This window comes from Streptomyces sp. NPDC058697 (assembly GCF_042715345.1).
GTDB classification, from domain to species: Bacteria; Actinomycetota; Actinomycetes; order Streptomycetales; family Streptomycetaceae; genus Streptomyces; species Streptomyces liliifuscus.
In genome coordinates this window covers 57,672-113,811 of sequence record NZ_JBHXSU010000024.1, presented here as the reverse complement: position 1 = coordinate 113,811, position 56,140 = coordinate 57,672, and the positions used below count along the sequence as shown (strand labels likewise).

Genomic DNA, 56,140 nt, shown 5'->3' with positions numbered 1-56,140 from the left:
TACGGGCTCTCCGCCGCGCCTCAGACCCTCGACACGATCGAGCACGAGATGCGGCGGATCGTGGACGAGTGCTACGAGGAGGCGTGCGGCAAGCTCCGCGCCCACCGCCCCCAACTCGATGCCCTCGCGGCGGCGCTCCTGGAGAACGAGACGCTGGACGAGGCGGACGCGTACCGGGTCGCGGGGGTCACGCGCCTGACGAAGGACGACTGAGGATCACTTTTCTCGCCCCCGCCGCCCCTACCCATTCCCGTCCCTTTTCGGGGGCTCCGCCCCCGAACCCCCGCTCCTCAAACGCCGGAGGGGCTGAAGATTTCGCGGCCCGGGCCGACAATTTCAGCCCGTCCGGCGTTTGAGGACGAGGCCGTTCAGGCCGATGCGGGGGTCTGGGGGCGCAGCCCCCAGGGGATGGGAACGGGTAGGGGCGGCGGGGGCGAAGGAAATTCGGGTCAGGGCGTACGCGCGATCAGGTAGCGGAAGATGTTCGGCATCCACACCGTTCCGTCCCGCCGCTGATGCGGATGCAACGCCTCGCGGACCTCCTTGTCGACCTGAGCCTGATCCGTCGCCGCGACGGCAGCGTCGAACAGCCCCGTGGAGAGCAACCCCCGCACCGCGGCGTCCACATCGGCGTACCCGAAGGGACAGGCAACCCGCCCCGACCCGTCGGGCCGAAGCCCGGCACGCTGAGCGACCTCCTCCAGATCGTCCCGAAGGGCAGGACGCCAACTCCCGGCCCCCCGCAGCGGATCCGCCAGCTTCGTGGCGACCCGCAGCACCGAGGCGGTCGCGCACCGCTCGGGCGGCCCCCACCCCGCGAGCACGACAGGAACCCCCCGCCCCACAAGCGGACGCGCCCCCGCCAGCAACTCACCCAGCCCTTCGGAGTCCCCGCCCACACACCCGATCGGCTCGAAGGCCGTCACCAGGTTGTACGCGGCCGCACCCGAGTCGTCCGAGTCAGCAGCGCCGGAGGCGAGGTCCGCAGGCTCCCCGTCGACCAGCCGAGTCCCGGCACGCGCACGCGTGCCCCACGACTGGGGCAGCAACCGCTCCCGCGCGAGAGCCAGCCGCTCGGGCGCGCCGGCATCGACACCGGTGACTCCGGCACCCCGGGAGGCAGCCATCAGCAGCGCGAGACCGGATCCGCAGCCGAGCCCCAACAGCCGGGTGGCTGAGCCCACTTCGAGCCGCTGGTACACGGCCTCGTAGAGCGGGACGAGCATCCGCTCCTGAATCTCGGCCCAGTCACGCGCGCGTGCCCACGGATCCACCCGGGGAGCGGTCCCCGCGTGAGGTAGGTGATGCCGCACGAGCGTAGGTGTCATCGAAAGCGCCCCAATCCGCCGAGAGTTGATTCCTGTGCCCCGTTTCTCCGCCCCCGTGCAGTGCGCGCGCACTCCGCCCCCGTATGCCAGGAAACTCCGCGCTCGTCGTGGCGTCCAGGGGTTACGGAGCCCGGTTTGTGTGCCACCGGCGCGCGCCGCAAAAATTCACATACCGGCAACATGTGCCCGTACCATCGCGTCATGGCAAAGGCACCTGTTCTCACGCCTCGGGCGGACGACTTCCCGCGCTGGTACCAGGACCTGATCACCAAGGCCGAGCTGGCCGACAACGGTCCGGTGCGCGGCACGATGGTCATCCGGCCGTACGGCTACGGGTTGTGGGAGCGGATGCAGCAGGAGATGGACGCCCGGATCAAGGAGGCGGGTGCCCAGAACGCGTACTTCCCGCTCTTCATCCCGCAGTCGTACCTGACGAAGGAGGCCGAGCACGTCGAGGGCTTCGCGCCCGAGCTCGCCGTCGTCACACACGCCGGAGGCAAGGAGCTGGAGGAGCCGGTCGTCGTCCGCCCCACCTCCGAGACGATCGTCAACGACTACTTCTCCAAGTGGGTGCAGAGCTACCGCGACCTCCCGCTGCTGATCAACCAGTGGGCGAACGTGGTCCGTTGGGAGATGCGCCCGCGCGTGTTCCTCCGTACGACGGAATTCCTGTGGCAGGAGGGACACACGGCCCACGCCACGTACGAGGACGCCCGGGACTACGCCGCGCACATCCACGAGAAGGTGTACGCCGACTTCATGGTGAACGTCCTGGGCATCGATGTGGTGCTGGGGCGGAAGACACCGGCCGAGCGGTTCGCGGGCGCCGTCAACACCCTCACCCTCGAAGCCATGATGGGTGACGGCAAGGCCCTGCAGATGGGCACCAGCCATGAGTTGGGCCAGAACTTCGCGAAGGCATTCAACACCCGGTACCTGTCCCGGGACGGCCGGCAGGAGTTGGTCTGGCAGACCTCCTGGGGCTCCTCGACCCGCATGGTGGGTGGCCTGATCATGTCGCACGGCGATGACAGTGGGTTGCGGGTGCCGCCGCGCCTGGCCCCCGTACAGGCCGTCGTCCTCGCCATCAAGGGCGACGATGCGGTTCTGGCCAAGGTCCACGAGATCGGCGACCGGCTGAAGGCGGCGGGCGTACGGGTCCGGGTCGACGACCGGACGGACACCCCGTTCGGCCGCCGCGCCGTCGACTGGGAACTCAAGGGCGTCCCCGTACGTATCGAGGTCGGCCCCCGTGACCTGGAGAACGGCACCGCGATGCTGGCCCGCCGCATCCCCGGCGGAAAGGAGCCGGTGACGATCGACTCCCTCGTACGGCTGCTGCCCGCGGTGCTCGAAGAGGACCAGGCCCTGCTGCTGACGCAGTCGCGCGAGCGGCGGGAGTCCCGGACGTCCGAGGTGTCGACGATCGGCGAGGCGATCGAGGCCGCCGTCGCCGGCGGATGGGCGCGTATTCCCTGGGCCACCCTCGGCGAAGAGGGCGAGGCCGAGCTCGCGGCCCACGCGGTGACCGTACGGTGTCTGGTCGCGGAAGACGGGTCGGTGCCCGGGAGCGACGACGCACCCGGTAACGTCGCAGTCGTGGCCCGCGCCTACTGAGCCCCGGCATTCCGTCGCGAGAAGGACCGAAACGCCTCTTGCGCATCTGATGACCGCAGGTGCCCCGGCGCGCAGACACCGTCTACAGGCCGGGGCGTACGAGTCACTACGTACCGGCTAGGTGTGAACTGCGAGGCTTCTCCGCAGATCAGCGCACCCGCCCTCGTCAGGACGCATCAGCGGCAACTGACGGGTACGTGTAAATTATTTGGGATGCCCCGGAATAGGAACACAGAGGCACCCCGGCTCGTTGTCATTACGTGAGCACGACACCACCTGTTCTCGCCGCAGAGCTGGCAGGGGCGTGGGCCGACATTCAGCGGCACCACCCCGAGCTGCCCGATCTTGCCGCGCCAGAGTCCCTGATCGGAGAGTCGTCGTCCGCCTGCGGGCACGAGCTCTCCTTCGAGCGACTGCTTCACGAAGCAGTCCACGGCATCGCCGCCGCGCGAGGTGTCCGAGACACCTCCCGCGCCGGCCGGTACCACAACCGCAGATTCCTCGCGATCGCCGAGGAGCTGGGCCTGGACCACCCCGAGGAGCCGCATCCCAGCAGTGGCTTCTCGCTGGTCACGCTCAACCCCGAGGCGAAGCGGCGCTACCGCCCGACGATCGAGCGGCTGCAGCGCGCCCTCAAGGCGCACACGGTCGCGACCGCCGCGGACACGGCCCGCAGCTTCCGGGGCCCGGCCGCCCGGCACGGCTCCTCCGGAGGAGGCGTGCGCGTGAAGGCGGTGTGCGACTGCGGGCGCAACGTCCGCGTCGTCCCGTCGGTCCTCGCCCAGGCGCCGATCGTGTGCGGAGGGTGCGGGAAGCCGTTCCGTATCCCGGAGGTGGTCGGCGCCGCAGCGGGCTGAGCGGACAGTCGTCGTAGCGGCGGGCCGTCGTGCCGCCGGGGTGGTGCGGGAGAGCGCAGTGGCATCTCGTGGGTGCCGGGTTGCGCAGCGGCCCACCTCGACGGCGACACCCGCGTGGGGCCCGACCGTGCCGCGGGCCGGTCATGCGCTGCCCGGGTCGAGGCCCCGGTCAGGGTGTGGCAGAATGGCCAGCTGTACTCGACAGCCGCACAGGACCCCTCTCTCCTCCGGCTGACGCGTCCATCGGGCACTCGGGTACCGCAACCCCACGCGGCAATTTCGTCGTGCCCAACCACGTCAAGACCAGGAGACACCACTCCAGTGGCAGTCAAGATCAAGCTGAAGCGTCTGGGCAAGATCCGTTCGCCTCACTACCGCATTGTCGTAGCCGACTCCCGTACCCGCCGTGACGGCAGGGCCATCGAGGAGATCGGTCTGTACCACCCGGTGCAGAACCCCTCGCGCATCGAGGTCGACTCCGAGCGTGCGCAGTACTGGCTGGGTGTCGGCGCGCAGCCGACCGAGCCCGTGCTCGCCATTCTCAAGCTGACCGGCGACTGGCAGAAGCACAAGGGCGAGCCCGCCCCGGCGCCGCTGCTCGTGGCCGAGCCGAAGGCCGCGCGCCCGTTGTTCGACGCCCTGGGCGGCGACGACGAGGGCAAGGGTGAGGCCATCACCCAGAAGAAGAAGGCTGAGAAGAAGGACGAGGCTTCCGCCGAGTCCGCGTCGACCGAGGCCTGAGCATGCTCGAGGAGGCTCTCGAGCACCTCGTGAAGGGCATCGTCGACAACCCGGACGATGTGCAGGTCGCCTCGCGCAACCTGCGTCGCGGACGCGTTCTCGAGGTCCGGGTGCACCCCGACGACCTCGGTAAGGTGATCGGCCGCAACGGCCGCACCGCACGCGCGCTGCGCACCGTCGTGGGCGCCATCGGCGGCCGCGGCGTCCGCGTCGACCTCGTCGACGTGGACCACGTCCGCTGACGTAAAAGCAGCACCGGCTCGGGCCGGGGAGGGCCATTGGGCCGTCCCCGGCCCGTAGTCGTCTACGCGGCAATGCCGTAGCCACACGACAGGAGATCAGGCAAGTGCAGCTGGTAGTCGCGCGGGTGGGCCGCGCCCATGGCATCAAGGGCGAGGTCACCGTCGAGGTACGTACCGACGAGCCGGAGCTGCGGCTCGCGCCCGGCGCCGTCCTGGCCACGGACCCCGCCTCGGCCGGTCCGCTGACCATCGAGACGGGGCGGGTGCACAGCGGCCGCCTCCTGCTGCGCTTCGCGGGCGTACGCGACCGCAACGGCGCCGAGGCGCTGCGCAACACCCTGCTGATCGCCGACGTCGACCCGGACGACAAGCCCGAGGACCCGGACGAGTACTACGACCACCAGCTCATGGACCTGGACGTCGTCCTGGAGGACGGCACCGAGGTCGGACGGATCACCGAGATCTCGCACCTGCCCTCGCAGGACCTCTTCGTGGTGGAGCGGGCCGACGGGACCGAGGTCCTGATCCCGTTCGTCGAGGAGATCGTCGTCGGCATCGACCTGGAGAAGCAGCGGGCGGTCATCGACCCGCCGCCCGGACTGATCGACGACCGGGCGGAAATCGCCTCCTCCAGGGATGCCGAGAACTCCTCGGGGGATGACGAGAACACCTCCAGGAGTGACGAGAACACCTCCGCGGGAGACGAGGCGTAATGCGGCTCGACGTCCTCACGATCTTCCCCGAGTACCTGGAACCCCTGAACGTCTCGCTCGTCGGCAAGGCACGCGCGCGTGGACAGCTGAATGTGCACGTGCATGATCTTCGGCAATGGACGTACGACCGGCACAACACGGTCGACGACACCCCCTACGGCGGCGGCCCCGGCATGGTCATGAAGACCGACCCCTGGGGCGACGCGCTGGACTCAGTCCTCGCGGAGGGCTACGAGACGGGCTCCCACGGGCCCGTCCTGGTCGTCCCCACGCCCAGCGGGCGTCCGTTCAATCAGGAGCTCGCCGTCGAGCTCTCCGAGCGCCCCTGGCTGGTCTTCACGCCCGCGCGTTACGAGGGCATCGACCGGCGTGTCATCGACGAGTACGCGACCCGGATGCCCGTCTACGAGGTGTCCATCGGCGACTATGTGCTGGCCGGCGGCGAGGCGGCCGTCCTGGTCGTCACCGAGGCCGTGGCCCGGCTGCTGCCCGGTGTCCTCGGCAACGCCGAGTCGCACCGGGACGACTCCTTCGCGCCGGGAGCCATGGCCAACCTCCTGGAGGGGCCCGTCTACACGAAGCCGCCCCAGTGGCGCGGCCGTGGGATCCCGGACGTGCTGCTCAGCGGCCACCATGGGAAGATCGCCCGCTGGCGGCGGGACGAGGCCCTGAAGCGCACGACGGCCAACAGGCCGGACCTCATAGAGCGTTGCGACCCCGCGGCGTTCGACAAGAAGGACCGCGAAATGCTCTCCATCCTCGGCTGGCAGCCCGGCCCCGACGGCCGATTTTGGCGCAGGCCAGAGGCCGTGGAAGAATAGGCGGCTGCTGTACGTCGTCCGGCGTGCGCCCCTGCCACAGGGGGACACGACGCCCGCCCCGACTCGCACGGCCTCCCTTTCTGGAACACCGACTTCCGTTGATGACCTGTGGCATCGGCGAAGAAAGCAGACGATCATGTCTCACCTGCTCGACTCAGTCGACTCCGCGTCGCTGCGCAGCGACGTCCCGGCCTTCCGCCCGGGTGACACCGTCAACGTCCACGTCCGCGTCATCGAGGGCAACCGCTCCCGTGTGCAGCAGTTCAAGGGCGTAGTCATCCGTCGCCAGGGTGCCGGGGTCCGCGAGACCTTCACGGTCCGCAAGGTCTCGTTCTCCGTCGGCGTCGAGCGCACCTTCCCGGTGCACACCCCGATCGTCGAGAAGATCGAGCTCGTCACCCGCGGTGACGTGCGTCGCGCGAAGCTCTACTACCTCCGTGACCTGCGCGGCAAGGCCGCGAAGATCAAGGAGAAGCGCGACAACTGAGAGCTCGCGCCGGGCTCCGTATGAGGGCCGGATAGCATCTGGCCCCGATGGACGCCGAAGCACAGCACACGGAGCGCGACCGCTCCTCCCACCCCGCCGGATCCGAGGAGATCTCGGACACAGAGGGGACGGAGGAACGGTCGCGTTTCGCGTTGGCGGACCGGCTGCCCGGGGGCCGGATCACCCTGACCGTGCTGTTCTGTCTGTTTTTTCTGCTGCTGCTCAGCCGCTTCGTGATCCAGCCGTTCGAGATTCCCAGTGGCTCGATGGAGCCCGGATTGAGGATCGGGGACCGCGTTCTCGTAAATAAGTTGGCGTACCGTTTCGGTGCTGAGCCGAGGCGCGGTGACGTCGTCGTGTTCGACGGAACCGGTTACTTCGGCGACGCCGACTACATCAAGCGTGTCGTCGGCGTGGGGGGAGACCATGTGGTCTGCTGCGACAGGCAGGGGAGGATCGAGGTGAACGGCCGGTCGGTCGACGAGTCGACGTTTCTGTTCCCGGGCGACAAGCCGTCAGAGGTGTCCTTCGACGTCGCGGTGCCCGACGGCACTCTGTTCCTGCTCGGTGACCACCGCGGCGACTCCAGCGACTCCCGCGACCATCTGGGCTCCCCGGGCGGCGGCATGATCCCTGTCGACGACGTGATCGGCAGAGCCGACTGGATCGCCTGGCCCCTCGGCCACTGGACCCGCCTGGGGCGGGCCGACGACCACGCGCGCGTGCCCGCCGCCACAGGGCCCAGTGCCCCGGCGTCGAGCGGGCCGAGCACCGCGGACGGTGTCCATGGGTAACCGCGGCAAGCCCCGCAGCGCCCACAGCGCCGCCGAGGACCTCCTGCCCACCGGTACCCGGCGTACCGGCGGCCCCGTCATGCCCGGCCGCGCCGACCGGCGCAAGCTCGCCCGCAGGGTCAAGCGGCGCAGACAGCGCTCGGCGATCAAGGAGATACCCCTTCTGATAGGGGTCGCCCTGCTCATAGCGCTCGTCCTGAAGACGTTCCTCGTCCAGGCCTTCGTGATCCCGTCGGGCTCCATGGAGCAGACGATCCGGATCGGTGACCGCGTCCTGGTCGACAAGCTCACGCCGTGGTTCGGCTCGAAGCCCGAGCGCGGCGACGTCGTCGTGTTCAAGGACCCCGGCGGATGGCTGGAGGACGAACAGCCGGTGGCGAAGGCGGACGACCCCATCGTCGTCAAGCAGGTCAAGGAGCTGCTGACCTTCATCGGCCTGCTGCCCTCCGACAACGAACGGGACCTGATCAAGCGGGTCGTCGCGGTCGGCGGCGACACCGTCAAGTGCTGTGACACCCAGGGCCGCGTGACCGTCAACGGCATGCCGCTCAACGAGCCCTACCTCAACCCCGGCGACAAGCCCTCGTCACTCACCTTCGAGGTGAAGGTGCCGGCGGGGCGCCTGTGGGTGATGGGCGACCACCGCTCCAACTCCGCCGACTCCCGCTATCACCGCACCGAGAAGTACAACGGCACCATCTCCGAGGACGTCGTGGGCCGCGCCATGGTCATCGCCTGGCCCATCGGTCACTGGAGCCGGCTCAACGAGCCGGAAACGTATGCCTCCGTGCCCGACGCGCCCGGTGGGGCGGGCGTGGTGCTCGGCGCGTCGCATAGGGTGGCCACCGCGGATCGATACGGATTGATCCCGCTCCCGACCCCTGCGGAACTCCCGCTCGTTATGGGAGTGGTGGGCCTGCGTCGCATTCGTCGCAGGCGGCGGCACGGAGTGAGGAGTGGATGTGGGGGATTTGGCGGTCGGCGCACGGTCCGGACACGAGGGCCCCGAGGAGCGACCGGAACGACCCGAAGAGTCGGTCCCCCCGCCCGTAGAGGACGACGTGACCGCCGGGGGTGACAACGGAGGCGACTCCGGCGGCGACGGCGGCAGAGACGCGCGGGACGGCGACGGAGCCACCCCGCAGCCGAAGAAACCGCGGTCCTTCTGGAAAGAACTCCCGCTGCTCATCGGCATCGCGCTCGTTCTCGCGCTGCTGATCAAGACCTTCCTGGTCCAGGCGTTCTCGATCCCCTCGGACTCGATGCAGAACACCCTCCAGCAGGGTGACCGCGTCCTGGTCGACAAGCTGACCCCGTGGTTCGGTTCGGAGCCCGAGCGCGGCGAGGTCGTCGTCTTCCACGACCCCGACAAGTGGCTGGCTGGCGAGCCGACCCCGAACCCGAACGCGATCCAGAAGGGCCTCAGTTGGATCGGCCTGATGCCGTCCGCCGAGGAGAAGGACCTCATCAAGCGTGTCATCGGTGTCGCCGGCGACACCGTCGAGTGCAAGGGCACCGGCCCGCTGAAGGTCAACGGCAAGGCGCTGAACGAGTCTTCCTACGTGTACCCGGGCAACACCCCCTGCACGGTGGACGACCTCGGGGGCCAGTTCAAGAAGAAGGTGCCCGAAGGCAAAATCTGGGTCATGGGTGACCACCGGCAGAACTCGCTGGACTCCCGCTACCACCAGCAGGACAAGTACGGGGGCTTCGTGCCCGTGGACAACGTCGTGGGCCGCGCCATCGTCGTCGCCTGGCCGCCCACCCGCTGGTCCACGCTGCCGGTGCCGGACACCTTCGACCAGAACCTCAGCGCCGCCGCTCCGGCTGCGCTCGGGCTCGCGGGCGCGGTGCCGCTGGTGCTGTGGCGCAGGCGCCGTCTCACCGTCGGGAACACCAGGGTTTCTGGGCCGGGTACCGCCGGGTAGGGTGCCGTCCCAGATCGCCGATCTTCCGTGGCCCGCACCTGGGCCGCGGGGTCGATTCTCCGAGTTGGGGGAGCACTGGGATGAGCGGGACAAGTCGTACGGACGAGGGCCATGGGCGGCTCGGCAGCAAGCTGTCGGGATTCGCCATGGCCCTCGGCTGTGTGCTCTTCCTCGGCGGGTTCGTCTGGGGCGCGATCGTCTACCAGCCCTACACCGTGCCGACCGACTCGATGTCCCCGACCATCACGGCCGGCGACCGGGTGCTCGCCGAGCGGATCGACGGTTCCGACGTCGAGCGCGGTGACGTCGTCGTCTTCAAGCAGGCCAGCTGGGGCAACATGCCCATGGTCAAGCGCGTCGTCGCCGTGGGCGGGGACACCGTCGCCTGCTGCACCGCGGACAAGCTGACCGTCAACGGCAAGAAGATCGACGAACCGTATCTCCCCAAGGGCAGCGCGGCCGAGGCGACCACGATCCCCGCCATCAAGGTTCCCGAGGGCAGGCTCTTCCTGCTCGGCGACGAGCGCAGCGGCTCCCTCGACTCCACCGCCCACCTCACGGAGGCCGGCAGCGGCACGGTGCCGCGCAGCTCGGTGGACGCCCGCGTCGACGCCGTGGCCTGGCCCATGAACGGCATGCTGGCCCGGCCGACCAACTTCGAGACCCTCGGCGCCGTCTCCGAACCGGGGCCCCTGCGCCTGGTCCTCACGGCGATCGTGGTGGGCGCGGTACTCGTCCTCGGCGGAGGGGCGTACGGTCCGATCGCCAAGCGGGCCGAGCGCCGGCGCGGCCGCACGGGGACGAGGGAGCAGGCCCTTGCGGGCTGAGGCGCCGCGGGGAGCGGGCGGGCGGTCGGCCTCGGTCTCTGCCGGGGTCTCTGCTTCGGCCGCGGAGTCCGGAAGCACGGGCGAGCGGCTGCCCGCGGAGTCCGGAAGCGCGGGTGAGCGGCTGCCCGCCGAGTCCGGAAGAGCGGGTGAGCGGGCGGCCCACGGGCCTGGAAGCGCGGGTGAGGGGACGGTCCGCGGGCCTGGAAACGAGGGTGGGCAGCCGGTCCCCGGGGCCGACGAGCTCGGGGAGCTGCGGAAGGTCGCCCGGGTGGTGCTGCTCGATCCGCAGGACCGCATCCTGCTGCTCCACGGCCACGAACCCGAGGACCCCTGCGACGACTGGTGGTTCACACCGGGCGGTGGCGTGGAGGGCGACGAGACGCGGGAAGAGGCCGCCCGGAGGGAACTCGCCGAGGAGACCGGCATCACCGAGGTCGAGCTGGGCCCGGTGCTGTGGCGGCGGACCTGTTCGTTCCCGTTCGCGGGGCGCCGCTGGGACCAGGAGGAGTGGTACTACCTGGCCCGTACGACGCAGACGGCGACCGAGCCCTTGGGACTGACCGAGCTGGAACGGCGCAGTGTCGCCGGAGCGCGCTGGTGGACGTGCCAGGAACTTAACCAGGCACATGAGACGGTGTATCCGACCAGACTCGCCGAGCTGCTGCGCAGGCTGCTCGACGAAGGGCCCCCGGCCGGTCCCGAGACCCTCGACACGGAAATCGTCTAGGGGCTCGCGGGGCTGGCGCACAATAGGGGGACGCACGGCTGAAGGGGAACATGCCATGAGCGCCGAGGACCTCGAGAAGTACGAGACCGAGATGGAGCTGAAGCTCTACCGGGAGTACCGCGATGTCGTCGGTCTGTTCAAATACGTGATCGAGACCGAACGGCGCTTCTACCTCACCAACGACTACGAGATGCAGGTGCACTCGGTCCAGGGCGAGGTGTTTTTCGAGGTGTCCATGGCGGATGCCTGGGTGTGGGACATGTACCGGCCTGCTCGGTTCGTGAAGCAGGTGCGCGTCCTCACATTCAAGGACGTGAACATCGAGGAGCTCAACAAGAGCGATCTCGAACTGCCGAGCAGCTGAGGGATCACGGTCGCCGACCGCCGGAGGTGGGAACGGCCGCTCGTGTGGGTGACTGAGTTGTCCACAACCGAGTGGCCGTCCACCAAGATCCAATAGCGGGCCGCGGCGGGCTCAGTGTGGGTGCCGGAGGTGGTGCCCACATGAAGACGTCCAAGGCACGCAATGCACTGGGAAAGTACGGCGAGGATCTGGCCGCGCGGCGGCTGACCGAGTCGGGAATGACGGTCCTGCAGCGCAACTGGCGCTCGGGCAGGGCCGGCGAGATCGACATCGTGGCCCGGGACGGTGACGCGCTCGTCGTCTGCGAGGTCAAGACCCGCCGCACGGGAACGTTCGAGCACCCGATGGCCGCCGTCACGCCCGTCAAAGCGCAGCGGCTGCGTGGCCTGGCCGAGCGATGGCTGCAGGAACACGGAGGAGCCCCACCCGGCGGCGTCCGCATCGACGTCGTCGGAGTCCTGCTGCCCGACCGCGGCGCCCCCGTCGTGGAGCACGTGCGGGGGGTGGCCTGATGGGATTCGCGCGTACGTGCTCGGTGGCCCTCGTCGGCGTGGAGGGCGTCGTCGTCGAGGTCCAGGTGGACCTGGAGCCCGGCGTCGCGGCGTTCACCCTGGTCGGCCTGCCCGACAAGAGCCTGACGGAGAGCAAGGACCGGGTGCGGGCGGCCGTGGTCAACTCCGGCGGCGAGTGGCCGCAGAAGAAGCTCACGGTGGGCCTCAGCCCGGCCTCGGTGCCCAAGAGTGGCAGCGGATTCGATCTCGCGATCGCATGCGCGGCCCTGGGGGCCTCCGAGCGCATCGACCCGCGGGTGCTCTCCGACATCGTGATGATCGGCGAGCTGGGCCTGGACGGGCGCGTCCGGCCCGTCCGGGGTGTGCTGCCGGCCGTGCTGGCCGCCGCGGACGCCGGATACGAGCAGGTGGTGGTGCCGGAGTGCGCTGCCGCCGAGGCCTCGCTGGTGCCCGGGGTGTCCGTGCTCGGCGTCCGCAGCCTCCGGCAGCTGATCGCCGTCCTCACGGACGAACCGGTGCCCGACGAGGAGCCCGACGATCAGGGCCGCCCGGACCCGCTGCTCGCGGGCCTGCGCATGCCGGGGACGGGCGCGGCCACGGGCATGCACAGCATGGGCGCCATGCAGCACGACCACGGACACGACCTCGCCGACGTCGTGGGCCAGCACTCGGCACGGACCGCGGTGGAGGTCGCCGCGGCCGGCGGACACCACCTGTTCCTCGAAGGTCCACCGGGGGCGGGCAAGACGATGCTCGCCGAGCGACTTCCGGCCATCCTGCCGAGGCTCAGCCGCGGCGAGTCCCTGGAGGTCACGGCCGTCCACTCGGTCGCGGGACTGCTGCCACCGGGGAAGCCCCTGGTCGACGTCGCGCCCTACTGCGCGCCGCACCACTCGGCGACCATGCAGGCGCTCGTGGGAGGCGGCCAGGGAATCGCACGGCCGGGCGCGGTGTCCCTCTCTCACCGGGGAGTGCTTTTCCTGGACGAGACACCCGAGTTCAGCAGCCACGCCCTCGACGCCCTGCGCCAGCCCTTGGAATCGGGGCATGTGGTGATCGCGCGCAGCGCCGGAGTCGTGCGCTTCCCGGCCCGGTTCCTCATGGTGCTCGCGGCGAACCCCTGCCCTTGCGGCCGTTTCTCGCAGCGGGACAGCCTGTGCGAGTGCCCGCCCTCCGCGATCCGCCGCTACCAGGCACGGCTCTCCGGACCGCTGCTCGACCGGGTCGATCTGCGGGTCGAGGTGGACCGCGTCACCCGGTCCGAGCTCACGGAGAGGGGCGCGCGGGGCGAATCCACCGAGACGGTCGCCGACCGGGTGCGTGCGGCCAGGGAGCGGGCCGTCTCCCGGCTGACGGACACTCCCTGGCGGACCAACAGCGAAGTGCCGGGACGGGAGCTGCGCAGCCGTTGGTTCGCCTCCCCGGGAGCCATGGACGACGCCGAGCGCAGTCTGGAGCGCGGCGTGCTCACCGCGCGCGGTCTTGATCGTGTCCTGCGCGTCGCCTGGACCGTCGCGGACCTCGTGGGACACGACCGGCCCGACGCGACGGACGTCGCCCTCGCCCTGCAACTGCGCACCGGGGTCCCTCGGGGGGTGCCCATGGCGATCGGAGCGCTGTCGTGAGCGGGGACAGCACGGACAGCTGGGGCAGAAGGGATGGCAGGGACAGCGGAGGCAGCGAGGACAGCAGAGACCGCAGTGACAGCGGGGACAGGAGCAATGGCGGGGACAGTAGAGACGGCCAGGACAGCAGAGACGGCCGGGACGACGCGCGGCTTCACCGGGCCTTCCTCGCGCGTGTCGTCGAACCGGGGGACGAGGTCTGCGGACGGTGGCTGCGCGAGTTCGGGGCCCCGGAGGTGGTCCGGCGGCTCATCGGAGGCGGGCAACAGCTGCCGGGCGTGACGGACAAGCGATGGGCGGGGCTGAGGGCCCGGGCCGAGCGGGCGGACCCGGAGCGTGACCTCGTCGTGGCCCGGGATGCCGGGACGCGCTTCGTCTGCCCGGGGGACGCCGAATGGCCCGCACAGCTGGACGACCTCGGGGACGCGCGGCCCACCGGTCTATGGGTGCGAGGGCGGCCCAGCCTGCGGATATGGGCGCTGCGCTCGGTCGCGGTCGTGGGCGCACGGGCCTGCACCGAGTACGGCGCGCACATGGCGTCGGTGCTCGGCGCGGGGTTGGCCGAGCGCGGGTGGGTCGTGGTGTCCGGGGGTGCCTACGGGGTGGACGGCGCGACACACCGCGGTGCGCTCGGCGCGGGCGGGGCCACCGTCGCCGTACTCGCCTGCGGGGTCGACCGGCCCTATCCGCGCGGGCACACACAACTGATCACCCGCATCGCCGAACAGGGACTGGTCGTGGGCGAGTTGCCGCCCGGCGACCATCCGACACCGAGCAGGTTCATCCTGCGCAACAGAGTCATCGCGGCGTTGACCCGCGGCACGGTGGTCGTCGAGGCGGCGTACCGGAGCGGCGCCCTGGTCACCGCCCGGGCCGCTCAGCGCTTGGGCCGGTACGCGATAGGGGTACCGGGCCCGGCCACCAGCGCGCTCTCGGCGGGAGTGCACGAACTGCTGCGCGGTGACGCGGCGCTGGTCACGGACGCCGCGGAAGTGGCGGAGCTGGTCGGCGACATGGGCGAGCTGGCGCCGGACCGGCGTGGACCGGTGCTGCCCCGAGACCTCCTGGACCCCGCCGCCGCCCGTGTGCTTGCCGCGCTGCCGGCCCACGGGACCGCGTCGCCCCAGGACACCGCCAGGGGCGCCGGCACGACGGCGGACGACGCGGTCGCGAGACTGTACGAACTCCGCTCACTTGGGTTCGTCGAACGACACGGCGACGGCTGGAAGTTGACACGCCAGGCCACTATCTCCGTCGACACGGATCGGGGGCGATGCTGACCGACAGTGTTCGGCCGTCCGGGCGACCCCCCGAAACCCTTGGCAATTCCCGTAGTTGGCGCTCCACGGTGATTACGCACGGCGACGATCGTGACCCCGAGGGGCGCCCAGCGGAACGTATCTGCGCACGGTGGAACCCTCGCCCTTCGCACACTGCGACTCCCCAGTCACGCTACGCTCACGAGGATTCCGACTCAGACAGGCAACTCGACATCAGACCGACAGCTCACTCAGGCACCCCCAGTTCACGGCAGAACGGCACAAGGCGACGAATGCCCCAGCACACCTCCGGGTCTGACCGGGCGGCTGTTACCCCCGCTGCCCGCGGCGGCGTGCGGCCGCCCGCCCCCTCGACGCTCGACGAGCTGTGGAGGTCGTACAAGACCACGGGCGACGAGCGACTGCGCGAGCAGCTGATCCTGCACTACTCGCCGCTGGTGAAGTACGTCGCGGGCCGGGTCAGCGTGGGGCTGCCGCCCAATGTGGAGCAGGCGGACTTCGTCTCGTCGGGAGTGTTCGGGCTGATCGACGCCATTGAGAAGTTCGACATCGAGCGGGAGATCAAGTTCGAGACGTACGCGATCACGCGGATCCGGGGCGCGATGATCGACGAGCTGAGGGCGCTGGACTGGATCCCGCGGTCCGTGCGGCAGAAGGCACGCAATGTCGAGCGGGCCTACGCGACGCTGGAGGCACGGCTGCGGCGTACGCCGTCGGAGTGCGAGGTGGCCGGCGAGATGGGCATCGCGGTCGACGAACTGCATGCGGTGTTCAGTCAGTTGTCTCTGGCGAACGTGGTGGCCCTGGAGGAGCTGCTGCATGTCGGCGGTGAGGGCGGCGACCGGCTGAGCCTGATGGACACCCTTGAGGACACCGCGGCCGACAATCCCGTGGAGGTCGCCGAGGACCGGGAACTGCGGCGCTTCCTGGCACGTGCCATCAACACGCTGCCCGAGCGCGAGAAGACCGTCGTCACGCTCTACTACTACGAGGGGCTCACGCTCGCCGAGATCGGCAATGTCCTCGGCGTGACGGAGAGCCGGGTCAGCCAGATCCACACCAAGTCCGTCCTCCAGCTGCGCGCCAAACTGGCGAGCTTCGGACGCTGACCTCGTTTCCTCGGTAACGCCTCTGTAGTGGGACTTCTTTCGGCCGGGGCCCCAAGGACCAAGCCCTGACGGGCGAGAGTCTCCCGTCTTGGGCGGGGCATCCGTAAAGTGGGGGCGTGCCAAGGATTCGAGCGGCCTCCGTGGCCGAGCACCGGTCGATGCAGCGAGCCGCCCTGCTGGACGCGGCGCGGTCACTGCTGTCCGAGGGCGGGACGGAGGCGCTGACGTTCCCGGCACTCGCCGAGCGGACGGGTCTTGCGCGGTCCTCCGTGTACGAGTACTTCCGGTCGCGGGCGGCCGTCGTCGAAGAGCTCTGCGAGGTCGACTTCCCGGTGTGGGCGGCCGAGGTCGAGGCGGCGATGGCGCTGGCCGGGACGCCCGAGGGCAAGGTCGAGGCGTACGTCCGCCAACAGCTGGGTCTCGTCGGCGACCGGCGTCACCGGGCCGTCGTGGCGATCTCCGCGAGCGAGCTCGACGCGGGTGCGCGCGAGAAGATCCGCGCGGCTCACGGGGGACTCGTCGCGATGATCGTCGAGGCGCTGCGGGACATCGGGCACGAGCAGCCGCGGATGGCCGCGATGCTCCTCCAGGGGATCGTGGACGCGGCCGTGCGCAGGATCGAGATCGGCGCGGCCGAGGATCCCGCTGTGATCACCGACGCCGCGGTGGCGATGGCCCTGCGGGGCGTCCAGGGCTGAACTCCCCACGGCGTCGACGGTCGGGGTTCTACCGGCCTCGGACGGTCTGGATCCCTTCGGCGCCGGTGGACGGGACCCCTCCAGCGACGGCCGGGCGGTCGCTCTCGCTCCGGCGTCTGCCGGTCCGGGTGTCTCTCAGGTGTGTCGGTCGGTGTCGATTCGGTGGGATGCCGTTCGTATGGGAGTGGGGGAGTCCTTCCCTCTGGGAGGGCGGCGGCCCCTTTCGACACGTACGTCCGGAGGTTGTCATGTCGTTCACCGACGAAGAGATCGCCTACATGCGGTCGCAGCCGCTCGCCCGCGTCGCGACGCTGTCTCCGGACGGCCGGCAGCCCGACGTGGTCCCGCTCGCCTTCGAGTACGACGGCACGCACTTCTGGGTTGGCGGCAGTGGCTCGTCGGTCGCCGGGACCCGCAAGTTCCGCAACATCCGGGCCGGTCACCACGAGGTGGCCCTCGTCATCGACGATCTGGTGTCCCTCGATCCGTTCATCGCGCGGGGGGTACGGGTCTACGGCACCGCCGAAGAACCCGTCGAGCGTGTGGGGATGGTCGGCCCGGGGCTGTACGTGCGCATCACGCCGACCGTCTCCTGGAGCTGGAACATGGCGGGCCGTCCGGTGGGCGCGGAGTGGTACCCCTCGCGACGGTCGGTTCATGAGGTGCCGCCGTCCGGCCGATCCGACCAGAGCCAGGGCACGGACCGTATCTAGAGTTCGCCGTATCTAGAGCACGGGCACTCCGATGACCGGCAGCAGACGTGACGGGCCCCGGCCGAGCAGCCACGGTGGCAGCAGGGACAGCGGGTCCAGGTAGGTGTCGGCCCGGCGCAGTCCCCAGTGCAGACAGGACGCCGGGCAGTGGGAACCCGTCGGTTCCAGTACGCCGATCACCTGGCCCGCCGTCACCTCCGCGCCCTTCTTCGCCGTCGCCCGCACCGGCTCGTAGGTCGTGCGCAGGGGTGGGTCACCCGTGCCGTTCAGTTCCACCGAGACGACTCCGCGGCCCGCGACCCGGCCCGCGAAGGAGATACGGCCGGGGGCGACGGCGCGGACCGGGGTGCCCGGGGCCGCGCTGAGGTCGACCCCGCGATGGCCCCGGCCGTAGACGGTGGCCGGGGGTTCCCAGCCGCGTATCACCGACGGACGCAGGCCCACCGGCCAGGCGCGGCCGACGGCGGGCACCGATGTGTCGGCGGGCACCGATGTGTCGGTGGGCGGGGACGGGACGGCGGGTGGGGCCGGGGGCGGACTGCCGCCGGGACCGCTGACGGGACCGCCGCCAGGGCCACCGCCGGGATCGCCGTCGAGGGCGGTCGCCGAGGGGAGAGCGGCACCCGCGGCGCCCACTGCGGCCATCATCAGGGCCAGCAGCAGCGTCAGCCATGTACGCATCGATCGGTCTTCTCGCATGCGAGAACGGTCCCGTGCGCGACGGAAAAAAGTGGATCATGGCCAGGATCTGTGGAGTACCGGCCGGTTGTGGACAGCGGCGTCACCCGGCACCTCGTGGGTCCCGTACACTTCTGGTGGCGATCCGGGTCACCGGGTCGACTTCGCACGCCCCGACACCAGGCCCTCAAACAGCCGGTGTCAGCGCCTCTCGGTCCCTAGCGGGCAAGGCGCATCGCGGGCGTCAGGCGCGAGTGCCGTCCGGCACGCGCGGCACAACCGAGAAACTCAAGGAGAACGGCCATGGCCGTCGTCACGATGCGGGAGCTGCTGGAAAGCGGCGTCCACTTCGGTCACCAGACCCGTCGTTGGAACCCGAAGATGAAGCGATTCATCTTCACGGAGCGCAACGGCATCTACATCATCGACCTGCTCCAGTCGCTGTCGTACATCGACCGCGCCTACGAGTTCGTCAAGGAGACCGTCGCCCACGGCGGCACGGTCATGTTCGTCGGCACGAAGAAGCAGGCGCAGGAGGCCATCGCCGAGCAGGCCACCCGCGTCGGCATGCCCTACGTCAACCAGCGCTGGCTGGGCGGCATGCTCACCAACTTCTCCACCGTCTACAAGCGTCTGCAGCGCCTCAAGGAGCTTGAGCAGATCGACTTCGAGGACGTCGCCGCGTCCGGTCTGACCAAGAAGGAGCTTCTCGTGCTCTCGCGCGAGAAGGCCAAGCTTGAGAAGACCCTCGGTGGTATCCGCGAGATGTCCAAGGTTCCCAGCGCCGTCTGGATCGTGGACACCAAGAAGGAGCACATCGCGGTCGGTGAGGCCCGGAAGCTCAACATTCCGGTCGTCGCCATCCTCGACACGAACTGCGACCCCGACGAGGTCGACTACAAGATCCCGGGCAACGACGACGCGATCCGCTCCGTCACCCTGCTCACCCGCGTGATCGCCGACGCCGTCGCCGAGGGCCTCATCTCCCGTTCCGGTGCCGGCAAGGCCGCCGAGGGTGACAAGGCCGCGGGCGAGCCGCTCGCCGCGTGGGAGCGCGACCTGCTCGAGGGTGGCGAGAAGAAGGCCGACGAGGCTCCCGCCGAGGCGCCTGCTGCTGAGGCCCCCGCCGCCGAGGAGGCCCCCGCGGCCGCCGAGGCCGAGGCTCCGGCCGCTGCCGAGGCTCCCGTCGCCGAGGCCCCCGCTGCTGAGGCCGAGGCCGAGAAGCCGGCCGAGGCCGAGCAGGCCTGACGAACCAGCGTCACGGTTGAGTGACGGCGGGCGGTGCCAAGGGCGCCGCCCGCCGTTCACCCCCAGCCCGTAGATCTTCGGTGGACGCCCGCCCGATCAGCGGCGGACGCCGACTTCGAGACTTCGAACTCCGAGAAGAGATTCACAGATCATGGCGAACTACACCGCCGCTGACGTCAAGAAGCTCCGCGAGCTCACCGGCGCCGGCATGATGGACTGCAAGAAGGCCCTGGACGAGGCCGACGGCAACGTCGACAAGGCCGTCGAGGCGCTGCGCATCAAGGGCCAGAAGGGCGTCGCCAAGCGCGAGGGCCGCTCCGCCGAGAACGGCGCCGTGGTTTCCATCATCGCCGACGACAACACCTCCGGGGTCCTGGTCGAGCTGAAGTGCGAGACGGACTTCGTCGCCAAGGGCGAGAGGTTCCAGGCCGTCGCCAACACGATCGCCGAGCACGTCACCAAGACCTCTCCGGCCGACCTCGAGGCGCTGCTCGCGTCCGAGATCGAGGCCGGCAAGACGGTCCAGGCGTACGTCGACGAGGCCAACGCCAACCTGGGCGAGAAGATCGTCCTGGACCGCTTCGCGCAGTTCTCCGGCGCCTACGTCGGCTCGTACATGCACCGCACCATGCCCGACCTGCCCCCGCAGATCGGTGTCCTGGTCGAGCTGGACAAGCCGGACGCCGACCTCGCCAAGGGCATCGCGCAGCACATCGCCGCCTTCGCGCCGAAGTACCTCTCCCGTGAGGACGTTCCGGCCGAGGTCGTCGAGTCCGAGCGTCGCGTCGCCGAGGAGACCACTCGCGCCGAGGGCAAGCCCGAGGCCGCCCTCCCGAAGATCGTCGAGGGTCGCGTCAACGGCTTCTTCAAGGAAGCCACCCTTCTCGGTCAGCCGTACGCGCTCGACCAGAAGAAGTCCGTCCAGAAGATCCTGGACGAGGCCGGTGTCACCCTGAAGCGTTTCGTACGCATCAAGGTCGGCATCTGAGTCCGTACCGCGATCGACGCGCGACCCCTATAGGGTCGACAGCAGTCGTCCGCGTACGCCGTCACGTACGTGCGTGACGGTCGGCAGCAGATCTGACGAGGAGGCCATTGCCGCGCATGGGTTGCCACCAACACCCCACCGGCAATGGCCTTCTTTGTATGTGCGACACGTAGAAGAGGCGAGATCTCCATGACCACCACCAAGGCCGACAAGGACGAAAAGAGCGACACCGGCAAGGGCGCCGGCCGCTTCCTGCTGAAGCTTTCCGGCGAGGCTTTCGCCGGTGGCGGGGCACTCGGCGTCGACCCCGACGTGGTGCACAAAATGGCCCGGGAGATCGCCGCGGTGGTCCGCGGCGGTGCCCAGATCGCCGTCGTCATCGGCGGCGGCAACTTCTTCCGCGGCGCGGAACTCCAGCAGCGCGGCATGGACCGGGCCCGCTCCGACTACATGGGCATGCTCGGCACGGTCATGAACTGCCTGGCCCTCCAGGACTTCCTGGAGAAGGAGGGCATCGACTCGCGCGTGCAGACCGCCATCACCATGGGGCAGGTCGCCGAGCCGTACATCCCGCTGCGGGCCGTGCGGCACCTGGAGAAGGGCCGTGTGGTCATCTTCGGTGCGGGCATGGGCATGCCGTACTTCTCCACCGACACCACCGCCGCCCAGCGCGCCCTGGAGATCGACGCCGAGGCCCTGCTGATGGGCAAGAACGGGGTGGACGGGGTCTACGACTCCGACCCGAAGACCAACCCCGAAGCGGTCAAGTTCGACTCGCTCAGCTACGGCGAGGTCATCACCCGCGATCTCAAGGTCGCCGACATGACCGCGATCACCCTGTGCCGCGACAACAAGCTCCCGATCCTCGTCTTCGAGCTTCTGGCAGAGGGCAATATCGCGCGGGCCGTCAAGGGTGAGAAGATCGGCACGCTTGTGGGTGACCAGGGCAGTCGGGCCTGACCGGGGGATGGACAATGTCCTGCCGGTCGGGAACCGTGCAGGAATAAGACGCGACGCAGCCGGCCGCCTACCCGCCAAGGAACCGCAGCCGGGCCTACTCAAGACACGCAGGAGCAAGTGGTGATCGAAGAGACCCTCCTCGAGGCCGAGGAGAAGATGGAGAAGGCCGTCGTGGTCGCCAAGGAGGACTTCGCCGCGATCCGCACCGGCCGTGCGCACCCGGCGATGTTCAACAAGATCGTGGCGGACTACTACGGCGCGCTGACGCCGATCAACCAACTGGCCTCGTTCTCGGTGCCCGAACCGCGCATGGCCGTGGTGACCCCGTTCGACAAGAGCGCGCTGCGCAACATCGAGCAGGCGATCCGTGACTCCGACCTCGGCGTCAACCCGAGCAACGACGGCAATATCATCCGGGTGGTGTTCCCCGAGCTGACGGAGGAGCGCCGCAAGGACTACATCAAGGTCGCCCGCACCAAGGCCGAGGACTCCAAGATCTCGATCCGCTCCGTGCGCCGCAAGGCCAAGGACACGATCGACAAGATGATCAAGGATGGCGAGGTCGGCGAGGACGAGGGCCGCCGTGCGGAGAAGGAGCTCGACGACACCACCGCGAAGTACGTCGCCCAGGTGGACGAGCTGCTCAAGCACAAGGAAGCAGAGCTGCTCGAGGTCTGATGAACGACTCTTCCTGGGGGGCGCCGCCACAAGCCGGGTACTGGGGGCCGTCCGACCAGGGGCCTGTCCAGGGGGCTGCCCCGGCGGGTCCCGCCTACGATGCGCACAACGCGCAGCAGACTCGCCCCATGCCCATCGTGCCCGACGTACCCGCGCATGGCGGAGACCAGGATGACGACCGGGGGGCTGCTCGGACGGGTGGCCCCCTGTTCCGCGACGAGACGCCTTGGACGCCGCCGCACCAGGATCCGTCCTCCCAGGTGCCGTCCCACCAGTCGCAGAATCCGCAGGAGCCCATGTCCAGCGCCGCACAGCCCGCACCCGCGCCGCAGAAGAAGAGCGCGGGCCGGGACCTGGGCGCTGCCATAGGGGTCGGGGTCGGGCTCGGTGCGGTGATCGTCGCGTCGCTGTTCGTCGTCAAGGCCGCCTTCGTCGGAGTGATAGCGGTCGCCGTCGTGGTCGGCCTGTGGGAGCTCACCTCGCGGCTCGCGGAGCAGAAGGGCATCAGGGCGCCGCTCGTGCCGCTGGCGGTCGGCGGTGCCGCGATGGTGATCGCCGGATACGTCCGGGGCGCCGAGGGCGCCTGGGTGGCCATGGCGCTCACCGCGCTCGCGGTCCTGGTCTGGCGGATGACGGAACCGCCCGAGGGGTACCTCAAGGACGTCACCGCGGGGGTCTTCGCCGCCTTCTACATCCCCTTCCTCGCCACGTTCGTGGCGATGATGCTCACCGCGGACGACGGTGCGCGGCGGGTGCTCACGTTCCTGCTGCTTGCCGTGGTCAGCGACACGGGCGCGTACGCCGTCGGCTGGCGCTTCGGCAAGCACAAGCTCGCCCCGCGCATCAGCCCCGGCAAGACCCGTGAGGGCCTGCTGGGCGCGCTCGCCTTCGCCATGGTGGCGGGCGCGCTGTGCACGCAGTTCCTCATCGACGACGGCACCTGGTGGCAGGGCCTGATCATCGGCCTCGCGGTCGCGGCCAGCGCCACGCTCGGGGACCTCGGCGAGTCGATGATCAAGCGCGACCTGGGCATCAAGGACATGGGCACCCTGCTGCCGGGGCACGGCGGCATCATGGACCGCCTGGACTCGCTGCTGCCCACGGCTCCGGTGGTGTGGCTGTTGCTCGTGTTGTTCGTCGGCAGCTGACACCGAGGCTCATGGTTTGCGGTTTTCGCGGTACGAGGGGCTCGTCGTCCAACTGGACGGCGAGCCCCTGCCGTATGTCCGGCCGTATGTCTGCCGCAGGCATGCCGGATGCCCGGGCCACTCGAACGGGTGTCAGCCAATGGAGTGAATCCGGGTACCGGGACACCCGCTCTGACCAGGCCGTTCGATATCTGTCCGGCGTGTCGGGTGCGGCGAAATCGATGGACGCCGCAGGACTGTGCGCCCGATCATCGCAGCAGGTTTCCGGGACATCGGGACATACGGTGTGTCAACGGGACCGCTGGCTCATGGGGGATGACATGGCGGGTTTCTCCGGTATGGACAGGGCGTCTTTTCCGGGACCGGGACTGGGACCGGGACCGGCGGCGTCGGTGCTGCGCGGCACGCGGCGGGGGTTGGTGCCGATGCCTGGCTCGCAGGGCAGGCGCCCGACGGGCCGGTCGGCTCTCGGCTGCCCGCCCGCTCGGCACACGATCCCCACCAGATGGGCTTTCGGCTCCGGCATCAGATGGGTCTTCGGCTCCGGCATCAGGTGAGCCTTCGGCTCTGGCACCACCTGTGCCTTTTGCTCCGGCACCACCTGTGCCCTTGGCTCCGGCACCACCTGTGCCTTCACTCCCGCCACCACCTGTGCCTCCGCTCCCGCCACCACCTGCGCTTTCAGCCCCGCGACCACTGAGACCCGGCGCTCGTATCCCGGGCCTCCGGCGCTGGCGCCTGTGCGGCCCCGCGTCCCTCACCTCCGAAACCGCTGCCGATTTCTTCGTGGCAGGCGCTTGCCCGAATCTCCGTGGCCGGCGTCCGCCCGAGCCCGCGTACCGCTTCGGCCTCCGCCTCTCGCTCCGTACGAAAGAGGTTCGCCCATGCCCGACTTTCTCTCCGCCACCGGACCGCTCTTCGGACCCGACTTCGTCCTCGTCACGGTCAACGACGAGACGGGGCAGCGGTACGCCCTCCAGGTCTACCCGGACGCGAGCAACGACGAGTTGCGTGCCGCGGGGCAGGCCCCGCAGTACTACTGGCAGCCCGCCCGGGTCTACCTGGCGAAGAAGCAGACCAGCCCGGAGGACTTCGACTTCGGCATGACCGTCTTCAAGGGGCTGCTGACCTCGGAGACGCACATCGGGGTGGAGGCCGAGCAGGCCGGGGGCGACATCGAGGCGGGTGGCGGCTTCTGCACGTTCACCACCACGTTCGCCGTGCCGGACAGCGTGATCGCCAACGCGGTCAAGGCGCTCAGGGCAGGACAGCACGCGGCTCCGAAGCCCCGGCTGGGCAGCCTGTTCTTCACCTATGGCTCGGGCGACCCCGATCCGCTGCTGGGCGTGGTGCCGATCATCGAGAACAACGTCACGATCGAGGTGCCCCGCCTGGACGCCGCCGGAGGCCCGGCGGCACCGATGTACATCGACGCCCAGGGCGCGGGCAAGGGCTCGATCGAGGAACACGGCTACAGCAGCTTCCTGGTGACGTGCAATCAGCTGGCGGCCGGTGCGATCGCCGGCAGCCTGGAAGAGGGTGTCTCGCCGTTCACCGTGCACTGCCACCTGAAGGAGCAGGTCTACATCCACGGGTGCCAGATCAAGGTCACCGTCGACGCGGACAAGACGTTCAACCAGTTCTCCACGGCACTGTCCGCAGGCGGATTCCTGGGCATTTCGAGCGCCTCCCTCGAATACGCCTACAGCAATCTGGTCACCACCGGTGGAATCATCACCGAGATCCAGATGGACAACGGCGTGCTCACCCCCGAGCTCCAGCAGTGGGTCATGAAGAACGCCGACGACATGCGTACGCGGGCGTTCAACCTCGTCAAGAGCGAGATCTTCGACTGGAAGCCAACGGAACAGTCCCCTGCCACGGCCAGCCGTGGTCTCTTCAGCAGCATTTTCGGCGGCTCGTCGGTCTCCCTGAAGTCGAACTACCAGCACCGCGGTGTCACCTTCACCGAGACGTTCCGGCTGGACACCACCATCAGCGTCCACCAGACCGTGTCGGGCACCCTCAACGATCTGCTTCCCGCCGTACAGGCACACCCCGACCGGTATCTCGCCGTGGTGGACATCGGCGAGCACTTCCGGAAGATCCAGGTGGCCGGGGTCTGCGCGGTGGACTTCGACGACGTACTCGCCGACGGCACCGATCTGCGCGACCCGATCCGGTCCGTCCAACTGGAGGTCGGCTACCCCGACTACCACGATCCCGTCCGCGCCGACGGCACGGTCAACCTGGTGACCCAGGCCCAGGGATTCCATTACACACTCGGCCACAAGAACCCCAGAGCGGGACTGGAACTCGCGATGTGGACCGAGGACAACCCGCAGGACATCGTGAACATCTCCACGCTCCGGCTGGAGGCCGATATCCCCCAGTGGCCCGCCGACCAGGTCAAACTCACCAAGACCATCGTGTTCGACGGGGACGATCCGCGCGTCGACCTGTCCAACGGCGGCAGTGTCTACACCATCGAGCAGACAGGCATCGGACACGCACCCAAGCTCACCGCGGACGAGGTCGGCTATGTCTTCGTGCGGTTCATGCTCGACCGGGTCCTGCCCAAGGACAACATCGCCATGACGCTGACCTGCCGGATCGGCTCGCGCACCGACACCCTCACGATCACCCGGCAGAACCAGAAGAACGCGCTGTGGGAGATCTACTCCGACAAGTTCGTGCGCGAGAACTCCTTCACCTACTCGCTGCAGGTGGAGGTCACCGGCCCGGACTTCACGGACGACCCGGTGATCTGGGGGACCGCCGCTCCCGTCACCGTGCCGCTGCCGTCGGGGCGCCTCAAGTACCTGAACCCGTTCAAGCTGGCGCTGCCTCCGGTCCCGGCCGCCCAGGTCGCCACCGTCAACAGGTACATCGCCACTTATCCGGCGAATCCCTGATGACGGGCCTGGAGGGAGGGGCGCCCTTCCCCGACCGTACCGATCCGGCGATCCACTGGTACGTCCCCCGGTACACGCTCGAACCGGATCCCGACACCGCCTTCCGGTTCGACGCCCGCCGGGAAGGCAACGACGGCGAGGGCGACCCCTTCCACCAGGCCGTTCTCTCCTTCTCGCTGCGCCGGGGCCCCTCCGCCCTGCTGCCCCCGCAAGACACCGGCGACACGATGCTCACCGCGACGCCCGCCCCGACCGGCCCGACCGGCCCGGACGGTGACGTCCGGGCCCCGCAGCCGCAGTACTACGGACTGCCGCTCGTATCGGCCGGCGCCGTCGTACGGGTCGGATACAAGGACCAGGACGGTACGAGCCGGACGCGTGCCTTCCCCGCGGAGGTGGCCGTCACTCCCACCGGACTGCTCGTGACGGCACGCGGCCTGATGGGCGACGACGTCATCCTCGCGTTCACCGGACTCACCGTGACCGCCGCCGTGGCCGTCGACCTGAGCTGCTGGTACACCGTCCCCGTCGCCGACCGGCACGGCGGGCCGATCGTCTACTTCCGCCCGCGGCCGCCGGGCCTCTCCGGCTCCCTGCAGGGCCAGGGCACGCAGCAGGGCGTGGGCCAGTCCGGCACGCTGGATCTGGGCATGAAGTACGCCGGACCGTCCTACCGGGAGAGCCGCACGGTGACCGTGGGCGGTTCGACCACGGTCCTGCACGGCGTCGACCAGCTGCGGCAGTTCGACGTACGGCAGTCGGAGTACGCCGAGGTGACCGCGCTGGGCGACATCCCCTCCCGGTATCCCTCGCTCCGGGCCGTGTACCTGGGAGCGGTGAGCGGCACGCTGATGGCCGTACCGGCCGTCTATGGGGTGTCGCGCGGCAAGGACGGCTGCGCGCAGCAGTGCGACGCGATCCTCGACTCCGGAGCGAACAGCCGCTGCCGGTTCCAGTTCTCCTTCACCCTGGGGCCGGTCGTCGACCCCGTCGACCTCATGCGGCTCTGGGCCGATGCCACCGCGCACCCGGCCCTCAGGGACACGGTCCGGCTGGCCGCTCTCCCGTCCACCCTGGACGGCCGGACGCCGGTCACCTTCTCGTCCTCCCTGGTGAGTCCGCCGTCGTTCGCCGACGGCCCGCGCCCGCATACGTTCCTGGCCGCCATGGAGATCACCGACGACAGCGAACTGCCCGCGATCGTCAAGGCCAACCTCTTTCTGCGACAGCTGACCGCGAGCCGTACGAGACCGCTGTTCGGCCGTGTCGGGCTGCGCCTCGACAGTGTGCACGAGCCCCTCGTCGGCAATGTCGTCCTCAACCTGCACACCACCAGCAGCGCGGACGACCTGGCCGTCGATCTGGCGGATCCCGCCGCGCCCCGGGCACGCAACGCCGCCCCGCTGGACCTCCGGCTGATCCGGTACGGCCGTATCGACGGCACGGGGCTCAGCACCGCACCGCTCGACATCGTCCTGCCCGAGGGCGCGACGACGACGCTGCCGGGCACCGCCGACACCACGGATCTGCGCGTCCATCACACGCTGGCCCTGCCCGATCCGTTCCCGACGACCGCGCTGCGGCGCTATGTCACCGTCACCGCGGTGGACGTGCAGCAGGCTCACCATGTGCTCGCCGTCAACGGCACCGGAGTGAACTTCGCCGCCCGTGGCATCGGCACGATCACCGCCCTGGCCACCCTGCGCGAGGCACCCGGGATCACGGTGCCCGAACTGAGACTCGTGGCGGGGCGCAGGGCGGACAGCACGACCGTCGACATTCCGGTGACGTTCGCGGTCTCCGGCCTGGCCGCGGTGGTGGGCATCACGGTGACCTGGCTCGACCCGGCACGCCCCGCCCTGTCCCTCGACCTCGAACACGACTTCATCGAGCATCCGATCATGGTGCTGACCGGCGAGTTCCTTGACGACCGTTGATGAGGCGGGGCTGTCCTCTTGGGCTGTTGGGGCGCGACCAGCGCCGAGAGGGGCGGCCCGTAGTGCTGTCACTCCGTGCCGTATTCGTGCGGTCGGCCGTCCTGCCAGTCCACCCAGTGCGGATCGTCCAGGAGCTCCCAGGCGTCCGGCAGGCCCGCGCGGCGCAGGAACTCGATCAGGTCGGCGTCGCTGTGCGCGAGGCCGGCGAACCGGGCGCGGATCGACACCCGGCGGCCGCCGGTGCCCGCCGCGCGGTGCACGACGATGGGCGCGGTGCCCTCGCCTTCAGGCTGTGCATGCTCGCGGTTCACAGCTCACCGCGGATGGCATCGGGGGTGGGGGAGGGGGTGAGTCTCCACTCCAACTCGACGGAGGCGGAGGCGGAGGCGGTGGTGGAGGTCGTGGTGCCGGCGAAGGCGAAGGCGGTGGCCGTGGCCGCGGCCACGGCGGAGGCGGAGGCGCTGGTGTCGTCGGTGCGGCGCAGCCGCCGGACCAGCCGATCGCGGTCGCTGCGCCGATGATCCGGGTGAGACACATATTCGTACACGAGTTCGATTGTAGGTCCAGGTGTGGCCCATGGGACAGTGCCCGCGTCCTCCGGCATCAGTCCTGAGTGGGCCGACAGCCCACGACCACGCGCCTGCCCGAGGCCGTGTTCCGCGGGATGGGTAGGTTTGTCGCACCGCTGAAGGAGATGTGCGATTGAAGGAGGGCGTGCGATGCCGGACCGCCGTAGAGCTCTGTACGTGACCGATCTCGCCTACCAGGCGCGGGGGCGGCGCTACTGCGACGAGGACATCTTCCTGACCTCCCGGCTGCGCGACGACTTCGACGTAGCCCTGTGCCACCCGCTGGACGCAGCCGCGCTGATGGACGCCTTCGATGTGGTCGTGGTCCGCAACAGCGGGCCCGTGCTGCACTACCAGAAGGAGTACGACGCCTTCCGGGAGCGGGCCACGGCCGGCGGCACCCTGGTCTACAACCCGCTGTCCGGGCGCGGCGACATGGCCGGCAAGCAGTACCTGCTGGATCTGACCGCCGCAGGACACCCGGTCATCCCCACCGTCGACCGGCCCGAGGACCTGCACCTGCTCCCCGAGACCGGCCAGTACGCGGTCAAGCCCAAGGTGGGCGCGGACTCCATAGGCCTGGCCTTCGTGCCCCGCGAGCAGCTCGGCGGCCTCGACTACGGCGACATCCTGGTCCAGCCGCGCATCGACTTCCGCGACGAGGTGTCCTTCTACTACGTCGACGACGCCTTCCAGTACGCCCTTCACGCCCCCGATCCCGAGCGCCGCTGGGTCCTCGATCCCTACGAGCCCACCGACGCCGACCTGGCCTTCGCCCGGCGCTTCATCGACTGGAACACCCTCGATCACGGCATCCAGCGAGTGGACGCCTGCCGCACCCCGGAAGGCGAGCTGCTCCTCGTCGAGCTGGAGGACCTCAACCCGTACCTGTCCCTGGACCTGGTCGCCGACCGGACCCGCGACTCCTTCGTGGCGAGCATGACGCAATCCCTCCACCGGTTCCTGGATGCCCAGCCCCGCGGCTGAGACCGCCGGGGGCACAAGTCACACGAATCGATCTGCGACACTGGTACAGCCATGCCTAAGCCCGGAGAACTCACTTTCGTTGCCCCCCGCGGAGCCAAGAAGCCGCCGCGGCACCTTGCCGATCTCACGCCTGCCGAGCGTAAAGAGGCGGTTGCCGCGGTCGGTGAGAAGCCGTTTCGTGCCAAGCAGCTGTCGCAGCACTACTTCGCGCGGTACGCGCACGATCCGGAGCAGTGGACCGACATCCCCGCGGGATCGCGCGCCAAGCTGCAGGAGGCGCTGCTGCCCGAGCTGATGACGGTCGTGCGGCATCTCTCCACCGATGAGAACACCACCCGCAAGACCCTCTGGCGGCTCTTCGACGGCACGCTCGTCGAGTCCGTGCTGATGCGCTACCCGGACCGGGTCACCATGTGCATCAGCTCACAGGCGGGCTGCGGGATGAACTGCCCGTTCTGTGCGACCGGGCAGGCCGGTCTCGACCGGAATCTGTCCAGCGCCGAGATCGTGCACCAGATCGTGGACGGGATGCGGGCGCTGCGGGACGGGGAGATCCCCGGTGGGCCGGCCCGGCTCAGCAACATCGTCTTCATGGGCATGGGCGAGCCGCTGGCCAACTACAAGCGGGTCGTCCAGTCCATCCGGGCCCTCACCGACCCCGAGCCGGACGGGCTCGGGCTGTCGCAGCGGGGGATCACCGTATCCACGGTCGGTCTCGTCCCCGCCATCAACCGCTTCGCCGACGAGGGCTTCAAGTGCCGCCTCGCCATCTCCCTGCACGCACCGGACGACGAGCTGCGCGACACCCTCGTCCCGGTCAACACGCGGTGGAAGGTGCGGGAAGTGCTGGACGCCGGGTGGGAGTACGCGGCGAAGTCGGGCCGCCGGCTCTCCATCGAGTACGCGCTCATCCGGGACATCAACGACCAGGCGTGGCGCGGTGACCGGCTCGGGCGGATGCTCAAGGGCAAGCCGGTGCATGTGAACCTGATCCCGCTGAACCCGACACCCGGCTCCAAGTGGACCGCCTCGCGGCCCGAGGACGAGAAGGCGTTCGTCGAGGCGATCGCCGCCCATGGTGTGCCCGTCACCGTCCGGGACACCCGTGGCCAGGAGATCGACGGGGCCTGCGGGCAGCTCGCGGCCACCGAGCGGTAGTCTGGCGGACGTACGTACATCTTCATATTCCGACAGGGGAGCGCCACAGCGCTGAGAGTGCGGGACAGCCCGCAGACCCTCTGAACCTTGCCCAGGTCATTCTGGGTAGGAAGTTCGGTCACTACTCAAGCTGTTGCGCCCTGCCCGGGAACCGACCGAGGTCCCGGGCAGGGCCGCGTCTCTTCCTGGTCACCCCCAGGAGGAATTCAGTGAGCACCACCAGGAAGTTCACGGCCGTGGCCGTGGGGCTCGGCCTCGCCGCGCTCACCGCGTGCGGTTCGTCCGACTCCGGCGACGAGGGCTCCGGGTCCAAGACCGTCACCCTCGTCAGCCATGACTCCTTCGCCTACACCAAGGCCGTGCTGAAGGACTTCGAGAAGGAGTCCGGCTACAAGGTCAAGGTCCTCAAGGACGGCGACGCCGGTACGGCCGTCAACAAGGCCATCCTCACCAAGGACAACCCGCAGGGCGACGTCTTCTTCGGCGTCGACAACACCCTGCTGTCGCGCGCGCTCGACAACGGGCTCTTCCAGTCGTACGAGGCCAAGGGCTCGGACCTGATCCTGCCGCAGTACCGGGTCGACCAGGACAAGCACCGCGTCACGCCCATCGACTCCGGTGACATCTGCGTCAACTACGACAAGGCCTACTTCAGCAAGCACAAGCTGGCCCCGCCGACGTCCTTCGACGATCTGATCAAGCCCGAGTACAAGAACCTGCTGGTCACCGAGAACGCCTCGACGTCCTCGCCCGGCCTCGGTTTCCTCCTCGGGACCGCCGCGAAGTACGGGGACGACGGCTGGCAGGACTACTGGAAGAAGCTCAAGGCCAACGGCGTGAAGGTCGTCGACGGCTGGGAGCAGGCCTACAACGTGGAGTTCTCCGGGTCCGCCGGCGGCAAGAAGGCCAAGGGCGACCGGCCGCTCGTCGTCTCGTACGCCTCGTCCCCGCCCGCCGAGGTCATCTACGCCGACCCGAAGCCGAAGACCGCGCCGACCGGTGTCGCGGACGGCACCTGCTTCCGCCAGGTCGAGTACGCGGGCCTGCTCAGCAACGCGAAGAACAGCAAGGGCGGCAAGGCGCTCATCGACTTCCTGGTCGGCAAGACCTTCCAGGAGGACATGCCGCTGAACATGTTCGTGTACCCCGTCGTCGAGGGGGCGAAGGTGCCCGCCGAGTTCACCAAGTTCGGCCCGGCCGCCGAGAACCCCGAGACCCTCGACCCCGCCAAGATCGCCGACAACCGTGACGAGTGGGTCAAGTCATGGACCTCGCTCGTACTGAAGTAGAGCCCCCCGCCGAGGCGGAGCCGCCCGCGCGCCGGCGTCCGCGCCTCCGTCCGCGCCCCCGCACGCGCCCGCGTACGGGGAGCGCGGCGCGGCTCGCTCTCATGGCCGTGCCCGTCGCGTTCTTCGGGCTCTTCTTCGCCTATCCGGTCGCGGCGATCACGGCCCGCGGGCTCAGGATCGACGGGGTCTGGCGGTTCGGGCGGATCGGCGACGTGCTCGCGCAATCCGACATCCGGCACGTCCTGTGGTTCACGACCTGGCAGGCGCTCGCCTCGACCGCGCTCACGCTGCTGATCGCGCTCCCCGGCGCGTATGTGTTCGCACGCTTCGATTTCAGGGGCAAACAGGTCCTGCGGGCGATCGTGACCGTGCCGTTCGTGCTGCCGACCGTGGTCGTCGGCACGGCCTTCCTGGCCCTCCTCGGCCGCGGCGGGCTCCTGGACGAGCTGTGGGGCGTACGGCTCGACACGACCGTGTGGGCGATCCTGCTCGCGCACGTCTTCTTCAACTACGCGGTCGTCGTCCGCACGGTCGGCGGCCTCTGGTCGCAGCTCGATCCGCGCCAGGAGGAGGCCGCGCGGATGCTCGGCGCCTCGCGGTTCGCGGCCTGGCGCCGGGTGACGCTTCCGGCGCTCGGCCCCGCGGTCGCGGCCGCCGCGCTCATGGTCTTCCTCTTCACCTTCACCTCGTTCGGCGTGGTGCAGATCCTCGGCGGCCCGACCTTCTCGACGCTCGAAGTCGAGATCTACCGGCAGACCTCGGAGATCTTCGACCTCTCGACGGCCGCCGTCCTCACCCTCGTCCAGTTCGTGGCGGTCGGCGCGATCCTCGCCGTCCACGCCTGGACCGTGCGGCGGCGGGAGACGGCCCTGCGCCTGGTCGACGCGTCCGTGACGGCACGACGGCCGCGCGGCACCGGGCAGTGGACACTGCTCGCCGCCGTCCTTGCCACCATCGCCATCCTGCTCGTGCTGCCGCTCGCCGTGCTGGTCGAGCGGTCCCTCGACGCCCCCGGATTCGGCTACTACAAGGCGCTGACCAGCGATGAAGGCGGCATTTTCCTCGTCCCGCCGATCGAGGCCGTCGGCAACTCGCTGCAGTACGCCCTCGCCGCCACCGCCATCGCGCTGCTGATCGGCGGACTCGCGGCCGCCGCCCTCACCCGCCGGGACGCCGGCCGTCTCGTACGGGGCTTCGACGCCCTGCTGATGCTGCCGCTCGGCGTCTCCGCCGTGACCGTCGGGTTCGGCTTCCTCATCGCGCTCGACAAGCCTCCGCTGGACCTCCGGAGCACCTGGATCCTCGTGCCGCTCGCGCAGGCGCTGGTGGGCGTCCCCTTCGTCGTACGGACCATGCTGCCCGTGCTGCGGGCGGTGGACGGACGGCTGCGCGAGGCGGCGGCGGTGCTCGGGGCCTCGCCGTGGCGGGTGTGGCGCGAGGTCGATCTGCCGATGGTGCGGCGGGCGCTGCTGATCGCGGCCGGGTTCGCCTTCGCCGTGTCGCTCGGCGAGTTCGGCGCGACCGTCTTCATCGCGCGGCCCGACAACCCGACGCTGCCGGTCGCCGTGGCACGGCTGCTGGGGCGGGCCGGCGAGCTCAACTACGGGCAGGCCATGGCACTTTCGACGATCTTGATGGTGGTGTGCGCGGTGGCACTGCTCGTTCTCGAACGCCTTCGTACCGACCGGACCGGGGAGTTCTGACCATGAGCCACGCAAAGCTCGAACTGGATGGAGCGACCGTACGTTTCGGTGGGCGGGCCGTGCTCGACTCCGTCGGGCTCGATGTCGCCGAGCACGAGATCGTGTGCGTGCTCGGGCCCAGTGGCAGCGGCAAGTCGACCCTGCTGCGGGCGGTCGCGGGGCTCCAACCCCTCGACGGGGGACGGGTGTTCCTGGACGGCCGGGACCTCCACGGCGTGCCCGCGCACAAGCGGGGCGTCGGCCTGATGTTCCAGGACCACCAGCTGTTCCCGCAGCGCGACGTGGGCGGCAACGTGGCCTTCGGGCTGCGGATGCACGGCGAGTCGAAGGACCAACAGGCCGTACGTGTGGGGGAGTTGCTCGACCTTGTGGGGTTGCCCGGTGCCCGTGGACGGGCCGTCGCCTCCCTCTCCGGTGGTGAACAGCAGCGCGTCGCGCTCGCCAGGGCCCTCGCGCCCCGCCCCCGGCTGCTCATGCTCGACGAACCCCTCGGCCAGCTGGACCGTTCGCTGCGTGAGCGGCTGGTGGTCGAACTCCGCGAGCTGTTCGGCGAGTTGGGCACGACCGTGCTCGCGGTCACCCACGACCAGGGGGAGGCGTTCGCGCTCGCCGACCGGGTCGTCGTGATGCGGGACGGCCGGATCGCCCAGTCCGGTACGCCACTTGAGGTCTGGCAGCGCCCGGCCGACGCGTTCGTGGCCCGCTTCCTCGGCTTCGAGAACGTGACCGCGGCGACCGTCAGCGGGGAGGCCGCGGACACGCCGTGGGGCAAGCTGCCGGTGCCCTCGGACGCGCCACAGGGTGAGGTCGACCTGCTCGTCAGGCCCGCAGGCGTACGCCTCGTACCGGCGGCCGAGGGGCTGCGCTGCACGGTGGCCGCGCGGACCTTCCGGGGCACCCATGTCGCCGTACGCCTGCAGCCCGAGGACGCGCCGTGGCTGGAGGCGGCGTGTGCGCTGCGGGACGCGCCGGAGACGGGGGACGAGGTCGGGGTGGCGTTCGACGCAGCGGAAATTGTCGTACTCGGGGGAGCTTCCGACGCCTAGGGTGCGGCTCATGACGCTACTCGGGCACGACCGCTACTGCGGCGAAATCGTCGGGCAGACCGCGCTGCTGAGGTCGCATCTCGCCGGGGCCGACCTCGGCGCGACCGTACCGACCTGTCCGGACTGGACGCTGCGGCAGCTCGCCGTGCATGTGGGCGAGGCGCATCGGTGGGCCGAGCACATCGTGCGGACGCGGGCGGCGAAGAGCGTGCCGATCGAGGACGTGGCCGACGTCGGAGGGCCGGAGGGTGACGACCCCGCCGCGCTGGACGCCTGGCTCGCGGAGGGCGCCGAGAAGGCCGCGGAGACCTTTCGTACCGCCGGCGCCGACACCGCCGCCTGGTCCTGGGCCTGGGAGCACACGGCCGGGTTCTGGGCGCGGCGCATGACCCACGAGACGGTGATCCACCGGGCCGACGCGGCGATTGCCGCGGGCGTGACGTACGAGGTTGCGCCGGCGTTCGCCGCCGACGCGATCGACGAGTGGTTGCAGATCGTGCGGTTCGCGCAGGAGAAGTACCCCAGTGATGCCGCGCGGGAGCTGCGCGGGGTGGGGCGCAGTATCCATCTCCATGCCACCGATGCGGAGCCGGGACTTGATGCCGAGTGGCTCATCGAGTTCGAGGACGAGGGGATCGATTGGCGGCGTGGGCACGAGAAGGCGACCGTTGCGCTGCGGGGGCCGCTGACTGAGGTGCTGCTTGCCTTTTATCGTCGGATGGCGCCGGATGGTGGGGGGTTGGAGGTTCTGGGGGAGCGGGAGTTGTTGGACTTCTGGCTGGAGAGGGCCACGTTTGGCTAGCGCCCGGCCGGTGATGCGTCTGCGGGTTCGGTGGGGGCTTGTCGCGCAGTTCCCCGCGCCCCTGAAAAGCCGGTGGCGAGGCCGGTTTGCCAGGTGCCGGTCGGCCTGGGCTGGTCGCGCAGTTCCCCGCGCCCCTTACAGGGCGCGGGGAACTGGGGGAACTGGTGAACCGAGGGGTGCTCAGCGGCCGTTCGGTGTGCTGCGGCGGCGGAGGGCGAACATCACTCCGGCGCCGGCCGCCACGAGCGCGGCCGCTATTCCGGCGATGGCACCGGTGTTGGAGCTGGAGCCGGTCTCGGCGAGGTTCGACTCGCCGCCCGCGGGGGACGGGGTGCTGCCGCCGGCCGACGCGGCCGGGGTGCTCTCCGACTCCGAGGGCGCCGGGGACTCGGGCTTCGCGGTGACCGGCGAGGAGGGCTCGTCGGACGGGGACGGGGTGGCCGGAGGCGTCGACGGCTCCTCGGACTTGCAGGCCTCGGACGGAGTGACGAGGTTCGGCTTGATGTCCTCGTCGACCTGGTTGCCGGCCTTGACGTGGATCCGGTACTCCGCGTTCGGCTTCCAGTCCTCCGAGAAGTCGATGGTCACGCCCTCGCGGGAGCCCTTGACCTCCTGGGTGCCGACGAGCTTCTCGTCCGCGCCGTTGGACTCCAGGAAGACCGTGACCGTGGCCGGGACGCCGGTCGGGTCCTTGTCGGTGACGCTGATGACGCCCTTGGCGCCGTCGCACTTGGCGACGGCCGAGAACTCACTGATGTTGCAGGCGAGCGCGTTGCCGGCGAGGCCGAGCGTGAGCGCGGCCGAGGCGGAGGCAACTCCGAGAATGCGCACGGAACGTGCGGTACGGCGAGATATGGACACGATTGCCCTTCACGGGATGCACAAACGAGGGGGGTGGGGGATTGGCTGCGAAGAAACAGCAATCCCAGACGCCTCACAGGTTTATTGGGCCGCGTCTCGGGTTGTCAATCCGTCTGTCCGTCTTGACCCCTTGGCTTTAGCTTTCATTTACATGAGCCAACCGGATGAGCGCCTCCGGTGCCTCCTCGATCCGGTCGACCAGCGCGATCCGCGACTCCATCGCGCGGTCGCGGGCGAGCGCCTGGAGCAGGGGCCAGGTGGGGAGCCGCTCGGTCCAGTGCGCCCGGTTCACCAGCACCATCGGGGTGGGTTCGCCGCGGGACTCGTAGTAGTTGGGGGTCGCGTTGTCGAAGATCTCCTGGACCGTGCCTGCGGCGCCGGGCAGGAACACCACACCCGCGTTCGAACGGGCCAGCAGGCCGTCCTCACGGGTGGCGTTGGCGAAGTACTTGGCGATGTGCGAGGCGAAGGCGTTCGGCGGCTCGTGACCGTAGAACCAAGTGGGGATCCCCACGGAGGTGTTGCCCTTCGGCCAGCGCCTGCGCACCTCGAAGGCGGCGCGCGCCCAGTCGGTCACCGACGGCACGAACGACGGTGACTTCGCGAGGAGTTCGCACGCCTCGTCCAGCATGGTGTCGTCGTACGGGGCCGCGTACGCGCCGAGGTTCGCCGCCTCCATCGCGCCGGGGCCGCCGCCCGTCGCCACGGTGAACCCGGCGCGCGCGAGCGCACGGCCCAGCCGGGCGGCGCCGCCGTACGCGTCCGTGCCGCGCCCGAGCGCGTGGCCGCCCATCACGCCCACCACCCGTGTGCCGCGCAGGAGTTCGTCGAGGGCGTCGGAGATCGCGTCGTCGTGGACCGAGCGCAGCATCGAGGCGTAGATGTCGCCGTCGGTCTTTGTCCGCTGGAACCAGGCGTACGCGAGGGCGTCCGGCGTCTCCTCGTACCCCTTGTCGAGCGAGGCGAACAGCTCGGCGGGGCGGTACAGATGACCGCGGTACGGGTCGAAGGGCAGGCCGGGGAGCGGCGGGAAGACCAGGGCGCCGTCGGCACGGACCTTCGCCGCGGCGTTCTCCCGCATCGGGCAGCCGAGGAATACGGCGCCGGTGGCGTCGCTGGCCAGCAACTCCCTTGTACGGTCCGTCAGATCGACGCACTGGACACGGAAGCCGGCGAGGGTGCCGCGGGACGAGACGACTGCGTCGAACTCCTCCAGCGTCTCGATCTCACGGTCGTTGTGGTGGGCCGCATGGGCGGGGCTCGTCTGCACCCGCCCATGCTAAGCACGGTCGGTTCAGCCCTGGACGACCGCCGGGTCCATCCACATGACCTCCCAGGTGTGGCCGTCCGGGTCGTCGAAGGCGCGGCCGTACATCTGGCCGTAGTCCTGGGGGGCGCGGGTCTCCGAACCGCCCGCCGCGACCGCCTTGTCGACCAGCTCGTCCACCTTCTCGCGGCTCTCGGCGCTCAGACATAGCAGCACCTCACTGGTCTTCGTCGAGTCCGCGATCTCCTTCTTCGTGAAGTCCGCGTAGCGCTGCTTGTTCAGCAGCATCGCGACGATCGTGTCGCTGATCACGACGGACGCGCAGTTCTCGTCCGAGAACTGCGGGTTGATCGTGTAGCCGAGCTCCGTGAAGAACTTCTTGGAGGCGTCGACGTCGTTCACGGCCAGGTTCACGAAGATCATCTGCTGGTACATATGAGGTCTCTCCCATCGCGTGATGTGCTGTTCGGAGGGGTAGACCGGGGGGTCGTCGAAAAGTCATCGGCGTCCCGCGAACTTTTCCGGACGAGTTTCTCGGGCGGGCCGTCAGCGGGTCAGTGGCAGTGCGGCCAGCTCCGCTACCGCCCAGGTCAGCGGGCCGAAGACGGCGAGCAGGGCGCCCGTGCGGAGGGCGGCGGCGCTGCGCAGCGCGGTGGCGGGCGCCCCGAGCCGCAGCAGGGCGGCCGTGGTGTCGGCGCGCGCGTTCCTCGCCTCCACCGCGGCGGTCAGGAGCGTCGCGACGGCGCATCCCACGACGAGCAGCGCGCCCAGCGTGGTGAGCGGCCCCACCTCGGGGCGCGCGCGGCCGTAGAGCACGGCCATGGCGTACGCCCCCGATGCCACCGCGCACACCACGCCGAGCGGGCGCCCGATGCGGGCCGCCTCCTCCATGAGCACGCGTCCGGCGAGCAGCCGCAGGGCGCCGGGCCGCACCGCCTGGAGCAGCCTGCCGCAGAGGTGCGTGATCGCGGGCCCGGCCAGCGCGAGACCGAACGCGGTGAGCGCCCAGCCGACCAGCACACCGAGGGGCCCGACGTTGAAGCCGCCCGGCAGCTCGGGTCCCGCGAGGGCCGGGGACGTACGACCGGCGTACGTCTCCACGGCGAGCCCGGCCGCGAGCACCGCGGCGCCCCAGGGGAGGCCGGAGGGGGTGGGGAGGGGGGCCGGGGGGTGTTGGGGGTCCAGTGGGTCAAGGGGGTGGTTGGTGCGGCCTGGACGGCCGGAGAGTCCGGGGCTGTCGTGGCTGCTGGTGCTGCTGGTGCTGCTGGTGCTGCCGGGGTGTTGTGAGGTGGCGTGGCGGTCGGCTGCGGCGTGACCGGTGTGACCATCGTGACCGGTGTGCCCGTTGCGCGCGGGCGAGTCGGTGGTGGCGTGGGTGGCGGCGAGCTGCTCGTCGCCCGGGCGGCCCTCGACTCTCGCGCGGGCGCGCGCGCCGGAGCGGCGGGGCACATCGAGCGCCGCGGCGCTGGTGGACGCCTCCGGGCCGCCGTGCCCGGAGTGCCCGGCCTGCCCTGCGTGCGCGGTGCGTCCGGCGTGACCGTCGGGAGCGCCCTGCGTGCTCGGACCGTCGGAAACGCCGCCCCGCCCGGAGCGGCCGGTGGCGCCCTGCCAGGAACCGCCCCTGCCCTCTGAAGCCTCCCGGCCCTCGGAACCGCCCCGGCCCTCTGAAGCCTCCCGGCCCCCGGAACCGCCCCTGCCCTCTGAAGCCTCCCTGCCCTCGGAACCGTCCCGGCCCCCGGAACCGCCCGGGCCCGCCGGACCGTCCGGGCCCTCCGCGCGAGGGCCCGCCTTCGCCTCCGTACGTGTCCCGAAGCGGCCGTACGCGCCGAAGCCGACGCGTTCGACGGAGCGTCCGTAGCCGCCGAAGCCGCTCAGCCGTCCCGGCCGGCCGCCGGCCCTGAAGCCGCTCGGCCTCGGGCCCCGCGGCCGGAGCACCGCCGCGCTGGCGGCCGAGGCGATGATCGGTACGAGGGCCAGCAGGGTGAGCGCTGCCGGGAGGGGCAGCGGCTCGTCCGCGGCGAGGAGGTCGGCGGCGTCGCCGTCGAAGGGCAGGCCGCTCAGGTCGCCGCGCAGATGCAGGAAGAAGAGCAGGGCGACCATCGAACCGAGCGTGCAGGACACGGCGGTGGAGATCGCCGCGAGGACCGTGAGGCGTGCGGGGCCGAGGCCGAGCGCCGACAGCCCCTGCCGGGGACGGGTGGCCGGGTCGGTCCGGGCGACCGCCACCGCGAACTGCACGGTCGCGGCGAGCGGCGCGACGCACCAGGCCAGCCGCAGCACGGCCGCGCCGGACGAGTCCGGGTGCCCCATCGCGTACCCCAGGGTGCACAGGAGGAGGAAGCCCGTGCCCGCCGACGCCGCCGCGACCAGGAGCCTGCGCAGCTGGACGGCGGGGCGGGCCCCGCGCGCTAGACGGAGAGCGAGCACGCGGCCCGGCCTTCCGCGCTGTCGGCCACCGGCGGCAGATGGACGGTGTTCACGCGCCGCCCGTCGAGCAGCGACACCGTGCGGTCGGCGAGGGCCGCGGTTTCCGCGTCGTGGGTGGCCAGGACGACGGTGATCCCGTGCGAACGGGCCGCCGTCGTGAGCGTACGGAGCACATGGGCCCGGTCGGCGCGGTGCAGCGGGGCGGTGGGCTCGTCGGCGAAGAGCACGGTCGGCGCGGGGGCCAGGGCGCGGGCGATGGCCACGCGCTGCCGCTCGGCGTGCAGCAGCGCGTGCGGGCGTTTGCGGGCGCAGCCGCCGATGTCTAGGCGGTCCAGCCACTCCAGGGCGGCGGTCTTGGCGCGGCGGCGCGAGACTCCGCGCAGCATCAGGGGCAGCGCCGCGTTCTCCCAGGCGTTCAGCTCCGGGACCAGGACCGGCGCCGGGTCGATCCAGGCGAACCGGTCGCGGCGCAGCCGCTCGCGGGTCAGCGGACCCATGGTGTGCACGGGCGTGCTGTTGAACCAGACCTCGCCCTGTTGCGCCCGCAACTGCCCGGACAGGCACTGGAGCAGGGTTGTCTTGCCGCTGCCACGTGGGCCGCCGACGGCGAGGATCTCGCCCTCGCGGACCCCGAGCGAGACGCCGGTGAGCGCGGGCGAGCCGTTGTGCTTGACGTGCAGGGCGCGTGCCCACAGCACGTCGTTGTCCGGCGGAGCCACCATGGCGTACACCTCGGTTCAGATCAGAAATGCCGTGCGAAGTCCCCCTTCCGGGGGAACGAAGGCAGGGCCGATCGGTCACTGGGCACGCTAGGTAGTCGGGGCCGGGAGGCCGGACAGCACGCGGCCCCGGAGCGCCCATTCTCACTCGAACGGGCGGCACCGGGGCCGGTGTTGATCACAGATTCAGCTCATCGGAACCCCTGAGGGCCCGGCGGGATCAGAGCTTCGCCCATGCCTCCGTCAGCACCTGACGGACGATCCCCTCGATCTCGTCGAAGGTCGACTGGTCGGCGATCAGCGGCGGCGAGAGCTGGATGACCGGGTCACCGCGGTCGTCGGCGCGGCAGTACAGGCCGTACTCGAAGAGCTTCTTGGAGACGAAGCCGTAGAGCACGCGCTCCGACTCCTCGTCCGTGAAGGTCTCCTTGGTGGCCTTGTCCTTCACCAGCTCGATGCCGTAGAAGAAGCCGTTGCCGCGGACGTCGCCGACGATCGGCAGGTCGTGCAGCTTCTGGAGGGTGGAGAGGAACGCGCCCTCGTTGTCCAGCACGTGCTGCGTGAGGTTCTCGCGCTCGAACAGGTCGAGGTTGGCGAGACCCACGGCCGCCGACACCGGGTGGCCGCCGAAGGTGTAGCCGTGCAGGAAGGTGTTGTCGCCCTTGTAGAACGGCTCGGCGAGCCGGTCCGAGATGATGCACGCGCCGATCGGGGAGTAGCCCGAGGTCATGCCCTTGGCGCAGGTGATCATGTCCGGTACGTAGTCGAACTTGTCGCAGGCGAACATCGTGCCCAGGCGGCCGAAGGCGCAGATGACCTCGTCCGAGACGAGCAGCACGTCGTACTGGTCGCAGATCTCGCGTACGCGCTGGAAGTAGCCGGGCGGCGGCGGGAAGCAGCCGCCGGCGTTCTGCACGGGCTCCAGGAAGACGGCGGCGACCGTCTCCGGGCCCTCGAAGAGGATCTGCTCCTCGATCTGGTCGGCGGCCCAGCGGCCGAAGGCCTCGGGGGAGACGCCGGAGCCCTGGTCGAGGAAGGCGGGCGCGCGGTAGATGTTGGTGTTCGGGACCTTGTGGGCGCCCGGGACCAGCGGCTCGAACGGTGCCTTCAGGGCGGGCAGGCCCGTGATGGACAGGGCGCCCTGCGGGGTGCCGTGGTAGGCGACCGCGCGCGAGATGACCTTGTACTTGGTCGGCTTGCCCTGCAGCTTGAAGTACTGCTTGGCGAGCTTCCAGGCGGTCTCGACGGCCTCGCCGCCACCCGTGGTGAAGAAGACCTTGTTCAGGTCGCCCGGCGCGTAGTTCGCGAGGCGCTCCGCGAGCTCGACGGCCTTCGGGTGGGCGTAGGACCAGATCGGGAAGAAGGCCAGCTCCTGCGCCTGCTTGAACGCCGTCTCGGCCAGCTCCCGGCGGCCGTGGCCCGCCTGGACCACGAACAGCCCCGCGAGACCGTCGAGGTAGCGCTTGCCCTTGTCGTCGTAGATGTACGTGCCCTCGCCACGGACGATCGTGGGGACGGGAGCGTTCTCGTACGAGGACATGCGGGTGAAGTGCATCCACAGGTGGTCGTACGCGGTTCGGCTGAGGTCCTTGGTGGTCACGGCTATCGGGTTCCCCACATGTAGGTCTGCTTCTTGAGCTTGAGGTAGACGAAGCTTTCGGTGGAGCGCACTCCGGGCAGGGCCCGTATGCGTTTGTTGATGACGTCCAGCAGGTGGTCGTCGTCCTCGCAGACGATCTCGGCGAGGATGTCGAACGAGCCCGCGGTCATCACCACGTACTCGACTTCCGCCATGGCGGTCAGCGAGTCCGCCACGGGCTCCAGGTCGCCGTCGACGTTGACGCCCACCATCGCCTGCCTGCGGAAACCCACGGTGAGCGGGTCCGTGACGGCGACGATCTGCATCACGCCCTGGTCGAGCAGCTTCTGGACGCGCTGGCGCACGGCCGCCTCGGAGAGGCCGACGGCCTTGCCGATCGCGGCGTAGGGCCTCCGGCCGTCTTCCTGGAGTTGCTCGATGATGGCGAGGGAGACGCTGTCCAGCGGGGGAGTGGTGTTCCCCGACCGGGTGTCTCGGGAGCCCTTCGGCTCTGCGCTGCGACTGGACACGTGCTCACTGTGCATGAGGCTTCAGCGGTTCCGCAAGAGTTGATTGATGAAATTCGTTGTCTGCGCGGCCCACATGTGCGGATTTCGCAGTTCTGGGGCGATCGGGGGTGTTGAAAACGTGGGTCGCGGGACTAGGGTGGATGTCTCAGTGATTGGACATCTGACTGGAGGGCCGGCAGTGAGCACCGAGCTGCGTCGTCTGCGCAATTACATCGACGGAGAATTCCGCGATGCCGCCGATGGACGGACCACCGACGTGGTCAACCCCGCGACGGGCGAGGCCTACGCCACCGCGCCGCTGTCCGGACAGGCCGACGTCGACGCCGCGATGGCAGCCGCCGCGGCGGCCTTCCCGGCCTGGCGCGACCAGACCCCGGCCGAGCGCCAGAAGGCCCTGCTCAAGATCGCGGACGCCTTCGAGGAGCGGGCCGAGGAGCTGATCGCGGCCGAGGTGGAGAACACCGGCAAGCCCATCGGACTCACCCGGTCCGAGGAGATCCCGCCCATGGTCGACCAGATCCGCTTCTTCGCGGGCGCGGCGCGCATGCTGGAGGGCCGCGCGGCCGGCGAGTACATGGAGGGCCTGACCTCGATCGTCCGCCGTGAGCCGGTCGGCGTCTGCGCGCAGGTCGCGCCGTGGAACTACCCGATGATGATGGCCGTGTGGAAGTTCGCCCCCGCGCTCGCGGCCGGCAACACGGTCGTCCTCAAGCCGTCGGACACCACTCCCGCCTCCACGGTCCTGATCGCCGAGATCATCGGCTCGATCGTCCCCAAGGGCGTCTTCAACGTCATCTGCGGCGACCGTGACAGCGGCCGCGCGATGGTCGAGCACCCGGTGCCCGCCATGGCGTCGATCACCGGTTCCGTGCGCGCGGGCATCTCCGTCGCCGAGTCCGCCGCCAAGGACGTCAAGCGCGTCCACCTGGAGCTGGGCGGCAAGGCGCCGGTCGTCGTCTTCGAGGACACCGACATGGCCAAGGCCGTCGAGGACATCTCGGTCGCGGGCTTCTTCAACGCGGGCCAGGACTGTACGGCCGCCACCCGCGTCCTCGTCCAGGAGTCCATCCACGACGAGTTCGTGGCCGCGCTCGCCAAGGCCGCCGCCGACACGAAGACCGGCATGCCGGACGACGAGGACGTGCTGTACGGGCCGCTCAACAACCCGAACCAGCTCAAGCAGGTCACCGGCTTCATCGAGCGCCTGCCCGCCCACGCCAAGGTCGAGGCGGGCGGCCACCGCGTCGGCGAGAAGGGCTACTTCTACGCTCCGACCGTGGTGTCTGGGCTGAAGCAGGACGACGAGATCATCCAGAACGAGGTCTTCGGCCCGGTCATCACCGTCCAGTCCTTCTCGGACGAGGCGCAGGCCGTCGAGTGGGCGAACGGCGTCGAGTACGCCCTCGCCTCCTCCGTCTGGACCAAGGACCACTCGCGCGCGATGCGCATGTCCAAGGTCCTCGACTTCGGCTGCGTCTGGATCAACACCCACATCCCGCTGGTCGCGGAGATGCCGCACGGCGGCTTCAAGAAGTCCGGCTACGGCAAGGACCTGTCGGGGTACGGGTTCGACGACTACACGCGGATCAAGCACGTGATGACGTCCATCGAGGGCTGAGCCTCTGCGGCTGACGGAGTGAACGGCACGGCCCCGGGCGGGAGTTGATCCGCTCGGGGCTGTGCTGTGTGTTGTGCGTGTTGTGCCGTGTCAGACGGCCTGGGCGAGTACGAGCCCGGTGACGCTCAGCTCTGCGTCGGACTCCTTCCCGCTCTTGTCGCCCTCCTCGTTCTTGTGCACCTCGCGGCCGCCGCAGTCCGGGGGCCAGGGCCGCTCGCCCTTGCCGGGCAGCTCGTCGGGCGGGACCGGGAAGTCGACGCCGATGTCCTCCAGGATGTGCTTGCAGGCCTTCACGGCCTTCCGGAACTCCTTGGAGACCGGGTCGGGACGGCTCGTCCGGTCTCCCGCGTCGATCCGTACGCGTACGCCGTCGCCGTCGTCCGATGTGTAGACGACGATGTCGGGGAAGTCCTCCAGGCCGTTGTCGCGCACGCACTCGGTGAACTCGCGGGAGGCCTTGTCCTGGCGCTTCCAGTCGGTCGAGTCCGTGGAGTCGCCCGGGCCGTCGTTCTTCGGGGGCTCCGACGACGACCCGCCGCTCGACGGTGAAGACGGGTCGGCCGCGACGGCCTGGCCCGCGTACACCCCGCCGAGTGTGACCGCGGTGATCAGGGCGCAGGCCGCGGCCAGCCGGCGATGCCCCTTCGTCGTACTTCGCATGAGGATCCTCCTGGGTGCGTCTCCGGAGCACGTCCCGGGAGTGTTTCCCGGGAGTGCTTCTCCTCGAATCACCTCAGCGCGTGGGCGGTTACGGCACGGGAACGGGTGCTCTTACCGCCCTGTTACCGCCCGGCGGGCACGCTTTCCGCAGGGTTCGCAGCAGCCGGAGACGCAGCCGGAGATGCCGATGCGCGTATTGGTGGTCGAGGACCACGAGGAGCTCGCCGAGACCGTCGCGGCGGGACTGCGCAGAGAGGGTATGGCCGTCGACATCGCGCTGGACGGCCATGCGGCGCTGGAGCGGGCCACGGTCAACGGCTACGACGTCGTCGTACTCGACCGTGATCTGCCCGGGCTGCACGGAGACCGGGTCTGCCGGGCCCTGGCCGAGGGGGGCAGCCGGGCGCGGGTCTTGATGCTGACCGCGTCCGGCACGGTCGCCGACCGGGTCGCGGGGCTCGGGATGGGCGCCGACGACTATCTGCCGAAGCCCTTCGCCTTCACCGAACTCGTCGCGCGGATACGGGCGTTGGGGCGCCGGGCCCAGCCTGCGCTGCCGCCGGTCCTGGTCCACGGCGATCTGCGGCTCGACCCCGCGCGGCGGGTGGCGTCCCGCGACGGACGCCAACTCCCGCTCAGCCCGAAGGAGTTCGCGGTCCTGGAGCTGCTGATGGGTGCGGGTGGGGCCGTGGTCTCTGCCGAGGAACTGCTGGAGTGGGCCTGGGACGAGGCGGCCGATCCCTTCACGCAGACCGTGAAGGTGACGGTCAGCCGGCTGCGGCGCAAGCTCGGGGAACCGCCGTTGATCGAGACGGTGGCGCAGGCCGGGTACCGGGTATGAGAGTGCGTTCTGGGCTTCCCTCGGGGTGGCGGATTCGCGGAGCGAGGATCCTGCGCGGGCTGCGCGGGCTGCGCGGGCTGCGCGGGCTGCGCGGGCTGCGGGGGATCCGGGGGCCGCAGAGCATCCGGTGGCGGCTGACCTTGCTCTACAGCGGACTGTTCGTGGTGGCGGGGGCGGTGCTGCTGGCCCTCACGTACGCCCTCATGTTCGAGAGTGGCGAACAGGTGTCGGTGACCAGGCCCGACGTGCCTCCGGTGGGAGCGGGGGCGCCCGCCGTCCAGGGGTACGTACGTGAGCAGCTGGTCGCCCAGCGCAGCGACCAGCTGCATCAGCTCTTCGTCGAGTCGGGGGTCGCCCTCGGCATCATGGCGGTTGCCTCGCTCGTGCTCGGGTGGCTGGTGGCCGGGCGGGTGCTCGCGCCTCTGCGGAGCATGACCGGGGCGGTGCGGCGGATCTCGGCGGACGCTCTGCACCGACGGCTCGCGGTGGCCGGGCCGGCCGACGAACTCAAGGACCTCGCCGACACGTTCGACGATCTGCTCGCCCGGTTGGAAGGCTCCTTCGAGGCGCAGCGGCGGTTCGTGGCCAACGCGTCGCACGAGTTGCGTACGCCGCTCACCCTTCAGCAGGCCGTCATCGATGTGGCGCTCGCCGACCCTGGGGCGGATGCCGGGGCTCTGCGGGCCGCCTGTCTTCGGGTGCGGGCCGCCGGGCAGGAGCAGGAGCGGTTGATCGAGGCGTTGTTGACGTTGGCGTGCAGTCAACGGGGGGTGCCGGAGCGGGAGTTCGTGGACCTGTCCGTGGTGGCGGCCGAGCTGTTGCCCGACGCTGGGCTTGGGCCCCGGGTGTCCGCCGAGCTCTCGCCCGCGGGCCTTGTGGGGGACCCGCAGTTGATCGGGCGGCTGGTGAGCAACCTCGTCGAGAACGCAGTACGCCACAACGTGCCCTTGGGGGAGGGGGGTTGGGTTTCCGTCTGGACCGGGGTCGTGGATGGGCGGGCCTCCTTGCGGGTCGTGAACAGTGGGCCTGTGGTGCCGTCGGGGCAGGTGGGTGTTCTGTTCGAGCCGTTTCGGAGGTTGGGGGCCGAGCGGGTTCGGGCTCGGGGCCGAGGCCGGGAGGGTTCCGGGTTGGGCTTGTCGATCGTGGCGGCGATCGCGGCGGCGCACGGGGGTGTGGTGGAGGCGCGGGCCCGGGGGGAGGGTGGGTTGTGGGTGGAGGTGGTGTTTCCGCCCCCGCCGCACCTTCCCGTCCCGACCCTGGGGGCTGCGCCCCCAGACCCCCGCCCATCGGCCTGAACGGCCTCGTCCTCAAACGCCGGACGGGCTAATAGTTAGCCCCTCCGGCGTTTGAGGAGCGGGGGTTCGGGGGCGACACTCTGTCGTCCCCGAGCCGGACGGCTCGACGCTGCGTCCATTGCCCGCCCGGCAGGGCGAACGGCATGCTGCCCACGTGCCAGCGAACCCGAGACCCCGAATCTCCCGCCGCAGCCTGCTGCGCACCATCGGCACGGGCGCAGCCACCGCACTGGCCGCCGGCTGCGGCGTACCGGCGGCGTACGTCGCGCCCTCGGACCGGTCGAGAAGCGATCTGTCGGCCACCGACAAGCGCCTGACCTGGGCCAACTGGCCCCTCTACATCGACACGGACGACGAGGACGAGTCGCGGCGCCCCACCCTGGACGCCTTCGAGAAGCGCACCGGGATCGCGGTCACGTACACCGAGGAGATCAACGACAACGACGAGTTCTTCGGGAAGGTCAGCCCCTCCCTGATGAACCATCAGGAGACCGGCCGGGACCTGATGGTGATCAGCGACTGGATGTGTGCGCGGTTCGTGCGCCTGGGCTGGGTCCAGGAGATGGACCGTTCCCGGCAGCCGAACGTCACCAAGTACCTTGACCCGCAACTGCGTTCACCGGCCTTCGACCCGGGCCGGAGGCACACCGTGCCGTGGCAGTCGGGGATCACCGGCATCGCGTACAACCGCCGTACGGTCGGTCGGGAGATCCGGCACGTCTCCGACCTGTGGGCGGACGACCTCAAGGGCCGCGTCACGCTCCTCTCCGGTCTCGACGAGGCGTTCGCGCTGCTCATGCAGGGCAACGGCGTCGACATCACCAAGTGGACCGCGGACGACTTCCACACGATGTGCGAGCAGGTCGAGAGACTCGTCCGCACGGACCACATCCGCCGCTTCACCGGCAACGACTACATCAAGGACCTGTCGAGCGGCGACGTACTGGCCTGCCAGGCGTACAGCGGTGACGTGATCCAGCTCCAGGCCGACGACCCCGACATCGAGTTCGTCGTCCCGGAGGAGGGCGCCGAGCTCTGGTCCGAGTCCCTGATGATCCCGAACCTCGCCCGCCACAAGGCGAACGCCGAAACACTGGTCGACTACTACTACGAGCCGTCCGTGGCCGCCGAGCTCGCCGCGTGGGTCAACTACGTCTGCCCCGTCCCGGCCGCCCAGGACATCCTCGCCTCCGCCAAGGACGAGGAGACCGCCGCCCTCGCCGAGGACCCGCTCATCTTCCCGGACACCGCTATGCGCAAGCGGCTCGCGATCGCCCGGGACATCACGGCGAAGGAACGCACGGAGTTCGCGAAGCGGTGGAACGCGATCGCGGGGTTGTAGCCGGACGTGCGATCAGCTGTGACCAGGCCGGCTGCGGTAGGAGCACGGCTCGGCCACACCTCCATGTCCACAGCTGGGCCGCCGCTCGGCCACACTTCGTACCCGCCGGAGCGCGAAGGTGCCTGCCTGCTCATCGCCCGCCGAGCTGCTTGAGCACCTGGGCGGCGACCTTCTTGCCGTGGTCGCGAGAGGTGTCGACCGACTCTGTGATGATGCCGGCCCAGTGGAGGGTGTCGCCGTTCGGCTCGTGGATCACGTCTGCTTCCGGGACGTCGTACGGGGAGAGGGCGCCGCGGGCGAACGGGTCCTTGGCCCATTCGTGCTCGGCGACCTTGACGGGCCGGAGTTTCGGGTCGCCGGTGATGTCCCGGATCACGTCGAGGACTTCCTTGTGGCGCCGTTCGCGGGGCAGGGCCAGCAGACGTTCGGTGTCCTCGGGGGAATCGGCCACGACGACGAAGATCTGCCCCTTGTAACCGGGCTCCCCCTTCGAGCCGTTCACCAGCCACCACGGCACGGAGGCATCCTGGACGACGTCTGCGTCCTCGGGGATCACCGGGTGGTCGAACTCCAGGATCATCTTCATGGTGGGGTCCTGCGGCACGGCTTTGAAGGCTTCGACCTTCTTCGCCGGCAGGGGTGGGACGAATTCGATGGTGTCGGCGGCCAGGACGGGGACGGGGATGGCCACGACCACGGCGCGGGCCTTGTAGGTGACCGGGCGGCCCCGTCGTTCAGCGTTGACGACGACTCCGGTCGGCGCGTACTCGACGCGTTTGACGACGGTGTTGAGCCGGATGGACAGCTTGTCGGCGAGTGGAGCGAGGACCTGGTTGTAGCCCCCGATGACGCGGTAGTTCTTGTACTCGGGCGGGATGTCTCCAGGAGGCTGGTCCCACAGGCCGCCGTCCTGCCGCTCGGACCTCTCCCACGGGTCGCCCGGCTGCTTGCGGGTGGCGACGGTGGTGAGCTGGTGGGTCTTGAGTTTCTGCTTGTGGACCAGGTCCCAGGTCGAGGCCTTCGCCCCGTGGATGACCTGACAGCCGAACTCGATCGGGACCGACATCGAGGTGTGGTCGGTGAACATACGCCCGCCGATGCGGTCGCGGGCCTCGACGACTACGACCTTCTTGCCGCCGTCGGCCAGTTCGCGGGCCGTGGCGAGACCGGCGACTCCGGCGCCTATGACGATCACGTCGAGGTCCCCGGTACCGCCGCCGCCCCCGCCGCCGCTGTTCTTCTCCTTCGCGCAGGCGGCGAGGGCTGCGGTCGTGACTCCCGCGGCGGCAGCGGTGAGTATGCCGCGCCGGCTCAGCGGGCGGAGTCGGTGTTCCATGGTGCCTCGGCTCTCTGCGCGTGATCACTGTGTGTGGCTCACGATTCCCGGCCCAGCCGTCCAACCGGAATCCGCCGACCGGGGGTTGGACCCCCGCCGGTCAGGGGTGCGGGGCGGGTTTCCACGTCGGAGACCGGATTCAGGCGACGGGGCATGGCCGTGATCCAGGGTCACCGCCCTGAGGACCCAGGCCCACCCGCCTTTTGGGGCCTCGACCGACCCGGATCACTGAAGCGGTTCACCGAAGTGGTTCACCGAAGTGGTTCACCGAAGTGGTTCGCGCAGGCCGTTCAGAGGCCCGCACGCGTGAACGTCACATGTGTGACTCCGCTCGGCGAGGAAGTGGCCTCGACCTCGTAGTCCTTCTCGGGGCCCTCCAGGCCGTCCCAGAGGCGGACGCCTCGGCCCAGCAGGATCGGGGTCACCACGACGTGCAGGCGGTCGATGAGCCCGGCGGCAAAGAAGTCGCGGACCACGGTGGGGCCACCGCCGATGCGTACGTCCTGGCCGTCCGCGGCCTCGCGGGCCGTCTCCAGCGCCTCGGCGGGCGAGGTGTCGAGGAAGTGGAACGTCGTGCCGCCCTCCATCTCGATCGACGGGCGCGGGTGATGGGTGAGGACGAAGGTCGGTGTGTGGAACGGCGGGTTGGGCCCCCACCACCCCTTCCAGTCCGGGTCCTCGTGCCATCCCGGGTAGCCGAACTTCCCGGCGCCCATGATCTCGGCGCCGATCCCGGGGTCGAACTGCCGGGCGAAGGCGTCGTCGAGGCCGCCGGTTCCGCCGGGCCGGCCGGTCATCTCGTGCCAGAACCGGGTGGTGAACATCCACTGGTGCAGCCTTTCGCCGGCGTGGCCGAACGGCGCGTCACGGCTCAGGCCCTCGCCGGTGCCGAAGCCGTCGAGTGAGATGGAGAAGTTGTGGACACGGGCGAGCGACATGGCCGGCGACACCTTTCACTTTTCCTGCTGCCCGCCGAGCCTCGTCGTACTGGCTCGAATCGGCTCGGTCGTGCAGCGATGGACGGCGGCCGCCACGACGGCGGACGACCAACGCCAAACCCTCCCAGATCGCATAGATCAACTCAATCCATGTCGAACCAGGCTCACCTCGGCAGCGTCGGGCCGGGCCCGCGAAACCCCAACTTCCTTTGTGGCAAAGGCCATTGACATCGCAGCGCGCTGTGTAGACCGTGTGATGACACGCGTCTCATTGTGTGTGAGTCCGCCTCGGGTGAGGCATGGACACGGGGGTGTCATGGGGAACGCACGCAGGCTGCCCATACTGGTGGCGGTCGTGGTGGGGCTGGTGCTGCTCGCCGCCGTGGGCGTGGTGGTGAACGCGGCCGTCGGCGGCTCGGACGACGACTGCGGCGTACGGCTGGAGGTGAACTCCTCGACGGAGAAGGGCAATCTGCTCTCCGACCTGGCCGAGGACTACAACGACTCCGGACGTGAACTCGCGGGCGGGAAGTGCGCCCGAGTGGCGGTGTCGGAGACGAGTTCCGGCGTTGCCAAGGACGCACTCGCCCAGGGCTGGGACGAGCGGCGCGACGGCGCGCCCGAACCACAGGTGTGGACGCCCTCCTCCTCGCTGTGGCTGACACTGCTCCAGCGCGACGCGACCGCCGCCGACCGCAAACTGCTCACCGACGAGAAGCCGCGCTCGCTCGCCACCAGCCCACTGTCGATCGGCATGCCCCGGCCCATGGCGGAGGCGCTCGGCTGGCCGGAGAAGAAGATCGGCTGGCGGGACGTGCTGTCCCTGACGCAGAAGGGCTGGGCCTCGGTAGGCCGGCCCGAGTGGGGCCGCTTCAGCCTGGGCAAGGACAACCCGCACACCTCCACCTCCGGCCTGGGCGCGACCGTGGCCACCTTCTACGCCGCCACCGGCCGCTCCAGCGACCTGACCGTGGACGACGTCAAGGACGCGAAGACCCGGCGGTTCGTGGCGGGCGTCGAGTCGGGCGTCCTGCACTACGCCTCCGACGCGACCGCGTACATGGCCAACCTCGCCGAGGCGGACGCCGACGGACAGGCCCTGTCGTACGCCAGCGCCGTCGCCGTACAGGAACAGCTGATCCACCTCTACAACCAGGGCAGCCCCACGGGCGAGACCGAACGGATCGGCAAGGGGAAGAAGCCGCAGGTGCCCCTGGTGGCCGTGCACCCGGCCGACGGCACGCTCATGTTCGACCACCCCTTCGCTGTGCTGCCCTCGGCGTCCAAGGACCAGCGGGCCGCGGCCGCCGACTTCCGTGCCTTCCTGCTGGAGGACGCCCAGCAACGCCGCTTCCAGCAGACCGGATTCCGCGACCACGAGGGCAACGCGGGCAGCGAACTCGCCCGCTCGGTCAGCCTGTCCGAGCAGAGCGAGGGGAACCTGTCACTGATCGACCCGCCCGGGGACGACGTGCTGGCGGCGGTCCTGGACAGCTGGGACGAGCTGCGCAAGAAGGCCCGGGTGCTGCTCGTCATGGACGTCTCCGGGTCGATGAACCAGACCGCGGGCGGCGGACAGAGCCGGATGGAGGCGGCCAAGAAGGCAGCCGCCGACACGCTCGGCCTCTACCACCCCGACGACGAGGTCGGCCTGTGGGCGTTCTCCACCGAGACCGACGACCATCCCCAGCCGTACCGGGAGATCGTGCCGCCCCGCCCCGTCCGTGACAACGAAAAGCGGCTCACCGAGGCCATCAACGGGCTCAACGCCGAAGGGGGCACCGCTCTCTACACCACCGTGCGCGCCGCCCAGAAGGAGATGCTGGCCGACCTGGACACCGACCGCATCAACGCCGTCGTCGTCCTGACCGACGGCCAGAACGAGTACCCGGCCGACAACGACCTCGACGCCCTTCTGCGCGACCTCGACGCCAGTCAACTGGAGCGCTCGGTACGGGTCTTCACCGTCGCCTTCAGCGGCCAGGCCGACTTCGGCACGCTCACGAAGATCGCCTCCGCCACCAAGGCCACCTCCTACGACGCCCGCGACCCGGCGGTCATCGACAAGGTGATGGTCTCCGTCATCAGCAACTTCTGACCCGGCACAGACAGATCGAGCAACACAGATAGATACAGATAGATGCAGATAGAGAGGACGCGATGGGCAGCCGTTTCCTTCCCGGCGTCGCGGTCGCGTTGTTCGCCGTCGCGGGCAGCGTCACGGCTCTCCTCGCCGGTGCCCCGGCCGCCGCCGCCCTGCCCGTCGGCGCGGGCGTCGGCGGCCTCGTATGGGGGACGCACGCCCTCACCGGCCGCCTCACCCGCCCGGCGGAGTCGGCATCCGCGAGGCCCGCGACCGGCCGGGCGGACGCCCGGGACGCGGATCGGCCGACGGGCACGCCCTCCGACCCGCTGTCCGACCCGCTGTCCGGCCACCTGCCCGAACCGCCCGCCGACGCCGCCCGGTGGCTGACCCGCGCTTCGGCGGCCGCCGACCGGCTGCAGCACCAGTGCAGACAGAGCCCCAACGCCTCGCTCTGGCCGACGCTGGCAACGGCGGCGACCTCCGTACGGGCCGCTGCCGACCGGCTGACGGCCGCGGCCGAGGCGGTCCGCGTCATCGACTCAAGCGGTACCAGCGGTACGAGCGGTACCAGCGGCACACCCGCCGACCACGAGGCCCTGCGGCGCGACCAGAAGCGCCTGGTGGGAGAGGCCCGGGCCCTTCCCGACGGCCCGCTGCGGCGGGCCAAGGAGGACGCCGCGCGCGCCACGGGCGAACGCGCCGCCACCCTGAAGCGCCTGGCCGAACTGCGTCAGCTCCTGATCACCACCATGGAGGCCACCGCCCTGCGCCTGGAAGCCGCGGCGGAACGTGGGGCCATGCTGCTGTCCCTCCAGGCCGCGACGGACGCCTCCGCCGCCCCTCCGGACCTCACCGCCCTCGACCACGAGCTCGACGCCGTACAGACCGGACTCGACACACTCGACGAGATCACCCGCTCCCTGCACGGCGCGGCCGAGGACCGGCCGGAGTGAGCCGGCCGCGCCTGCGCGGACGAGGCGTCCTCGCCTGCACGATGACGTGGTCCCTGGTCGGCGTACCGATCCTGGTCGTCCTGGCGTCCCGCAGCTACGGAACGTCATGGGTGGCGGTCTTCTTCCTCCTCGCGATCGCCTCGGGCGCCATAGGTCTGGCGATCGGCCATATCTGGGTCCGCTCGTACATGGACCCGACGCCGCGGGAGCTCCTGACCGCGGCGCCCGGGCTCACGGCAGCCGCTCTGATCTTCACGGCACCGGGGCTGGCTCCCTGGGCCTTCCACGAGCTGGCCGGGCAGCCGGCACAGGTCCGCGTCCTCGAGGTCGAGCCTGTCATCGACGACTATGGCGACGACACCGGGCTCACCCACTACCGCATCGCGGACGCGGCGACCGAGCGTGACCTCGGCCGGTTGCGGTTCGGCCCGGTGACACGCGTACCCGCCGGCGCCGTCATCTCCGTCTCCGTGATCCCGGACGGCTGGTCGCCGCCCGTCGCCACCGAACGCCTGAAGGACGCCGACGCCCTCGTCACCACCTTCGCTGTCCTCGTCACCGTCCACGTCCTTGGCTGCGCCGCCACGGCAGCGGCCTGGCCGCGCAAGACCCAGAGCTGAGAGGCCCAGAGCTGAGAGACCAAGAGCCGAACGCCCCGGCCGCCCCCGGCCGGATCCTCAGCTTTCGGTTCCGAACGCCGCCCACAGGATCCGCTCCGCCACCGGGTTCATCTCCTCGCTCTTCGCGTCGGTGGCGTTCACCGAGTACACGAGCGTGCGGGACAGATCGCGCGTGGCGGCGATCACCGTGCTGTAGCCGGGCCTGGCGCCGGACTTGGCCCAGATGACGGTGTTCTCGTCGAGCTCGTACTGCTGGAGGCCGGCACTCATCGTCGCGTTCGGCACGTCGGGGAGCGTGAACATCTCCTGCTCCAGCAGGGGTTGGGGCACCAGCCGGCCGCGGAACAGTGCGAAGAGCAGGCGCTCCAGGTCCTCCGTCGTGGAGATCATGTCGCCCGCGGCCCACCGGTCCGACATGTTCCACTCGGTGGCGTCCACCAGTCTGCCGTCCGCCAGGATCTGGTAGCCGCGGTTGTGCGGGCCGTGGATGCGCGGGTCGGGGCCGCCTGGGAAGGACGTGTGATGCATCCGGGCCGGCCGCAGGACCCGTACGGCCGCTTGGTGTTCGTACGTGTCGCCGGTGACCTTCTCGATGAGCAGGCCGAGCACGGTGTAGTCGATGTTGGCGTACTGCTGCCGCTCGCCCGGGCGGAAGGCGGGGCCGGCGGCGACGGACGAGGCCACGACCGCCTCCGGAGTCAGCGTCTCGAACCGCCGCTCGTACCCCTCACCGTTCACGTCACCCAGCGTCGCTCCCGGTTTCAGCCCGCTGGTGAACGTCAGCAACTGCCGTACGGTGATGGGCTCGAACGCCTTCGGGAGGAGGCCGGGGAGGTAGGTCTGGACGTGTTCGTTCAGGTCGATCCTGCCTTCGGCGGCGAGCTGGAGCACGACGGCCGACGTGACCACCTTGGTGGTCGAACCGGCCCTGAAGCGCCCGTGCTCCAGAGCTTTGCGACCACTCGCCAGGTCGTGCACCCCCGCGCTGCCGCGCCACTTGCCGGCCTTGCCCCCGACGCGTACCAGCGCGGCCGTCGTGTCCTCGTCCGGAATTCCCTTCAGAGCTTCGTGTAAGGCCTTGTCGGTCTTCGGACTCACGGTCTCCTGTACGACCGCCGTGGGGGCGGGGGCGGCGAGCGCGGTCCCGGCCAGGGGCCCCGCGGTGAGTCCCAGGACCACGAGGGCGGCACAGGCGGTACGGATTCGGACATGCATCGGCTGACTCCCAGGGGTGATCGGTGACCTTCATCCTCCGGTCGTACGCCGTCGCCGCGGATCCTCTCCGAGGAGGGTGCCGACCCTGGTCTCGTCCCCGTCAACTGCCGTACGGGACAAGGGTGTTGTCAGGGGTTTCCCTTAGGGCGGTGCACGCCTTCACGGAAAAAACTGTTATCCCGGAAGCCCCTCCTCCGTCTCCTGTGCACACGCAGCACACACAGCACGCGTGCAACACGCACCACACACGCCCCTCCATCCGCACAGGAGTCATCCGTGGCAGAGCACAACAAGCACCGCATCAGCCGTCGCAGCGCGCTCCGGATCGCCGGTGGTGTCGCCGCCGCGGGAGCTGTCGGGGGCA

The 56,140-nt window shown here is 70.0% G+C and carries 55 protein-coding genes, 1 pseudogene and 1 riboswitch (2 of these 57 only partly in view); of the genes and pseudogenes, 41 read left to right on the top strand and 15 right to left on the bottom strand.

What is annotated here, in order from left to right; translation table 11 throughout:
- Positions 1-213: the end of an ATP-dependent zinc metalloprotease FtsH gene (gene ftsH, locus ACFWXQ_RS37635; protein ID WP_383953370.1), read on the top strand. 1,728 nt of this gene lie to the left of the window's left edge; 213 of the gene's 1,941 nt are visible here — the last part of the coding sequence; its start codon lies beyond the left edge, outside the window; the stop codon is at positions 211-213.
- 236 nt (positions 214-449) lie between these two features.
- On the opposite strand, the gene ACFWXQ_RS37630 is transcribed toward ftsH, so the two are convergent.
- Positions 450-1,328, bottom strand: coding sequence for an SAM-dependent methyltransferase (locus ACFWXQ_RS37630; RefSeq protein WP_383944498.1), 879 nt, complete (start codon positions 1,326-1,328; stop codon positions 450-452).
- A gap of 201 nt (positions 1,329-1,529) precedes the next feature.
- Between ACFWXQ_RS37630 and proS the strand changes: the two genes are divergently transcribed.
- From proS to ACFWXQ_RS37535, 19 genes are all read left to right on the top strand, one after another.
- The gene (gene proS / locus ACFWXQ_RS37625; RefSeq protein WP_383944494.1) at positions 1,530-2,945 is read left to right on the top strand and encodes a proline--tRNA ligase; all 1,416 of its coding nucleotides are present in this window, start codon (positions 1,530-1,532) and stop codon (positions 2,943-2,945) included.
- A gap of 260 nt (positions 2,946-3,205) precedes the next feature.
- Complete coding sequence (locus ACFWXQ_RS37620; RefSeq protein WP_107021810.1) at positions 3,206-3,802, top strand: hypothetical protein; 597 nt, start codon at positions 3,206-3,208, stop codon at positions 3,800-3,802.
- Positions 3,803-4,123: 321 nt separating this feature from the next.
- Complete coding sequence (gene rpsP, locus ACFWXQ_RS37615; protein WP_383944491.1) at positions 4,124-4,543, top strand: 30S ribosomal protein S16; 420 nt, start codon at positions 4,124-4,126, stop codon at positions 4,541-4,543.
- A 2-nt stretch (positions 4,544-4,545) separates the two neighbouring features.
- Entirely contained in the window at positions 4,546-4,785 is a 240-nt protein-coding gene (locus ACFWXQ_RS37610; protein WP_003973401.1) for an RNA-binding protein, read from the top strand.
- 104 nt (positions 4,786-4,889) lie between these two features.
- On the top strand, positions 4,890-5,498 hold the full coding sequence (gene rimM / locus ACFWXQ_RS37605) for a ribosome maturation factor RimM (protein ID WP_383944488.1): 609 nt from the start codon (positions 4,890-4,892) through the stop codon (positions 5,496-5,498).
- A complete protein-coding gene (gene trmD / locus ACFWXQ_RS37600; RefSeq protein WP_383944486.1) occupies positions 5,498-6,319 on the top strand; it encodes a tRNA (guanosine(37)-N1)-methyltransferase TrmD in 822 nt (273 codons plus the stop codon). Before rimM ends, trmD begins: the two co-directional genes overlap by 1 nt.
- 136 nt (positions 6,320-6,455) lie before the next feature.
- Positions 6,456-6,806: a 50S ribosomal protein L19 gene (rplS, locus tag ACFWXQ_RS37595; protein ID WP_067026952.1), complete on the top strand. Its 351-nt coding sequence runs from the start codon at positions 6,456-6,458 to the stop codon at positions 6,804-6,806.
- Between the two features lie 47 nt (positions 6,807-6,853).
- Entirely contained in the window at positions 6,854-7,600 is a 747-nt protein-coding gene (lepB, locus tag ACFWXQ_RS37590) for a signal peptidase I (RefSeq protein WP_383944480.1), read from the top strand.
- Complete coding sequence (gene lepB, locus ACFWXQ_RS37585; RefSeq protein ID WP_383944477.1) at positions 7,593-8,678, top strand: signal peptidase I; 1,086 nt, start codon at positions 7,593-7,595, stop codon at positions 8,676-8,678. The genes lepB (ACFWXQ_RS37590) and lepB (ACFWXQ_RS37585) overlap by 8 nt, the downstream gene beginning before the upstream one ends.
- Positions 8,563-9,528, top strand: a complete 966-nt coding sequence (gene lepB / locus ACFWXQ_RS37580) for a signal peptidase I (RefSeq protein ID WP_383944474.1) — start codon at positions 8,563-8,565, stop codon at positions 9,526-9,528. The genes lepB (ACFWXQ_RS37585) and lepB (ACFWXQ_RS37580) overlap by 116 nt, the downstream gene beginning before the upstream one ends.
- A gap of 80 nt (positions 9,529-9,608) precedes the next feature.
- Positions 9,609-10,355 (top strand): signal peptidase I, encoded by a 747-nt coding sequence (gene lepB, locus ACFWXQ_RS37575; RefSeq protein ID WP_383944471.1) that lies wholly within the window; start codon positions 9,609-9,611, stop codon positions 10,353-10,355.
- A gap of 250 nt (positions 10,356-10,605) precedes the next feature.
- The gene (locus tag ACFWXQ_RS37570; RefSeq protein WP_383944501.1) at positions 10,606-11,082 is read left to right on the top strand and encodes an NUDIX hydrolase; all 477 of its coding nucleotides are present in this window, start codon (positions 10,606-10,608) and stop codon (positions 11,080-11,082) included.
- 55 nt (positions 11,083-11,137) lie between these two features.
- Positions 11,138-11,446, top strand: coding sequence for a DUF2469 domain-containing protein (locus ACFWXQ_RS37565; protein ID WP_055510545.1), 309 nt, complete (start codon positions 11,138-11,140; stop codon positions 11,444-11,446).
- 140 nt (positions 11,447-11,586) lie between these two features.
- Positions 11,587-11,958, top strand: coding sequence for a YraN family protein (locus tag ACFWXQ_RS37560; protein WP_383944467.1), 372 nt, complete (start codon positions 11,587-11,589; stop codon positions 11,956-11,958).
- On the top strand, positions 11,958-13,583 hold the full coding sequence (locus ACFWXQ_RS37555; protein ID WP_383944465.1) for a YifB family Mg chelatase-like AAA ATPase: 1,626 nt from the start codon (positions 11,958-11,960) through the stop codon (positions 13,581-13,583). Before ACFWXQ_RS37560 ends, ACFWXQ_RS37555 begins: the two co-directional genes overlap by 1 nt.
- Positions 13,580-14,863, top strand: coding sequence for a DNA-processing protein DprA (gene dprA / locus ACFWXQ_RS37550; RefSeq protein WP_383944462.1), 1,284 nt, complete (start codon positions 13,580-13,582; stop codon positions 14,861-14,863). The genes ACFWXQ_RS37555 and dprA overlap by 4 nt, the downstream gene beginning before the upstream one ends.
- A gap of 272 nt (positions 14,864-15,135) precedes the next feature.
- A complete protein-coding gene (gene whiG / locus ACFWXQ_RS37545) occupies positions 15,136-15,972 on the top strand; it encodes an RNA polymerase sigma factor WhiG (protein ID WP_055614587.1) in 837 nt (278 codons plus the stop codon).
- A gap of 140 nt (positions 15,973-16,112) precedes the next feature.
- Positions 16,113-16,670, top strand: coding sequence for a TetR/AcrR family transcriptional regulator (locus ACFWXQ_RS37540; RefSeq protein ID WP_055614586.1), 558 nt, complete (start codon positions 16,113-16,115; stop codon positions 16,668-16,670).
- Between the two features lie 248 nt (positions 16,671-16,918).
- A complete protein-coding gene (locus ACFWXQ_RS37535) occupies positions 16,919-17,383 on the top strand; it encodes a PPOX class F420-dependent oxidoreductase (protein WP_383944459.1) in 465 nt (154 codons plus the stop codon).
- 12 nt (positions 17,384-17,395) lie between these two features.
- Here ACFWXQ_RS37535 and ACFWXQ_RS37530 read toward each other — a convergent pair whose 3' ends face one another.
- Complete coding sequence (locus ACFWXQ_RS37530; protein WP_383944456.1) at positions 17,396-18,082, bottom strand: M23 family metallopeptidase; 687 nt, start codon at positions 18,080-18,082, stop codon at positions 17,396-17,398.
- Positions 18,083-18,364: 282 nt separating this feature from the next.
- Between ACFWXQ_RS37530 and rpsB the strand changes: the two genes are divergently transcribed.
- The 7 genes from rpsB to ACFWXQ_RS37495 all read left to right on the top strand — a co-directional run bounded on the left by rpsB (position 18,365) and on the right by ACFWXQ_RS37495 (position 27,935).
- On the top strand, positions 18,365-19,309 hold the full coding sequence (gene rpsB, locus ACFWXQ_RS37525) for a 30S ribosomal protein S2 (protein WP_383944453.1): 945 nt from the start codon (positions 18,365-18,367) through the stop codon (positions 19,307-19,309).
- Between the two features lie 151 nt (positions 19,310-19,460).
- Entirely contained in the window at positions 19,461-20,297 is an 837-nt protein-coding gene (gene tsf / locus ACFWXQ_RS37520) for a translation elongation factor Ts (RefSeq protein WP_362086946.1), read from the top strand.
- A 189-nt stretch (positions 20,298-20,486) separates the two neighbouring features.
- Complete coding sequence (pyrH, locus tag ACFWXQ_RS37515; RefSeq protein WP_055614582.1) at positions 20,487-21,257, top strand: UMP kinase; 771 nt, start codon at positions 20,487-20,489, stop codon at positions 21,255-21,257.
- 120 nt (positions 21,258-21,377) lie between these two features.
- Complete coding sequence (gene frr, locus ACFWXQ_RS37510; RefSeq protein ID WP_383944448.1) at positions 21,378-21,935, top strand: ribosome recycling factor; 558 nt, start codon at positions 21,378-21,380, stop codon at positions 21,933-21,935.
- Positions 21,935-23,083, top strand: a complete 1,149-nt coding sequence (locus tag ACFWXQ_RS37505) for a phosphatidate cytidylyltransferase (RefSeq protein WP_383944445.1) — start codon at positions 21,935-21,937, stop codon at positions 23,081-23,083. The genes frr and ACFWXQ_RS37505 overlap by 1 nt, the downstream gene beginning before the upstream one ends.
- A gap of 884 nt (positions 23,084-23,967) precedes the next feature.
- Positions 23,968-25,998, top strand: coding sequence for a hypothetical protein (locus ACFWXQ_RS37500; protein ID WP_383944442.1), 2,031 nt, complete (start codon positions 23,968-23,970; stop codon positions 25,996-25,998).
- Positions 25,998-27,935 carry a hypothetical protein gene (locus ACFWXQ_RS37495; protein WP_383944439.1) on the top strand — a complete coding sequence of 646 codons (1,938 nt, stop codon included), beginning with the start codon at positions 25,998-26,000 and terminating at the stop codon, positions 27,933-27,935. Before ACFWXQ_RS37500 ends, ACFWXQ_RS37495 begins: the two co-directional genes overlap by 1 nt.
- A gap of 68 nt (positions 27,936-28,003) precedes the next feature.
- Here ACFWXQ_RS37495 and ACFWXQ_RS37490 read toward each other — a convergent pair whose 3' ends face one another.
- Both ACFWXQ_RS37490 and ACFWXQ_RS37485 read right to left on the bottom strand, forming a co-directional pair.
- Positions 28,004-28,246, bottom strand: coding sequence for a hypothetical protein (locus ACFWXQ_RS37490; protein ID WP_383944436.1), 243 nt, complete (start codon positions 28,244-28,246; stop codon positions 28,004-28,006).
- Positions 28,243-28,482: a hypothetical protein gene (locus tag ACFWXQ_RS37485; RefSeq protein ID WP_383944433.1), complete on the bottom strand. Its 240-nt coding sequence runs from the start codon at positions 28,480-28,482 to the stop codon at positions 28,243-28,245. The genes ACFWXQ_RS37490 and ACFWXQ_RS37485 overlap by 4 nt, the downstream gene beginning before the upstream one ends.
- A 172-nt stretch (positions 28,483-28,654) precedes the next feature.
- Here ACFWXQ_RS37485 and ACFWXQ_RS37480 point away from each other — a divergent pair, with 172 nt between their 5' ends.
- The 6 genes from ACFWXQ_RS37480 (at position 28,655) to ACFWXQ_RS37455 (ending at position 35,489) form a co-directional block, all read left to right on the top strand.
- Complete coding sequence (locus ACFWXQ_RS37480; RefSeq protein WP_383944430.1) at positions 28,655-29,491, top strand: hypothetical protein; 837 nt, start codon at positions 28,655-28,657, stop codon at positions 29,489-29,491.
- Between the two features lie 51 nt (positions 29,492-29,542).
- Positions 29,543-30,649 (top strand): 23S rRNA (adenine(2503)-C(2))-methyltransferase RlmN, encoded by a 1,107-nt coding sequence (gene rlmN / locus ACFWXQ_RS37475; RefSeq protein ID WP_383944427.1) that lies wholly within the window; start codon positions 29,543-29,545, stop codon positions 30,647-30,649.
- 24 nt (positions 30,650-30,673) lie between these two features.
- Positions 30,674-30,779, top strand: a riboswitch (TPP riboswitch).
- A 79-nt stretch (positions 30,780-30,858) separates the two neighbouring features.
- Complete coding sequence (locus tag ACFWXQ_RS37470) at positions 30,859-31,938, top strand: thiamine ABC transporter substrate binding subunit (protein ID WP_383944425.1); 1,080 nt, start codon at positions 30,859-30,861, stop codon at positions 31,936-31,938.
- Positions 31,914-33,641, top strand: a complete 1,728-nt coding sequence (locus ACFWXQ_RS37465; RefSeq protein ID WP_383944422.1) for an ABC transporter permease — start codon at positions 31,914-31,916, stop codon at positions 33,639-33,641. The genes ACFWXQ_RS37470 and ACFWXQ_RS37465 overlap by 25 nt, the downstream gene beginning before the upstream one ends.
- 2 nt (positions 33,642-33,643) lie before the next feature.
- Entirely contained in the window at positions 33,644-34,687 is a 1,044-nt protein-coding gene (locus ACFWXQ_RS37460; protein WP_383944419.1) for an ABC transporter ATP-binding protein, read from the top strand.
- Between the two features lie 10 nt (positions 34,688-34,697).
- Entirely contained in the window at positions 34,698-35,489 is a 792-nt protein-coding gene (locus ACFWXQ_RS37455) for a maleylpyruvate isomerase family mycothiol-dependent enzyme (RefSeq protein ID WP_383944416.1), read from the top strand.
- 180 nt (positions 35,490-35,669) lie between these two features.
- Here ACFWXQ_RS37455 and ACFWXQ_RS37450 read toward each other — a convergent pair whose 3' ends face one another.
- The 7 genes and pseudogenes from ACFWXQ_RS37450 to ACFWXQ_RS37420 all read right to left on the bottom strand — a co-directional run bounded on the left by ACFWXQ_RS37450 (position 35,670) and on the right by ACFWXQ_RS37420 (position 42,887).
- Positions 35,670-36,320 (bottom strand): LAETG motif-containing sortase-dependent surface protein, encoded by a 651-nt coding sequence (locus ACFWXQ_RS37450; RefSeq protein ID WP_383954032.1) that lies wholly within the window; start codon positions 36,318-36,320, stop codon positions 35,670-35,672.
- Positions 36,321-36,486: 166 nt separating this feature from the next.
- A complete protein-coding gene (locus ACFWXQ_RS37445; RefSeq protein ID WP_383954034.1) occupies positions 36,487-37,620 on the bottom strand; it encodes an LOG family protein in 1,134 nt (377 codons plus the stop codon).
- A gap of 24 nt (positions 37,621-37,644) precedes the next feature.
- Positions 37,645-38,052: a VOC family protein gene (locus tag ACFWXQ_RS37440; protein ID WP_383954036.1), complete on the bottom strand. Its 408-nt coding sequence runs from the start codon at positions 38,050-38,052 to the stop codon at positions 37,645-37,647.
- Positions 38,053-39,351: 1,299 nt separating this feature from the next.
- A pseudogene (locus tag ACFWXQ_RS37435) lies at positions 39,352-40,044 on the bottom strand (hypothetical protein); the annotation flags it as partial.
- Positions 40,026-40,766, bottom strand: coding sequence for an ABC transporter ATP-binding protein (locus tag ACFWXQ_RS37430; RefSeq protein ID WP_383954038.1), 741 nt, complete (start codon positions 40,764-40,766; stop codon positions 40,026-40,028). The gene ACFWXQ_RS37430 and the pseudogene ACFWXQ_RS37435, both read right to left, overlap by 19 nt.
- Positions 40,767-40,983: 217 nt before the next feature.
- Entirely contained in the window at positions 40,984-42,381 is a 1,398-nt protein-coding gene (locus ACFWXQ_RS37425) for an aspartate aminotransferase family protein (RefSeq protein WP_360765576.1), read from the bottom strand.
- On the bottom strand, positions 42,366-42,887 hold the full coding sequence (locus ACFWXQ_RS37420) for an Lrp/AsnC family transcriptional regulator (RefSeq protein WP_383954040.1): 522 nt from the start codon (positions 42,885-42,887) through the stop codon (positions 42,366-42,368). The genes ACFWXQ_RS37425 and ACFWXQ_RS37420 overlap by 16 nt, the downstream gene beginning before the upstream one ends.
- A gap of 163 nt (positions 42,888-43,050) precedes the next feature.
- Between ACFWXQ_RS37420 and ACFWXQ_RS37415 the strand changes: the two genes are divergently transcribed.
- Complete coding sequence (locus ACFWXQ_RS37415; RefSeq protein ID WP_383954042.1) at positions 43,051-44,490, top strand: gamma-aminobutyraldehyde dehydrogenase; 1,440 nt, start codon at positions 43,051-43,053, stop codon at positions 44,488-44,490.
- Positions 44,491-44,580: 90 nt separating this feature from the next.
- Here the strand turns inward: ACFWXQ_RS37415 and ACFWXQ_RS37410 are convergent, their stop codons facing one another.
- Positions 44,581-45,150 (bottom strand): hypothetical protein, encoded by a 570-nt coding sequence (locus ACFWXQ_RS37410; protein ID WP_383954044.1) that lies wholly within the window; start codon positions 45,148-45,150, stop codon positions 44,581-44,583.
- 187 nt (positions 45,151-45,337) lie between these two features.
- Between ACFWXQ_RS37410 and ACFWXQ_RS37405 the strand changes: the two genes are divergently transcribed.
- From ACFWXQ_RS37405 to ACFWXQ_RS37395, 3 genes are all read left to right on the top strand, one after another.
- Complete coding sequence (locus ACFWXQ_RS37405; RefSeq protein WP_383954046.1) at positions 45,338-45,991, top strand: response regulator transcription factor; 654 nt, start codon at positions 45,338-45,340, stop codon at positions 45,989-45,991.
- Positions 45,988-47,286 (top strand): sensor histidine kinase, encoded by a 1,299-nt coding sequence (locus tag ACFWXQ_RS37400; protein ID WP_383954048.1) that lies wholly within the window; start codon positions 45,988-45,990, stop codon positions 47,284-47,286. The genes ACFWXQ_RS37405 and ACFWXQ_RS37400 overlap by 4 nt, the downstream gene beginning before the upstream one ends.
- A gap of 178 nt (positions 47,287-47,464) precedes the next feature.
- Positions 47,465-48,628 (top strand): spermidine/putrescine ABC transporter substrate-binding protein, encoded by a 1,164-nt coding sequence (locus ACFWXQ_RS37395; protein WP_383952462.1) that lies wholly within the window; start codon positions 47,465-47,467, stop codon positions 48,626-48,628.
- A gap of 130 nt (positions 48,629-48,758) precedes the next feature.
- Here the strand turns inward: ACFWXQ_RS37395 and ACFWXQ_RS37390 are convergent, their stop codons facing one another.
- Entirely contained in the window at positions 48,759-49,964 is a 1,206-nt protein-coding gene (locus tag ACFWXQ_RS37390; protein ID WP_383952458.1) for a flavin monoamine oxidase family protein, read from the bottom strand.
- 290 nt (positions 49,965-50,254) lie between these two features.
- A complete protein-coding gene (locus tag ACFWXQ_RS37385; protein WP_383952456.1) occupies positions 50,255-50,902 on the bottom strand; it encodes a dihydrofolate reductase family protein in 648 nt (215 codons plus the stop codon).
- Between the two features lie 316 nt (positions 50,903-51,218).
- Between ACFWXQ_RS37385 and ACFWXQ_RS37380 the strand changes: the two genes are divergently transcribed.
- The 3 genes from ACFWXQ_RS37380 to ACFWXQ_RS37370 all read left to right on the top strand — a co-directional run bounded on the left by ACFWXQ_RS37380 (position 51,219) and on the right by ACFWXQ_RS37370 (position 54,561).
- Positions 51,219-53,000, top strand: coding sequence for a substrate-binding domain-containing protein (locus ACFWXQ_RS37380; RefSeq protein ID WP_383952454.1), 1,782 nt, complete (start codon positions 51,219-51,221; stop codon positions 52,998-53,000).
- Positions 53,001-53,062: 62 nt separating this feature from the next.
- Positions 53,063-53,941, top strand: a complete 879-nt coding sequence (locus ACFWXQ_RS37375; RefSeq protein WP_383952452.1) for a hypothetical protein — start codon at positions 53,063-53,065, stop codon at positions 53,939-53,941.
- Positions 53,938-54,561, top strand: coding sequence for a hypothetical protein (locus tag ACFWXQ_RS37370; RefSeq protein WP_383952450.1), 624 nt, complete (start codon positions 53,938-53,940; stop codon positions 54,559-54,561). Before ACFWXQ_RS37375 ends, ACFWXQ_RS37370 begins: the two co-directional genes overlap by 4 nt.
- 57 nt (positions 54,562-54,618) lie before the next feature.
- Here ACFWXQ_RS37370 and ACFWXQ_RS37365 read toward each other — a convergent pair whose 3' ends face one another.
- Entirely contained in the window at positions 54,619-55,776 is a 1,158-nt protein-coding gene (locus ACFWXQ_RS37365) for a serine hydrolase domain-containing protein (RefSeq protein WP_383952448.1), read from the bottom strand.
- A gap of 276 nt (positions 55,777-56,052) precedes the next feature.
- On the opposite strand from ACFWXQ_RS37365, the gene ACFWXQ_RS37360 reads away from it, so the two are divergent.
- Positions 56,053-56,140 carry the 5' end (the start) of an alginate lyase family protein gene (locus tag ACFWXQ_RS37360; protein ID WP_383952446.1) on the top strand. 1,187 nt of this gene lie beyond the right edge of the window, so the window shows 88 of its 1,275 coding nt (coding positions 1-88); the start codon lies at positions 56,053-56,055; its stop codon lies off the right edge, out of view.

Bases quoted from the DNA above. Each gene is read 5' to 3' on its own strand.
- lepB (WP_383944471.1), top strand. From the start codon at position 9,609: ATGAGCGGGACAAGTCGTACGGACGAGGGCCATGGGCGGCTCGGCAGC.
- ACFWXQ_RS37440 (WP_383954036.1), bottom strand. From the start codon at position 38,052: ATGTACCAGCAGATGATCTTCGTGAACCTGGCCGTGAACGACGTCGAC.
- ACFWXQ_RS37505 (WP_383944445.1), top strand. From the start codon at position 21,935: ATGAACGACTCTTCCTGGGGGGCGCCGCCACAAGCCGGGTACTGGGGG.
- ACFWXQ_RS37480 (WP_383944430.1), top strand. From the start codon at position 28,655: ATGCCGGACCGCCGTAGAGCTCTGTACGTGACCGATCTCGCCTACCAG.
- ACFWXQ_RS37380 (WP_383952454.1), top strand. From the start codon at position 51,219: ATGGGGAACGCACGCAGGCTGCCCATACTGGTGGCGGTCGTGGTGGGG.
- ACFWXQ_RS37565 (WP_055510545.1), top strand. From the start codon at position 11,138: ATGAGCGCCGAGGACCTCGAGAAGTACGAGACCGAGATGGAGCTGAAG.
- ACFWXQ_RS37630 (WP_383944498.1), bottom strand. From the start codon at position 1,328: ATGACACCTACGCTCGTGCGGCATCACCTACCTCACGCGGGGACCGCT.
- ACFWXQ_RS37610 (WP_003973401.1), top strand. From the start codon at position 4,546: ATGCTCGAGGAGGCTCTCGAGCACCTCGTGAAGGGCATCGTCGACAAC.
- ACFWXQ_RS37400 (WP_383954048.1), top strand. From the start codon at position 45,988: ATGAGAGTGCGTTCTGGGCTTCCCTCGGGGTGGCGGATTCGCGGAGCG.
- tsf (WP_362086946.1), top strand. From the start codon at position 19,461: ATGGCGAACTACACCGCCGCTGACGTCAAGAAGCTCCGCGAGCTCACC.
- rpsB (WP_383944453.1), top strand. From the start codon at position 18,365: ATGGCCGTCGTCACGATGCGGGAGCTGCTGGAAAGCGGCGTCCACTTC.
- ACFWXQ_RS37555 (WP_383944465.1), top strand. From the start codon at position 11,958: ATGGGATTCGCGCGTACGTGCTCGGTGGCCCTCGTCGGCGTGGAGGGC.
- ACFWXQ_RS37530 (WP_383944456.1), bottom strand. From the start codon at position 18,082: ATGCGAGAAGACCGATCGATGCGTACATGGCTGACGCTGCTGCTGGCC.
- ACFWXQ_RS37500 (WP_383944442.1), top strand. From the start codon at position 23,968: ATGCCCGACTTTCTCTCCGCCACCGGACCGCTCTTCGGACCCGACTTC.
- ACFWXQ_RS37495 (WP_383944439.1), top strand. From the start codon at position 25,998: ATGACGGGCCTGGAGGGAGGGGCGCCCTTCCCCGACCGTACCGATCCG.
- ACFWXQ_RS37430 (WP_383954038.1), bottom strand. From the start codon at position 40,766: ATGGTGGCTCCGCCGGACAACGACGTGCTGTGGGCACGCGCCCTGCAC.
- ACFWXQ_RS37365 (WP_383952448.1), bottom strand. From the start codon at position 55,776: ATGCATGTCCGAATCCGTACCGCCTGTGCCGCCCTCGTGGTCCTGGGA.
- rplS (WP_067026952.1), top strand. From the start codon at position 6,456: ATGTCTCACCTGCTCGACTCAGTCGACTCCGCGTCGCTGCGCAGCGAC.
- trmD (WP_383944486.1), top strand. From the start codon at position 5,498: ATGCGGCTCGACGTCCTCACGATCTTCCCCGAGTACCTGGAACCCCTG.
- ACFWXQ_RS37385 (WP_383952456.1), bottom strand. From the start codon at position 50,902: ATGTCGCTCGCCCGTGTCCACAACTTCTCCATCTCACTCGACGGCTTC.
- pyrH (WP_055614582.1), top strand. From the start codon at position 20,487: ATGACCACCACCAAGGCCGACAAGGACGAAAAGAGCGACACCGGCAAG.
- ACFWXQ_RS37560 (WP_383944467.1), top strand. From the start codon at position 11,587: ATGAAGACGTCCAAGGCACGCAATGCACTGGGAAAGTACGGCGAGGAT.
- ACFWXQ_RS37460 (WP_383944419.1), top strand. From the start codon at position 33,644: ATGAGCCACGCAAAGCTCGAACTGGATGGAGCGACCGTACGTTTCGGT.
- proS (WP_383944494.1), top strand. From the start codon at position 1,530: ATGGCAAAGGCACCTGTTCTCACGCCTCGGGCGGACGACTTCCCGCGC.
- ACFWXQ_RS37535 (WP_383944459.1), top strand. From the start codon at position 16,919: ATGTCGTTCACCGACGAAGAGATCGCCTACATGCGGTCGCAGCCGCTC.
- ACFWXQ_RS37465 (WP_383944422.1), top strand. From the start codon at position 31,914: ATGGACCTCGCTCGTACTGAAGTAGAGCCCCCCGCCGAGGCGGAGCCG.
- ACFWXQ_RS37420 (WP_383954040.1), bottom strand. From the start codon at position 42,887: ATGCACAGTGAGCACGTGTCCAGTCGCAGCGCAGAGCCGAAGGGCTCC.
- ACFWXQ_RS37375 (WP_383952452.1), top strand. From the start codon at position 53,063: ATGGGCAGCCGTTTCCTTCCCGGCGTCGCGGTCGCGTTGTTCGCCGTC.
- ACFWXQ_RS37455 (WP_383944416.1), top strand. From the start codon at position 34,698: ATGACGCTACTCGGGCACGACCGCTACTGCGGCGAAATCGTCGGGCAG.
- whiG (WP_055614587.1), top strand. From the start codon at position 15,136: ATGCCCCAGCACACCTCCGGGTCTGACCGGGCGGCTGTTACCCCCGCT.
- lepB (WP_383944477.1), top strand. From the start codon at position 7,593: ATGGGTAACCGCGGCAAGCCCCGCAGCGCCCACAGCGCCGCCGAGGAC.
- rlmN (WP_383944427.1), top strand. From the start codon at position 29,543: ATGCCTAAGCCCGGAGAACTCACTTTCGTTGCCCCCCGCGGAGCCAAG.
- ACFWXQ_RS37390 (WP_383952458.1), bottom strand. From the start codon at position 49,964: ATGGAACACCGACTCCGCCCGCTGAGCCGGCGCGGCATACTCACCGCT.
- ACFWXQ_RS37410 (WP_383954044.1), bottom strand. From the start codon at position 45,150: ATGCGAAGTACGACGAAGGGGCATCGCCGGCTGGCCGCGGCCTGCGCC.
- lepB (WP_383944480.1), top strand. From the start codon at position 6,854: ATGGACGCCGAAGCACAGCACACGGAGCGCGACCGCTCCTCCCACCCC.
- ACFWXQ_RS37405 (WP_383954046.1), top strand. From the start codon at position 45,338: ATGCGCGTATTGGTGGTCGAGGACCACGAGGAGCTCGCCGAGACCGTC.